We start from the raw sequence: 57,671 nt of genomic DNA, 5'->3' as shown, positions 1-57,671 counted from the left end.
GGCTCAAGGCGCTTTACCTAAGGACACTTTAAAGAAAGCTATTAAAGATGTTCTTGATGTAGAATAGACAAAGTTAACTAAGCCCTTTATAATCAATGCCGACATTAAAACTATGAAGCGATTATATTTGGCCTTACTTATTATAGCAGTCTCTCCTCTCTTTGCGGAACCTGCCTGGCTTACTCTTGAACGGGGTATAGAGGCTTTGGATGATCGTCACCCAGGAGAGGCTCTTTTATATTTCCAGGATTTGGAAGCCGCCGATGAATATAGGCCCGAAACCGCCTATTATATTGGGCGCATCTATGAGCTGGAAGCTGAGATGGGTTTAGCTGAAAAGCAATACGTTAAAGCTCTTAATCTTAAGAACCAATTTTACAATTCCGAATTCGGCTATCAAGTACAATACGATTTGGCCAATCTCTACTACAAGCAAAACCGACTACAAGAATACAATAACATCCTCCTCGATATTCTTCAGGAAGATCCTCATTATAATAATAGTGATAATATGCGGTTACAGACTGCTTATCTGCAAGCATTGGAAGAGGGGGGTATAGATAAACTGTTACTCCTTTATCGTATGGAGCCCACCTTTGCCTTGGATGCTCATATTCGCCTTGGTGAATTATATTATCGTCAACAGCGTTACAGCAGGGCCTTATTACATGATTCTTATGCCGTTATCAGTCAGATTACCCCATTATTGAATGATCTAAGGAAAAATGATCCCGATTTTAGATTCACTTCTGTAGTTCAAACATTGAAAGAAGCTGATCGTGATCAGGAGTTCAGAGATCTTTTAAGGGATTCAGATTTCTATAAAGCCCTCTATTATATGGGGGCCAGTCTATGGGCTCTCCAGAAGAACAACAAAGCTGTAGAAGTATGGTCTATCCTGACTTCTACCACCGATTCAGGGCAGTGGGGACGAATGGCTGATCGACAGATTAACCGAATGAATTAATCCAGACTACTTGCCAGATATTTTAAAATAGCTTAATTTTTGATAAGTATGAAAAAGCTAATAATCAAGGGTGCTCGTGAGCACAACCTCAAAAATGTTGATCTGGAATTACCAAGGGATCAACTAATAGTATTTTCCGGAAAAAGTGGTTCCGGTAAGTCATCCCTTGCCTTTGATACCATATTTGCAGAAGGTCAACGTCGTTATGTAGAAAGTCTTTCCAGTTATGCCCGTATGTTCTTAGGGCGGATGGATAAACCTGATCTGGACTATATCGAAGGCCTAAGTCCTGCCATCTCCATTGAACAGAAGACTACACACAGTAATCCCCGTTCAACCGTTGGTACGGTCACCGAAATATACGATTATCTTCGTTTATTATTTGCCCGAATCGGTATTCCTCATTGTCCTCAATGCGGAAGGGAGATTCAAGAATTATCCGTTGATCAGATTGTAGATAATATAACCTCTTATCCAGAAGGTACTAAGCTTGTATTATTAGCTCCTATTGTACAGGGGCGTAAGGGAGAACATCAGAAGATTTTCTCAGATGCCCTAAAGGCTGGATTCCAGAGAGTCCGTGTCGATGGTGAGATCCTTAATATAGAAGATGGTATCACACTCGACAAAAAGAAGAAGCATTCTGTTGATATCGTTATTGACCGTCTTAAAATCAGTGCAAGCGTTCGTAAACGTCTAGCCGAATCGATTGAGACCGCTCTTGAGGTCTCAGATGGTAAGATAATAGCCCTTCGTTTACAGGAAGAGGGTGACGAGGAAGAATTTTTCTCTGAGAAAAACTCCTGTCCCCATTGTCAGATTAGTCTTCCTGAACTTCAACCAAGACTTTTTTCTTTTAATAATCCTATTGGTGCTTGTGAGGAATGTGCCGGTCTGGGATCTACTATGGAATTTATACCGGAACTCATCATTCCTGATCCGGAATTATCCTATAATGAAGGGGGATTTGCTCCCTACAACCCCTCAGCTAATTGGTACACAAGCTGGTTTAAGGGCTTAGCCAAACATTTTGGATTTACCTTGGATACACCTATCAAAGATATCCCCAAAAAGGTGATTGATGCCATCTTGTATGGAACCAAAGAACCTATTGATGTGAAATACACTAATAGAGAAGGGACAGGGAAGTTTGAGTATTCCAGTCAATTCAAAGGAATTATCAATGACCTAAAGCGCCGATACAGAGAAACAAACTCTGATGGCATTAAGGATTGGCTTGAAGGTTTTATGCGAGATGAGATCTGTCAATCTTGTCATGGAAAACGATTGAAACCCGAAGCCCTTGCTGTGACTGTTATGGATAAGAATATCCATGAGACCACTTGCCTAAGTGTTGCTGATTCTCATGACTTCTTTAATTCTCTTGTGCTGTCACCTAATCAAAAGCATATCGCCCAGCAGATTTTAAAGGAAGTGCAAGATCGATTAGGGTTTATGCGTTCTGTAGGTTTAGAATATCTATCTTTGGAACGTAAAGCAGGGACCCTTAGTGGGGGAGAAGCCCAGCGTATTCGTCTCGCCACCCAGATAGGTTCTAGTCTGATGGGAGTCCTTTATATTCTGGATGAACCTACCATCGGACTTCATCAACGTGATAACCAGCGTCTTATTGATACCCTGGTTCATTTGAAGAATCTGGGGAATACCCTGATAGTTGTTGAGCATGATGAGCAAACCCTTAGAGCCGCTGACTATATTGTAGACTTAGGTCCTGGTTCTGGTATTTATGGGGGAGAAGTTGTGGCCAAAGGGACACTGGAAGAAGTTCTGGAGAACCCTAATAGCTTAACAGGCCAGTATTTAACAGGTAAGATATCTATTAAAACCCGTGAGATTCGCCGTCCCGGTAATGGACAATTTGTAGAAGTTTTGGGGGCCAAGGAGAATAACCTCAAGAATATCAATGTCAAGATTCCTTTAGGAACTCTGTCGGTTATCACAGGGGTGTCCGGATCGGGCAAATCAACCTTACTTAATGGTATCATCTATCCATATATATTCAATAAGGTCGGAAGAGGTAAGACCCATAAAGTGGGTAAGGTGAAGGAGATTAAAGGGCTTGATAACATTGATAAGGTTATCAGCATTGATCAAAGTCCTATTGGACGAACGCCCCGTTCTAATCCTGCTACCTATGTAGGTGTTTTTACTGCTATCCGGGAATTATTCTCAGGCTTGCCTGATTCAAAGGCCAGAGGATATAAGGCAGGAAGATTTTCTTTCAATGTTAAGGGTGGACGTTGTGAAAACTGTCAAGGTGATGGTACAATCAAGATTGAAATGCACTTTCTTCCCGATGTGTATGTCACTTGTGATGTCTGTAAAGGTAAGCGTTATAACAGAGAGACTCTTGATGTAAGATACAAGGGGAAGAACATTCATGATGTACTGGATATGTCCATTAGTGAAGCTGTTGAGTTTTTTCAAGCCATTCCTGCTATCCACCGTAAGTTATCCACACTGGAATCGGTAGGATTGGGGTATGTTCGCCTGGGTCAATCAGCCCTAACCTTATCCGGTGGGGAAGCTCAAAGGGTTAAACTAGCTCTGGAACTCGCTAAGAGGAGCACAGGGAAGACCTTATACATCATAGATGAACCCACAACAGGATTGCATTTTGCAGATGTTAAGCAATTGATGGAGGTCTTGCAGCAGTTGATTGATCAAGGTAATTCGGCCATTCTTATTGAACACAATCTCGATGTTATTCAACAAGCTGATTATATTATTGACTTGGGACCGGAAGGAGGAGATAAAGGAGGCAATCTTGTTGTCGCCGGAACTCCTGAAGAAGTAGCCCAATGTACAGAATCCTACACAGGATACTATTTAAAAGAGGCCTTTGAGGATAATCCTTGAGAAGGATTATCCTATTAGCCTTGATTTTCGCTGGTTTTGGATGTTTATGGTCACAGGATTTGTTTACTGATACCTTGGCCAAAGACATCGATACAGCCCGTTATCGGGAAGTTGTTAACTGGTTAAGTCAATTGGGGCTGTCAACAGAAGGAAGCCTTGATACTATGAAATCAAGGCTTTCTGAGTATTATAATATTGAAGAAAGTGATGATATAAATTCTTTAGAGGATATGGTCAGTATTGAAAGGGCAGATTTTGTCGAATATTTTTCTATACCAGAAAAAAATGAAAACTATCTTCGCCTTGTAGGTCAGGTTAAGCTTGTTCTTAATCAGGAAGCAGAGGACCAGACTCATACCATAGAAGCTCAGGAGATTCTCTATAATCAACAGAAGAATTTACTCTATGGGAAAGGGAATGTTAGTTATACCCTAACAAAAAAGGATGGTACTGAAAACTTCACAGGAAGCCGTTTATTCTTTAATGTTGATACTTGGTCAGGTCGATTTATCGATGGTGGTTCAAATACTTCTACTAAGAATAGTTATAATGAGGAACTAGATTACTTCTATACCGCTGATACCATTCGACGGACAAAGGACGATGTGATCATTCTTAATAACATCACTAGATCTTCTTCTATACCTGAAGAACCTTATTATAAGATTAAAGCCAGTAAAGTATGGATATTAACACCCGATGAGTGGGCTATCCTTAATGGTGTATTATATATTGGTGAGATTCCTGTATTTTATATTCCCTTTTACTTTAAGCCCGGTGATGAGATGCTCTTTAATCCTGTTATAGGCACTGATTCTACAGAGGGCTTTTTCTTTTACACTACTTATTATATCTATGGTCAGAAGGAAACCTCTTCTTCCAGTTTTAGCTTCTTAAAGGTTCAAGAAGATAGTGATAGTAAAGAATTTTATGAGTATGTTCGTCATGGGTTGTACTTACAACGTACTAGTGATGTTCTCCCTAAGGATGATCTTCGACGCACCCAGTATTGGAAATTTTATGGTGATATGACTAATAAGACTCTAGCTTCCTTTGGGTCTGTAGGTATCTTTGATGCCATTCCTCATATACATTCTCTTAGTTATTATGAGGGTATTGCCTTTTCTCATGATCTGGATAGCACAGGTATTCCCTTTGATTATACAAGGCAGATCTATGATCAACCCTTTCAGACGGGATGGTTCTGGAATACAGATGTTCCTTTTCGCTATTTATTTTCCATTGATTTAAAGATTTTAGAAAACATTACTCTCAAGGTTGAAGCGGCAAGTGATCCTGATTTTCCAGAGGATTTCCTAGATAGAAATGAAAATTTTGAGTTTCTCAATCTCTTTGGTTTTGATCAATTAGAAAAAGATTATTCAACTAAGGATGATGAGAGAAGCTATAAATTCTCTAGTTATGTCGATTCCACCTCTAAATTTGAGACTTTAGAATGGAGTATAAAAAGTTCTTTCGAGCCTAATGTGACTAAGTTTAATCCTTGGTTGTCTTCCCTGTCTGTATCAGATTTTAACACAAAACTCCTTTGGTCTTATGATGATAAAAAGAACTATAAGGATTCTTATTACTATCCAAACTCTCTGAAATGGACTTCTTTATCAGCTAGTTTAGGAGGAGCTTTATTCCCTTATAAAGCTGCTAGCTCAAAAGGTTCTGAAGTCGTGGAAGATGGAGATATTATTCCTCCTTGGGGGAACAAAGGAGAAACAACAGAAGAGGCAAACACTTCGGAGATACAGGATGAAGAGGACTGGGACCCAATAATCCCTCCCTCCTATCTGGGTCCCATTAATATTAATAGCTCTCCTGAATATGATTACCGTCCCCAATTGAGTTATAAGATGAAGGGCTTAAATTATGATCTCACCAGTGTTTATACAGATCCCTCAGGTGTCCCTGGGGAGATAGAATTTGATGAGGAGACACGTCGATCCGTACTGTCCGCCTCCAGTATTGCCTTGATTATCGACCAAAGCTTGGGACCTTTCGGTTCTGTGTCTAATAGTCTGGATTTCATGTATTCTGAATCAAAATATCTTTATTTGAATGAAGATACTTTGACGAGTTCTAAAATTAAAAGTTATAAGGAAGATGATTATTCTGATTCTACTAGATACTTAACCGATGCCCTAAGTGTATCCACCACACCTTATCCCTTATATACGGACTGGACTGTGAATTACCAATGGAAGGGGATAATCTTTGATAGAGAATTCGATGATGATTATTATGATACGAATCAGGAAGTCCGTTATGATTGGCAAACCCTCCAATTCACAGATGACTATATTCTAAAACACTTAGTAGGCTCTCAATACGCATACTATTTACCCTATAGTGACATAAAAAGTAGTCTCTCCTATGAGAAAAATCTTCCTCCTCAAGCAGAAGAAGATAGTTTTGATACAACTACAAAATGGGGGCAAAGGTCGTTGTCTGTGACAGTGTCCCAAGATGGTGATAAAAAAGAGGAGGAAGATTGGATCCTTGATCCTTTGTCTGTACAGTTAGCTTATGAACCATTCTCCTATTTAACTTTTGCTCAGGATGTGAGATATAATTGGGAAGAAGAAGATTGGGATACACTGATCTATAGTATTGATTTCTTCAGATTGGAAGCCTTATACAAGATGAAAAGAGACTATCATTATGATGTAGACATTAATGCTTCTAATGGTCCTCTGATTACTCGTGATAAGAAGAAATTTCAACCTGTGGAAGCTTCTCTAGGTTTAAATACAGCAGAATTCAAGAAGGATTTTCTAGGAGGTCGAATTTCTTTAGGAGGGAAGATTGACTTCACCGCTGATCTTTATCTGAATAATTTTATTGATTCCGCCTCTTCATTGAATACATCATTGTCTTTTGATATAGTAGATTTTCTCAGAGTCCGATTTAAAACATCTTCTTCTAATAACAGCCTTTACCGTTATGTTCCTTATTATTATAAACAAATTAATGGTTCTATGGAGGAATATACCTCTCCTATAGAGGATATATTGACCGGTTTTGCCTTTGGAAATACAGAAAAACGTAAATCCAGTCAATATAAAATTGATTCCTTGAATTTATCCATTGATCATTATATGCCCGATTGGGTATTATCCTTTGCTTTGGATAGTACCCCTATCGAAAAAGAAGATGGCACAGGTTGGAAGTTTTCTAATGAGTTTGTCATCCAGCTTCGCTGGAAGCCACACCAGGAATTTCATTCTGTGATTGAACAATCTGAGGATGATGGCTTTGAGTTTAAAACGCAGAAATAGGTTGACCACTTGAGGGTGTTATGACTAAACTTTTGCTAAAGGAAGGTATGTGAGCGATTATTTTCGCGTAGTTATTGAAGATTCTAGATCCTTGCGGGAGATCTGCGGGATTAACGATAACCATGTAAAAACATTAGAAGATATCTTTGGTATAAAGATATACAATCAGGGTAATGAATTAATTCTGGATTCAGAAGATACTGAGGTTCAAAATTTCTTCAGTCAGGTTATTAACTGTATTCAAATACAGATCTCAAAGGGACAGAAGGTTAGTCGGGATATGATTGTGACTATCGTGGATGCCCTTAGAGCAGATGATCTTCAAGGACTGGATGATTTGTTCAACAGTAATATTATTATTCCTCATGGTTTTTATAAGGTATTTCCCCGTAGTTTTCATCAGACCATGTATATCAAAGGAATTCAAACCCATGATCTATCCTTCGGTATCGGCCCGGCTGGTACGGGTAAGACTTTCCTTGCCATAGCTCAGGCCTTAAGTGAAGTATTGGGCAAAAAACAGAGAAAGCTTGTTCTGACCAGACCTGTTGTAGAAGCGGGAGAAAGCCTTGGTTTCCTACCAGGAGATCTATCTCAAAAACTCAACCCTTACCTCAAACCTCTTTATGATGCTATGGAAGCTTTGGTTCCTGCGGAAATCCTGAACCGAATGGAAGAGAACCGCCTCATCGAAATAGCGCCCTTAGCCTATATGCGGGGACGATCTCTTCAGAATTGTTTTATCGTCTTAGACGAAGCTCAAAATACAACCCGTGAGCAAATGAAGATGTTCCTTACTCGATTAGGGGAAGGATCGAAAACGATCATAACTGGTGATGTTACCCAGATAGACTTGCCTAATAGTAAGAACTCTGGACTAATTCACGCTATGAAGGTTATTAAAGGAATCGAGGACATACATTTTAGCCATTTCACCCATAGTGATGTTGTGCGAAGTTCCTTGGTTAAAAAAATTATAAGAGCCTATGAGACCGAGAAAAAAACTTCTTAATCCTGCATTTTTTTATGTACCCTTTTCTGGTCAGAACCTGATATTTACTGTTCTCTTTGTGGTACTGTCCTGGATACTATTGGTAATGTCTGGTAATAAAAGTCCTTTTGCTGCCCGTATCAACAAGGATCAATGGGAAGTAGGGGATAAAGCTCCTTTTAATCTCATCCTCAAACAGGATATGCAGGTTGTTGATGCTGAAAGCACTCAAACACGTCGAGAAGCTCTGATCGCATTAACCCCTCCTGTCTATGATAAGAATCAGATTGTTATTGATAGCATACTTGATGATTTCGACAGATTTCAGGATTGGTTATCCCTCAATGTGACTTCTGACATATCTCCGGATAGAATCTATTTAGAGCTCCAGGCTGAATTTCCTAATTACTTTGATATACAAACGGTGGAAGATAACCAATACATTTTGGTAAATCCGATTGAGTTAGGTAAGCTCTCAGAACAACTTCATCAAGTATTAAGAAAGGGGATCTTTCTTATTGATACCCCCCTTCATCTGGCTCTGGATAATATATATGTAAAGACAGATTCTGGTTTGTATTCTGTTGATACTGGTTCTATACAAACATTGGAAGACGAATATAATCCCCTTTTGCGTCCCTTTCTTAAAGTGACGAATCATTTTGATCAGGAAGCAACTCAGGAGCAAATCAACAAAAGACTCGATTCTTTTAGTCCTTCTTTTAAAAGTTATAAGAAAGGGGAAGTGATAGTCCGTAAGGGATTCATTATTACTATGGATTCCCATACTCTTATTCAACAGATCATTAACCAGTCCAAAAGCCTGAGTGTGTATCATATTCTTTATTGTTTTGTCATATTGGTGATATCTCTCTTATTAACCCTTAGCTTGTATCATATGGTGGGGTATGTAGGTCTGGATGACAAGGTATACTGGTATTATTTGATCGTTTCCTTTATTTATATAATTTTTATTGTCATTATCAAAAACCAATTTGGCTGGGTTTCTAACCATGTTCTTATGCTACTGTATCCAGCACCACTTTTCTGTATGCTGACTACTCTAATTCAAGGGGAGCGTAATGGATACATTATGGCTTTTTCCCTGTCTTTAGTGACCTTGGCTATTGGTGATATCCCTTTGAGTACCTTCTTGTTTATCCTACTGGCATCCCTCAGTGCTGCCTTATTGGTTCAAGGTATATCAAAAAGGATACATATCATAAGGGCTAGCGCCATATTGAGTATCGTTGAAGTGCTTCTCTTGCTGTTCACTATGCTGATGGATTCGGAAAAACCATCACTTTATGGGGATAGTGTGGGCGTTGCTCTTATTATAGGTTTATTCTGGGGCTTGGTGAGTACTAGTTTGCTTCCCATTTTAGAACACTTTTTCAATTGGCCCACCCCTTTCCGGTTACGGGAACTATCAGATCTAGGTGCACCCATATTCAAGAGAATGCTTAATTTGGCACCAGGAACTTTCAGTCATTCTGTTAATGTGGCCAATCTGGCAGAATCTGCCTGTCGGGAAGTAGGCGCTAATAGTTTACTAGCCAGGGTCGGCGCCTATTATCATGATATTGGTAAGATAGATCAGGCTGATTTGTTTATTGAGAATCAGAAGGGTGTTAACAAACACGATGAATTAAAACCCTCAATGTCGGCGACTATTCTTAAATCTCACGTAAAGATTGGCATTGAGAAAGGAAAAGAATTAGGTTTACCACAAAAGGTTATAGATATTATTGCCCAGCATCATGGCAAGGGGTTAATGCATTTCTTTTATGAAAAGGCTAAGAAAGACAGGAGCGAAGTGAGTAAGGATGAATTCTCTTATAGCGGTCCTAATCCGGAAACCCCGGAAGCGGCCATAGTCATGCTGGCTGATACGGTGGATGCTGCCACACGAACATTGAAGAAACCAACTGTGTCCAAATTAGATAAGATGGTATGGTCATTGATGGTTGGACGTTTGGAAGAGGGCTTACTTAATGAGAGTAGTCTGAACTTTCAAGATCTGGAACAGATACGTGACGCCTTTGTTAAGGTTCTGGCAGGCTACTTCCATACGCGAATTGAGTACCCGGGAGACGAATAATTGAATATAATTGATATTGGATATGAGAATATTGAGGAACCTTATTGGTTAGATAAGGTCGATCATTTTATCAATATAGTTTTAACCCATATAGGAATAAGCAACTGGGAGTTGTCTGTTCTTTTTTGTGATGATACAAAAATACAGGAATTGAACAGAGTTTACCGGCAAAAAGATGAACCAACTGATGTTTTGTCCTTTGAACAGAGTGTGGAGGACTTTCCCTTCCCCACAGAACAAATTTATGCGGGTGATTTGGTTATTTCTATGGACACTTTGGCTAAAAATGCTGAGTATTTTAAGGTTGATAGAGAAGAAGAGTTTAAAAGATTAATCATTCACGGTATACTCCATCTAAACGGATGGGATCACAGTGATAATTCTCCTGAACAGGAGATGTTAATATATCAAGAAAAAATACTTAGAGAGATAGAAGGAGAGAGTATATTTTGAAATCAGGTAATTTCCTGAGTCAGTTATTTAAAGCCAAAAAAGATGATGAGGAAGCCTCGTCGTTAGAGCTTTATGAACAGGACATGATCCGTGGAATAACAGAACTTTCTGAACGAACCGTTAAGGAAGTCCTTGTTCCCAGAATTGATTCCATTTTCTTAGACATTGAAATGGATATAGATGAACTTCTGCATAAGGTTGTAGAGTGTGGACATTCACGAATGCCCGTATTCCGTTCTACTATTGATAATGTAATTGGAATCTTATATGTCAAAGATCTCCTTCATCATATAATTAAAAAGAAAACTAATACTGATGAGTTATGCATAGATAAGATCATGCGTAAAGTATATTTCGTTCCTGAAAGTAAGCGTTTAGATAGTTTGCTTAGGGAATTCCAAAAAAAACGAGTTCATATTGCTGTTGCTGTTGATGAGTACGGCGGGGTTTCAGGTATTGTCTCTATGGAAGATATCATTGAAGAAATCGTAGGAGATATCCAGGACGAATTTGACAATGAAGAAGAAGACATTGTTGCTATTGAAAAAGACGTCTACCTCTGTGATGCCCGTGTCAGCCTAGAAGATCTCAATGAGGCCTTACATCTGGATCTACCCTTATCGGAAGTGGATACCTTAGGTGGATTCGTATTTGAACAAATGGGAAAAATCCCTTCACGCTTTGAAAAGGTTAATTATAAGAATGTTAATTTTATCATACAGAATGTTGTAGGTCATAAAATTAAAACAATAAAAATAGAGTTGACAGGTGATAATGAAGAGAATCTGGAGTAGTCTTTTATTCCTCTTTTTCTGTATATCCTCTTGGGGACAATCCGCATCGGTTTTGTCCTACAGAGAGGCTAGTAAAGCTGTAGATCAGGGAGATTACCTCCTGGCAGTCGAAAAGTATAATGACGCCTTGTCAGACAATCCTTATTATTTGGATGCCTATTTAGGTCTGGGAAGGGCTTACTTCTATCTGGATGAATGGGATGAAAGCCTTTTCTATATTCAAAAAGCTCGAGATCTAGAACCCAAACGTATCCCTCCTATGATATGGGAAGCCCGTGTTTTGGCTGCCCAGGGTAAGTCAGAGGAAGCTAAGAAACAATTAGACCAAATTCTTCAAGATCAGCCTCATAACCTGGACGCTGTCAAGGTTCAAGGTGAGATTGCCCTCCTTGATAACCAACTTCGGAGGGCTTTGAGCTATTATTCAACGATTTTGAATCAAAATCCCTCAGACAGAGTGTCTTTGCTGGCCCGTTTACTGATCTATGAGCGTTTAGGTGAGCAGGATAAAGCGCTTGTGGATTTACGCAAGGTTGTTAGGCTCTTTGATAACCTGCCAGAAGTAAATCATGTAGCTGCCGTTTATTATTATAATATTGGTGATTGGGATAGGTCTCTTACTTATATTAAGCGTGCCTTATCCTTTATTCCTGATTCCTTTGATTTTTTAAATCTTCAATCTCTTCTTTACATGCATAAAGATGAATTTTTATTAGCTCAAGAGGTAATCCTTCAGCTGATGCAGGAAGAACCGGACAATATAGAGTTACGATATAATCTTGGCTTTTGTTATTATAAATTAGGGGATATTGATAAAGCTTTGATTCAATGGCAGGGTGCTTTGAAGCAAAATCCAGATAGTGAGATCATACGCTATAGTCTGGAAGAAATAGTGAGTGATAATTTTGGCTTTGATAATGATTATCGGAAGGATTTAGCCAGCTATCATTTTGAAACTGGCCAGAATAACTATATTAATAATCAATTCATGAGTGCTTTGAGAGAGTACAGAAAAGGATTACTTCTTGTTCCCACTGATACTCAAGGCAATACTTATTATGCAGAGGCTTTCAAAAGTTTAGGTTTGGACGCTTCCTACCTTCGTCAACTAGAATTTATGAACAAGGAAGATCTGTTAGATCAGGATCAGAAGGATGAACTGGAAATCTATACAAGTCTATTAAGTGATAGTCCCTTTGAGTCCTGGGATGTTGATCAATTTAGTGTCCCCCGCGATCCTTATCGTTTAGATCTTTATTATAGTGATTCAGATAGTAAATTGAGCTTGTATAATAGTGAGGAGGGACTGCTTTATCTGGCAAGAGCTGAATTATTATATTATAACAGGCTTTTGGTTAGTAAGGGAGGTCTTGTATCTGGTTTCAATGAGGCTTTCCGTCAGTCCTTATCTAATGGCAGTGATTATTTTGTTATACTTAGCTTCAATGATGATGGTGGATCTTTTGAAGTTTACTGCGATTTATACCTAACAAGAACGGGCACCAAGATTACAGAACTTTCTGTTCTGCGCCGTGGTAATGAAAAGATAGGCTTGTCCTTAAGGAAATTATCAGACTTAATATATTCAGCTCTTCCTCTTTATGGACGTATCATAAAACGTGACAATAATATGGCTCTTATTAATCTGGGGGCTAATGATGGTCTTACTATGGATGATAACCTGCAAGTACTTAAGAAGGGGAGCTTGGAATTATCTCCCAGGGATCTAGGATATTCAATTACTAATGAAAACATCCTGGGCCAGTTGACTATTACCAACATTGGGGAGAATATAGCAACTGGAACATTGGAATCGGCTACTACTTTTGATCTCATCAACCCTGATGATAATGTGATAAAGATATCTGAAGAAAGTCTGGATAGTATTCCGACTGTGAGGAGCACCAATTCATTATATGAACAGGTCCTCAAGCTTAAATGAACTGGTTCTTTTATAATTGACATTGCCCCATGAAATGAGTATTATTTTTATGGGTAAAAAAATCTCGAATTCGGAGGAATTAAATGAAGTTAGCAATTAACGGATTTGGTCGAATCGGAAGAAATGTATTCAAAGTTGCTGTTGAAAAAGGCATCGACATTGTTGCAATTAACGATTTGACTGACGCAAAAACTTTAGCTCACCTTCTAAAATATGACTCAACTTTTGGTGTTTATTCCAAAACTGTTGAAGCTAAAGATGATGCTATTGTTGTAGATGGTAAGGAAATTAAAATCTATGCCATCAAAAACCCTGCAGAACTACCTTGGAAATCTCTTGGAGTTGATGTTGCCATCGAGTCCACTGGTGTATTCCGAACTGCTGAAGGTCCTCGAGGTGGTTACCTAGACCATATCAAGGCTGGTGCTAAGAAGGTTATCCTTACAGTTCCTGCTAAAGATAGTATTGATACTATCGTTCTTGGTGTTAACGAAAGCGAACTTGGAAAAGTTGGTGATGCTGTATCCAATGCATCTTGTACAACTAACTGTTTAGCTCCAATCGCTAAGGTTCTTAATGACAAGTTTGGTATCGAACAAGGTCTTATGACTACTGTTCATGCTTATACTAATGACCAGGTTATCCTGGACTTGCCACACTCTGACCTTAGAAGAGCAAGAGCCGCTGGTCTTTCTATCATCCCAACTACAACTGGTGCTGCCAAAGCTGTTGCTTTAGTTATTCCTGAATTAAAAGGAAAACTTAACGGTATGGCAATGAGAGTTCCTACTCCTACTGGTTCTATTGTTGACTTGACAGTTAAATTAGCTAAAGATCCTTCTGTTGAAGAAATCAATGCTGCTATGAAAGAAGCTGCTGAAGGTCCAATGAAGGGAGTTCTTGAATATACAGAAGATCCTATCGTATCTATGGATATTAAAGGTAACTCACACTCTTCTATTTTCGATGCATTATCAACAATGAAAATGGAAAATGGATTTGTAAAAGTTCTTTCTTGGTATGATAACGAGTGGGGTTACTCTAACAGAGTTGTTGACCTAGCTCAAAAACTTGCTTAATCACATACACTAGGAGATAGTCCATGGCCGTACGCACTGTAAAAGATCTAGATCTTAAGGGTAAAAGCGTACTGGTTCGCTGTGATTTTAATGTCCCCCTCAAAGAGGGGGTCATTACTGATGACACCAGAATCAAAGCTGCCCTTCCTACTTTAGAATATATTCTTTCACAACCTGATACTAAATTAATTGTTATGAGTCACTTAGGTCGACCTAAGGGAGAAAAAAAGCCTGAATTGAGCTTGGCTCCTGTGGCAAAACGACTTGGTGAATTGTTGAAGAAAGAAGTTAAGATTGCTTCAGACGTTATCGGTCCTGAAGTAAAAAAAGAAGCCGAAGCCCTTAAAGCAGGTGAAATTCTGCTATTGGAAAACGTTCGGTATTACAATGAAGAAACAAAAAATGATCCTGAATTTGCAAAGGAACTTGCTTCTTTAGCTTCTGTTTACATTAATGATGCTTTTGGTACTGCCCATAGAGCTCACGCTTCAACAGAAGGTGTGACAAAATATGTGGCTCAGACTGCAGCTGGATTTTTAATGGAAAAAGAGGATAACTTCTTAGGTGGAGTTCTTAAGAATGAAGACAAGCCTTTTGTAGCCATTGTAGGTGGCGCTAAGGTATCATCTAAAATCAGCGTTTTAGAAAGTCTGTTGCCTAAATGTACTACCATGGTAATTGGTGGTGGTATGGCTTATACCTTCTTAAAAGTAAAAGGTTTTGAAGTTGGTAAGTCCTTAGTTGAAGAAGATTATCTAGACACTGCAAAAGCTCTTCTGGCAAGTGCTGAAAAAGCAGGTGTTGAAATTATATTACCCCTTGACCATGTCGTAGCTGCTGAGTTCAGCGAAACTGCTAAAGCGGAAGTTATTGATGATGTTAATGTTCCTGCTGATAAGCTTGCTATGGATATTGGTCCAAAAACTTTAGCTGCTATCAAAGGTAAAGTTCTTAACGCTAAAGGTGTTGTTTGGAATGGTCCTATGGGAGTATTCGAATTCGACAACTTCGCTAAGGGTACTTTAGCTGTGGCAGAATATGTTGCTGAATGTAAAGGTGTTACTGTAGTAGGGGGAGGAGACTCTGTCGCTGCTGTTAACAAATTTGGTTTGGCATCAAAGATCGATCACGTATCAACTGGTGGAGGTGCTTCTTTGGAATACTTAGAAGGTAAATCTCTTCCTGGTATTGTGGCACTAGAAAAATAATTAAGGAGTCTACCATGAGAACTGCTTTCATGGCTGGTAACTGGAAAATGAATAAAACTCCTTCCGAAGCTGTAGCTTTCGCGAAGGAGCTTGTTGAGGCTTTAAAGGGAGCTAATGCAAAAGCATTAGTAGCTCCTACTTTTGTAGCCCTTCCAGGAGTTGCTGAAGTTGTTAAAGGAAGCAATGTATTGCTTGGTGCTCAGAATATGGCGTCTGTTGAATCAGGTGCTCATACTGGTGAAGTATCTGCGGATATGCTTTTGGATATCGGCGTTCAGTATGTTATTCTTGGTCACTCTGAACGAAGAGCTATATATGGTGAAACTGATAGCTTGATCAATACTAAGGTTAAGTTTGCTATTGAGAAAGGTTTGTTACCCATCCTTTGTGTCGGTGAAACTCTTGAAGAAAGAGAAGCTGGCAAATTGGAAGAAGTAATCCTAACTCAGGTTAAGGAAGGCTTAAAAGGGGTTAGCGAAGCTGATTTGGCTAAGGTAACTATCGCTTATGAACCTGTATGGGCCATTGGAACTGGTAAAACTGCTACTCCGGATGATGCTGATGCTGTTCATAAATATATAAGAAAAGTTATAGCTGACCTCTATTCAGGATCTGCCGCAGATGCTATTATCATCCAATATGGTGGTTCAGTGAAACCAGATAATGTCAAAGAGCTAATGGCGATGGAAAATATAGATGGTGCCCTTGTTGGTGGTGCTTCTCTTAAGACAGATTCCTTCAAGTCCATTGTGTTTTTTGATAAATAATCGAAAAGGTGATTTTGGATGGGAATTCTTAGTACACTTTTACTTGTAGTTTTCGTTATTACAGCTCTATTTTTAATACTTATTGTAATGATTCAAGATGATCAAGGCGATGGTATTGGTGGTATCTTCGGTGGTGGTTCAACAACTCCCTTTGGTACTAACAGTGGTAACGTTTTAACTAGACTTACCTCCATTTTAGGTGCTGTTTTCTTGATCGTTAGTTTTGGATTAGCTTGGATAAACAGAACCACTGATGTTGGTGATGTAGCAGGTGCTGCACGTAAAGAAGCGACAGCTCAAGCTAGTGAATGGTGGAATACACAAGATTCAAGTGACGATACTTCAGTAACGGAGTAAGACAAATATTTTTTGTGTTGAGGGCGCTCGAAAGAGAGCGCCTTTTTTTTTGACACAATACAGTGTAGTTGTAAGGAGATAAATTTGAAGGTAGCTGTAGTCTATTTTGCAGATAAGAAACGTAAAAAATTAGCTGACCTGGCAAAAGGCTTAGCCAAGGGACTTGAAAAACAAGGACACCTTGTGGATATTATTGATGTTGCAAAAGATGTTAATAGTAAGTTAACAATCTATTCCTATATTGCTATTGGTACGGAATCTACCCAGTTATTTAAGGGGAAAATTTCAGATCCTTTAAAAAACTTCCTTCGTGGCTGTGGAATGTTGGGCGGCAAAAAATCTTTTGCCTTTGTAGATTCAACTATCATTGGGTCAGGAAAGACATTAGCTAATTTGATGAAGCTCATGGAATCGGAAGGGATGTTTTTAAAATATTCTGAAGTAATAAAAGATGGTAACGAAGCAGAAGCTTTAGGAACAAAATTAAAGGTACAGTAAGGTTATACTTATGAAGAAAATTCTTGTTATAACAATGCTCTGTTTGGCCTCAGTTGTCTTCGCACAGGACAATCCGCTAGTCGCTAAAGTTAAATTAACGGAGTCCGTTGATATCACAAAAGCAGAGTATGAAAATCAAGCTAACTACTTGGCAAAAGTACGAAATGCTCCCTTGGATAATAAGGCCAAGAAGGATCTCTTGGATCTTATGATAGCAGAAGTACTGATAAATCAAGCTGCCACACGTGATGGAATAGTAGTGACCGATGGGGATATTCTTAAGGAAATACGTAAACAGGTTGATCAAAATTTAAGTGATGACAAGTTAAAACAGGCTGTAACTCAAAAGTTTAAGGTCTCATGGGATGAATATGTGAAGATTGCCCGTAAAACTCTTGTTCAAAAGATTTATTTAGAACAGAAGAAAGGTTCTGAATACTTAACAGTCCCCGAACCCAGTTCTGAGGAAATAAATAATTTTTATCAGACTAATGCGACCCAATTCGTTAATCCGGAGATGGTTAGAGCTAACCATATTTTTTGGGATACTAGGGGTAAGTCTCAAGAAGAAAAAGCGGCAATGTTAAAAGAAGCTACCCAGGTTCAAAAAGATATTGCCAATGGCAAATATAACTTTTACAAGATGGTTCAACAGTATACCCAGGATAATAACTCTAGATCTCGTGGTGGGGACATGGGTTACATCGCTCGAAATGACAAACGTGTACTACAAACCTTAGGTAGTGTCTTCTTTCAGAAGTTATTTACCATGAAAGTTGGTGAATTGTCTCAGGTAATGGAATCAAATGTTGGTTACCATATTGTTCAGCTTAATGAACATTTAAGCCAAAGATTTTTGAAGTTAACAGATCCTATTTCTCCTGTAGATAAAACTACAGTCCAACAATATATACGCGCTCAAATGATGAATCAGCAAGGACAATATCAATTACAGAAAGCTGTAAATGAGTTGGTAAATGAAATTAAAAAAGATCCAAATACAAAGATTACTATTTATGAGGAGAATTTATAGATGGGAGCTCGTCGCAAAGCGAGAGAGATAGCCTTTCAAGCTTTATACAGCTGGGAAATGAATGATTTAGATAAGGCTTCGATATTAAGTTTTGATTGGATGAATGAAGACGAGCATAGTAAGCTTTCTGAAGATATAAAAGCTTTTGCCAAATTATTAATTGCTGGTGTTATTGATAATATTGAAGAAGTCGATAAGGGAATATCCAAGCACTTAAAAAACTGGGATATTAATAGAATTAACAGGGTAGATTTAGCTATACTTAGACTATCAGCATATAGTTTGATCTATCAAAAAGAGATCCCCCATAAAGTTGTCATTGATGAGGCAATTAATATTTCTAAGAAATACAGTGCTGGTGAAGCGTTCAAGTTTGTAAATGGAGTGTTAGACAATCTTCATAAGGAGATTGTTGGCTAATAAAGTATGAAGAAAAGCTTAAAAACTATTTTGTTTCTTGTTATCGGTATCATGCTAATTGCTGGTTCTGCCCTCACGGTAGCCTACTTTATCAGCAAGAACAAAGTGAAGAGTCCTAGTTTTCTTGTTCAAATTCAAGGAATTGACAGTTTAATGGGACAAGGTTTTTTTGCTAAAGCAAAGGATCAGCTACCTGAGCTGTTTAAAGCAGCCAAGAATGATAAAGAATGGGAGCGGATTTTGAAGCGCACCTATTATATAGGTTCTTATTTAGATGATCCTGAGCTTTTATACAATACTAGCAAAGTAGCAATTCGCCATCACAAAAATTCTTTTCGAATTATCCCATTTATGGTAGTCGCTTCCTTAAAGACTAATAGAAATGTGGAAGCTTCTGAGTGGGCTACAAAACTCAATAATGACTCTTGGGCCAACTTAAAGAGTCTGGCTTATCTTAATAATGATCCCCTTAAGTTTGCAGAATCCATGAAAGGAGACGATTTGTCTCCTTTATTTGATCAAGAACTAAACTCTGATTATGACAAGCTTTATTTATCTGCCCAGAAAACAAATGATGATAGATTATGGTTGGACGCAGCCTTCTTTAAGGCTCTTGCCGGGGATAAAGACGGCATTATTGATATGCTTAATAGTATGAATGATAAGAGGGCCTTTTCTGAACCTGTAGCCAAACTTTATTTGGATGTAGGAGACTATACCAGCGCTGCTGTATATTTGTCTGAAGCCATATCAAGATATCCCAGTAAGCTTGGCTTACTAGTAATGCGTGGGGATTTGGCCTTTACCACTCGAGACCTGGATACAGCTGTAGCTATTTATAATGAGGTCCTACAGAAGGATCCTAAGTTCTCTTGGTTACCTTATTATAACCTCGCTGTCATCTATCAAAAACAAAATCTATTGGACAACTGTATTAACATCTTAGAAACAAGTTTAGAATATTACCCTGATAAAGCTGATCTTTATTTGTTTTTGATTGAGATGTTAGCTTACACAGAACGAAATCAAGAAGCAAAAGACTTGATAAATAAATATTCTGACGATACAGAAGTCGCTCTTATAAATTTGAAATGGTATCCTTCTTTAGAATCTCCAAAACGTAGAACAGCTAAATTGTGGGATTTGTATAATAAAGATCAGAAAAAAGAAAGTATAGCTGAATATCTTGCATGGAATTCTCTTCAGCTTGGTGATATAAAAGATGCCCAATTGGCACTAGATATTTCCCAGAAGAGATTAGGAATAAAATGGTGGACCCAGTTTTATTATGGTGTTTCTTATGTTTTAGAAGGGGATTTTGAACAGGCTATAGAGCACTTAAGTGCATCTGTTAAACTTCAGGAAAACTTTTACAATGTAATGACCTTAGCAAAGGTGCTTCAGTTAAATGAACAATGGAATCAAGCTTTTTCTTACCTAAATAAAGCTTTAGATATAGCTGAAGCTGATAATAAGGATAAATCAATCCTATCCCGAATTCACCTTTCATTAGGTGAGTATTATATTAATCAAGTAGACACAAATAAGGCAAAATTAGAACTTGCACTGGCCATAGAATTGGACAAGACCAATATAAAAGCCTCCATGCTTTATGACCAGCTTAAATAGATGAGGTATATATGATTAGCATTAAGAATGATGAACAGATAAAAGGAATTAGAAAGTCCTGTCAATTATTGGCTTCTTTATATGAAGTGATCCCCTCAAGGGTTAAACCAGGTGTAACGACAAAGGAACTTGATTCTTTCGCCTATGACTTTATATCAAAGCATAAGGGAATCCCTGCCTTTTTAGGCTATCAAGGTTTTCCAGGAACGCTCTGTACCAGTGTAAATGATGAAGTCATTCATGGTATTCCAGGGAATAGGAGATTGAAAGAAGGGGATATTATCAGTATTGACTGCGGTATTAATCTTGATGGCTATATTAGTGATTCAGCTATAACCCTGGCTGTTGGTCAGATTTCGGATCAACATAAAAAGTTGCTGGAAATAACAGAGAAATCTCTTTATCTTGGTATTGAGCAAGCCTTGAACAAAAATAGGGTAAAAGACATATCTCGAGCTGTTGAGGCCATAGCCCGTGAGAATAATTTAGGTATTGTTCATCAATATTGTGGACATGGTGTTGGATTAGAAGTTCATGAAGATCCTCAAATCCCTAATTATGTAGGCCGTGGTCCTAATCCTAGACTGAGACCTGGAATGGTATTGGCTATTGAGCCTATGCTTAATATTGGTACGGGAGATGTGGAAGTATTAGATGATGACTGGACTGTTGTAACCCTTGATGAAAAAGCATCAGCCCACTTTGAACATACCGTTCTTATTACAGAAAATGGACCTGAAATACTTACAAAACTAGGATAGTTATTGATGAAGAATAAAACAATTTTCTTTCTTGTCCTCATTATGGTGAGCTTTTTGACGAGCTGTACTTCAACTGTATCTATATTAAGCTTACAGAGCTCTTTTAGACGTATAGCCTCAGATGTTCGCCCTTCTGTTGTACAGGTTTTGTCTTCTACTTCTGGGGGTGACAATAGTACTCCATGGGAATATTTTTATAATAATCCAGATGATTTAAATGATAAAATTGATCCTAAACGCACATCTTTAGGATCGGGAGTCATTTTTAAAAACAACGGATCTGATTACTATATTGTTACAAATCGCCATGTTGTAGCTGATTCTGAAGATGTTCATGTTAAGTTGTATGAAGGCCCTCTTCTTGAGGCGGAAGTCTTAGGCGTTGATTCTCGAATAGATATTGCTGTTCTTCATATTAAGACTCAACTAAAATTAAGAGTTATCTCGATCGGTAACTCGGATAAATTAAAGGTCGGGGACTTTGCTATTGCTATCGGGAGCCCTTTAGGGTTGGAATCTACTGTGACTTCAGGAATCATTAGTGCTACAGGGCGTCGGGGTGGTCCTGGCGGTAATATTAGTGATTTTATCCAAACAGATGCCTCAATCAATCAAGGTAACTCAGGGGGGGCTCTTGTCAATCTGAAAGGCCAACTCATTGGTATCAATACCTGGATTGCTACAACTACCGGTTCTAGTGTTGGACTAGGTTTTGCTATACCCATAAATAATGTCTTTAATGGAGCTAATGATATTATTGAAACAGGCCATGTACGTTACGGATGGTTAGGAGTCAGTTTCCTGGATATCAATAAAAAGACAAGAGATAGCTTGAATATTAGTCAATCAAAGGGTGCCTTTGTATCCCAGGTATTTATCGGTTCTCCAGCCTTTACCAGCGGTATAAAACCTGGGGATTATGTTTTAGCTTTGAATGATAAGAATTTTAATTCAGTCGATGAATTGATTTTTGACATTGGTAAATTACGCCCTCAGGACCAGATAAAGCTGAGTCTGGTACGACAGGGGCAAATGAAAAATCTAAACATCACCCTTGGTGAACGAAAGGATGAAAATGAATTAGCGTCCTTAAATCCTTCATTATGGCCTGGCATTGTGGTTGACATCTATGAGGAAGAGGATTTGAATGGAGTACAGGTTTTACAGGTGTATCCTAGAACGCTATTCCAGCTAAGTGGATTACGAACTGATGATATAATCACTCAAATCAATGGAAGAGAAGTAAAAACTCTATTAGAGTTTTACACACTTCTTAACGATATTGATAGTGATGCCATAACTATGAAGATAGTACGTGAAAATACAGATATGGAAATAAACATTCCATTGAACTAGATAAAGGATATTAAATGCATAAAGACTTTCTGTCATATGATCAAATGAGGAATAACACATTAAAGTTAGGACATCAAATAATAAAGAGTGGTTTTGTCCCTGATGTTATCTATGTAAGTCTACGAGGCGGAGCTTATATGGGGAATATTCTAAGTGAGTACTTTAAAATAGCCCGTAAAGGGGAACGTCCTATATTCTATGCTGCAGTTGTAGCTCGTTCATACACTGATATCAGACAACAAGAAGGTATTCATGTAGATGGTTGGACTTATAGTCCTGATCATCTAAGACATGGGGATAAGATCTTATTAGTTGATGATATTTTTGACTCCGGTAATACCATTAATCATTTAGTTAATATCATCCTTGAGAAGGGCATCCCTCGTGAAGATATTAAAGTCGCTGTTCATGATTATAAGATATTTACTGAAGGGAAGTTACAGCAACCAATACATCCTGATTTCTATTGTCGTAAACATATAATTGAGAAACCAGAAGAAGATAAATGGATTCACTACATGAGTCATGAGCTAGTAGGTTTAACAAGGGATGAATTAGAAAAAAATTACTTTAGTAAAGATGAAAAATTAAGAGAGGTATTCGACTTCCTCGGTGAATAATCATGAAAATACGAAGTTTGGTTACAGTTTTATTACTCTCAAGCACTTTACTTTTTGCTCAGGAAAATGATGACATTAATTTTAGTGTCAAAGAGGGAATCTACAGAGATAACCAAACTTTAATCATTGAAACGGCAAATCAGGACTATGGTAATGTAAAATATAGTTTTGATAAGGATGGTCCTTTTTACCGATATGTTGGCCCCATTAACTTAAGTGCTGCTATCGGTGAAAAGCGTTCTTACAACGTTTATGCAAAATTAGAATCAACAATAATTAGCCATAAATATGTGATTGATCGTAGTCTTCCCCAAGCTCCTATCCCTTTATTAACTTCAGGTACTTATTGGGGGGACCAAGAACTTCGCTTTGCTCCTAATCCGTTAGGCCTCTATTACACTATAAATAGTAATAACGATGATCTCCATTACTTAAAGAACGGAGAAAGCCTTCAATTAAAAGCTCCCTCCCATGGGGAGAAACTATATGAATTACTGGTTTATAGTTCTTCTTCGGGCAATAAAAGTGATTTGATCAAGTTAAGATATAATATAAAAGCTGTTTCTTTAAGTTCTGATCTTAATATTCTCAGCCCCGTGCAGGGGGATTATGTTAATGCACAATTGCTATACATAGACCATTCTAATTTTGAATGGATTAAATATACCACTGATAATACAGACCCAGAGAAAAATGGCTTATTCTATAATGAACCTATAATGCTGGATGAAATTGGCCTAGTTCGTTTGAAAGTTGTTGGGATGACCATTTCAAATCAACAGCTTATTCGAAAAGAAGTTTTATATAAAGTTAATACAGCAATTGAAGAGCCTGTGTCATTCGATAGCGGTGTTTATAATCATAAGATTGATCTGGATATGTCTAAGATTAAGGGGCAAATATTTTATTCCTTTTCTGATAGTTCAGATAATAACTATTATTCTTTTACAAGTCCCATTAATATACCTAAGCATAATAAGGCCTTATACTATACGCCTTTTTCCTTTAAAGTTAAAAAGTCAGATAATCGCTTTGGCCCTGTTCATCGATACTTTTTTATTGTTGACGATAGGGATTATGTTAAACCTTATCTCGATAAGACATGGCTAAGTAATAATGAAGTATTTCTTAATATAATTGGTCATCCTGGTAGTCGTATTTTTTTCAATTTGGATAATAAGGGTTATCAAATCTATAAGACCCCTCTGGATATTACCGTAGATGGGGTGTCTCATGACATTCAGTTCTATGCTCAGTATTCTGAGGGTAGAAGAACAGAAGTTGTGAAGGAACAAATACCTCCATTGAAGGTTATTGACGATCAAGAGTTAGCTTCTTTTGAAAGGGGTGACCAGGGCAGATATACTCTCAATAAGCTAAGCAAACTGGATTCTCTTTTTGTTCGTTTTATTTCTAATGATGAAGATAGTGGATACATACCTTTTACTAAGAATATTGATTTTAAGATTCCCCTTGGATATGCTAAAAATATTACCTTTCAATTTAGAGCAGAAGAGGCAGATCAAGTCCTTCAAAGTTCTATTGAAGCTCAACTAAATAATAAACCTTATTCTACACCTAGTATTTCTGTTATAGGAAGAACCATTAATTTAACTGGACAGGGGAAACTTTTTCTGATCATTAATGACGGTAAGAGCGAAAAAACGTTACCCTATGTGTCACCTTTTTCCTTGAACACTCCAAGTTTGAAGTTTAATGAATACCATATAAAGGCTTATAGTATTGATGACAATGACAATAAAAGCCAAGTAAGTAACGAACATATTATCACCATCGATAACCGCAACCCTAGTATTACGGATATTAAGGGAGTACAGGATGGTGGGGTCTATAATAAAGAAGTTTTATCTTTATTCTTGAGCAGTACCGGACAAAACACAGTTATAAGATACAATTTTACTGATGATGGTACGGAACCTGATACTCCCAGTGTCGATTCTTTACAGTATAACGGGCAAATCAGCATTAGAACTGATCTTAATCAAAGAAAGAACTACTGGTATAAGTTCAAAGCTTTTAGGGAAGACTACGAACCCAGCTCTATTAAAGATATAAAATTTGAGGTTGATAGATCGATTCCCGAACTTCCTCAGATTAACGTTCCCGATCAAAGTTATGTTACTAATAAAGATTTTGAACTCGAGATGAGTAGTGTAGAAACGGGTGATCTTATTTTCTATAGTCTTGCCTCTACGGAAGAATCATTGAGTAATCCTCTAGAAAAGGGAAATATCTATACAAACAGTATATCTCTTATTGGTGTTGATAATGAGGATACCCATTATTTCTTACGTGTTGCTGTGAGGGACAAAGCAGGTAATATACAAACAGAGCAGAGGGTTTATCACATCACAATTGATAAGACGATTCCCTTACCTCCTGATATCACATTATCTCACACAGAGGAAGCCGTATCAGTCGCAATAAGTGGAGCCTCAGAGGGAAAGCTTTATTATCGTTATACCAAATCAGAGAATGAACCTTTCCGTTTGTACAATAGCCCTCTCATTATTTCTTATCCCACAGATAATATTGAGCAATTACAAGTTGAGTCTTTCTTTGTTGAAAATAGTGGGAATAAGAGTCCTACCTCAAGATCTTCTACCATTGTATTAGATGGAAGATTACCTCAACCTGTTAATCCTCCTAGTATCATATATTATGGTGACAAAGTGGGAATATCTTTCAATAGTAATGATGATCAATTGATATACTATCGTGTTCAAGGAGATTCTGATTATCAGCCAGTACAAGAAACCCTTGTATTCTCCTTGGAAAATATTCGCGATCGATATATTGAAGCGTATTCCCAGTTGCCAAATGGAAGAAAGGGCTCTCCTCAAACCTTTATGATTAGTTCCAAACAAATCAATGAACTCCCTTTGGAAGGTGTTCAGGACGGAGATATTAGTAATACTGGGATAACATTAAGAGCCACAAATCCTGAAATTGGTTTTCGCTATGAGTTGTTTTTATCTGATATGAAGGATGTTAGCGTATCGGAATATTCTCCTCTTATGAAAGATAAGCTGGATATAGATGTTAATCCAGGAGAATCAAAAAGTTTTAAACTTCTACTTCAACCTATACTTTTGAAAACAAATAAAACAATTGGTGATATTAAGCAAGTTAGTTTTACTATCGATAGACTACCTCCCTCAACACCTATTGTAGAAGGTGTTGAAGATAAAGGCATTTATAGCCAGGAAGTGAGAATTGAGCTCAAAGGTAATGGAGATATTCATTATGTTCTCACCAATACCACGACAGGTGAGGAGACAGAACAGGTCTATAAAGAACCCTTTTATGTGAATGTTGACAAGGGGGTAATTGCTGAATACCAGTTAAAATATTATGCCATAGATCAAGCAAAGAACAAGAGCGATATGAGAAATATCGACTTTTCAATTGATAGAGCAATTGTTTATGTTTCTGTAACAGGACAGGATGATAATAATGGTACAAGAGATTATCCAGTGCGATCTATTGATAAGGCTCTCGCCATTATTAGAGATACGGGTAAATCGGCAATATTTCTTAGTAAGGGTGAATTTGTATTAAACAAGCCCTTTCAAATAACTAAAGATAATTTCTATATCCGCGGCGGTTTAGATGTCTCTAACTGGTTTGATACCTCTGAATCCTCCACACTCATAACAGGTCCATATTTTAAGACTTCACGAGCACTATTTGAGGTGAAGGGAGGAAATTTAACTGTACAGAATCTTGATTTTAAACTGAAAAAAAAGAGTGTTGAATATCTGTATAATATGTCTTCTGGATCAATAATCTTTAAGGATTATCAATATGTGATGGATTCTCCTGAATATGATCACTTTCTTGTGGCTACTGGTGGTCGGATAGACATTAAAAATAGTCATTTTGTTATTACAAATTCACAAGAGATGGATGATGTCTTTCAATTAGGGGATGTTGAGGTCATTGTGTCTGACTCTCGCTTCGAACTGGAAAAGGTTGGACAATTTACTTTGTTTTCTTTGTTGAATAAGGGATCCCTTTCCATTGCAAGTAGTCAAATTACAACAAATCATACTAATACAGGTAATATTATAAAAGGTTTTAATACCTCCATAAGCATTGAGGAATCACGCCTTAATCAAAGCAATGCTAAAGGGGTGCACAATGGGATTCTCCTAAGTGATTCTCAACTTTCTATAAATTCCTCTTTATTTATGAATAAAGATATGAGTAATAGTACGGCTATTAAAGTTTCAGGTACAACTGTTGATCTATCTAATAATCAATATGTGTCAAACGAGGTGATGAATCAAAGATGGATAGATTTGAATAAATCAAATCTTACTATTAATAGATCTTCCTTTAATGGAGGAAAGAATGTAGATTTTTTCAATCTTATCTCTTCTTATTCTTCTCAGGTATATATGGTAAATTCTTTTGTCAACCTGGATCAGAGTTCTATGATTAATCTGTTTAATTTTAAAAGAGATTCTGTAAAGTTGATAAATAATACAATCTATGTTCAAAATTATAGAAAGGTTATTGGTCTACAGTCTCATGATGTTACCCAATTACATATCATTAATAATATCTATATGGGCAATAATGGATCGTCTACTGCTTTTGATATAGTAGATACAAAAGATTTACAGATTAAAAATAACAACATAAGTGATTGGAATATAATAGAATTAAATAATAAATTATTAAATATAGATGATTTAAACCGTTGGGATGATGAGGCTTTTGGTGGGCATGTAGATAGCAATATAAACCAGAACTTTAATAGTACTTTCACCAATGGTATACTGTCCAAAAATAGTATCTATCATTTGCGTTCTGATTCAGATAGCGTTAATGGTGGCATAACTTATGAAGGTCCCTTATTAGATTTAGACTGGCATCAAGATGTAAGACCTGATGGTTCAACACATATTCCTGATATAGGGGCAGAAGAGTTTTAAATAAAAAAAGGTTGGAAAAAAATCCAACCTTTTTTATTGAACCATTTTTTAATCCTGATTCCAATTACCAGATTTTATGTGCCATAATCCAAGATTATAAGCTCCTAGATAGAGCGTCCCATTAAACTCAGCAAAAAAACGGCTTTCTGTATCATCTAAGTCAGCTGTTAAATAGGAGTTGTAGTCTCCTAAGATCTCATCATCTGGGTAATAGCTTTTAAAAGAGTTAATGACGCCACTTATTAACATATAACCTTTGTCGCTGGGTAATAGAAGATAATTATTATATACATAGGGTCGGTTATAGTCATATCCTGTATTAATAACTTGCTTTGTCCATGTGTCATTACCATTGTTGTAAAACGAAACAATTCCCTTGTCTCCGCCTGCCACTAGAAAAGAACCGTCAAAGGTACTCTGAGACACATCGTTAATTGTATAACCAAATTCTTTAAAAGAAGTAGATGTATCAAAACTTGTTGCTACAGTGCTAGATACATAACCATTTTTAGTAACTATATAATAATTGGTTGTATCATAAAAGAATCCAAGAATATTGGCTGGAGTATTTCCTGAAAAAGTGACAGGAGTAAAACTAGATCCATTATAGTATATGACAGTATTGTTTTGATCGTTTGTATTGTTAGGATTATAGCTTACAAAATAAATTCCATTAGACATTTCATACATGTGACTTAGATACTCTCCACTACCTAAAAGTGATTTATAGTCAACAATAGCTGTCCAAGTTCCTGTTATATTTGATTTCTTTAATAACTGTGTTTGAGCATCTTTATTCTTCGCTATTACATAAATATCGTTGTTATAACTTGCTAGAGGACCACCCATAGGATATTTATCACTTGGTGTGTCCTTGATCCAGTTACCGTTTGTCGTTTTTCGATAAAGACGTGTTCCAGAGCTTACGAAAAAAGCGCGATTTGCCGTTCCATCTGTATATTCCAACATGTCCTCAATGGAAGCTGGATTACCAAAGATACTGTCAGCAAGAGTTTCTTCTTCTTCGATCTGATAAAATAAACCTACACTCCCATCATTACAGCTATATAAAATAAAAGTTGTAAAAATAATTGTTATATAAAAATATTTCTTCATTTTGTGATTCCTTAAAAGTGGTAAAGGGCGCCGATTGTTACACCTAGGAAATTTCCTATACGACTTTGATCATTACTTATATCGTCACGATTATAGATTTGCGGAACCCACCAGTAATCTAGATCTAAACCAAAGGCCCATTCAGAATTGATGTAATAGTAAGCTCCGAGTCCAGGTTTTACAATAAGGTCCTTTTGAGTAATATCCTTATACTGACTTACGTTCATTCCAATACCCAAAGAAAGGGGGATTAAAAAGGGGTATCTTCTTAGTTCATAGATATTTTCCCAGACAATGGGCACCATATATAAATTATCATCATTGGGACCCCCGCTAATCATTCCACCAATGGAGATACCTGTTCTAAAATAGTTATTTAGAAAAAAATCCATTTCCAGAGAACCATGCATTCCTAAATCTAGATTCGCAGAATAAGATTTACCATCGAAGTCCTGAAAGAACAGGGGAACTCCTGCTCCTAAATTAATTGAAAAAGTTCTGTTGCCTAGTACGTAAGTTTCTTCCATCCTGTCATCATCTACTGCAAATAACATTGAGGGAAACAATACAAGTATTAATAACAGAATTCTAAAGTGAGTCTTTCTCATTTACAATAAATCCTTAATTTGTAATTGCATAAGCTTAACACTATCTCTTTTTTCAATAAAATCCAACCTCATTATACTGAAAAAGAGACGTTGCCTGTATGCCTCTTCTATGATAAAAATACATCAACAGCTAGGAGGTAACAAAATGTCTACAATAATTATAGACGGTAAAGCATTAGCACAAAATATTCGTCATGATGTTGCTAATAGAGTCTCGGCTTTGAAAGAAAAGGGTATTACAGCCTGTTTAGCTGTCATTATTCTGGGGGATGATCCCGCAAGTCAATCTTATGTTAGGGGAAAAGAAAAAGCCTGTGGAGATGTTGGTATTTTAAGCAGAGACTATAAGCTTTCGAGTACTACATCTGAAGAGGAATTGGTTCTCCTTATTGAGGAATTAAACAGGGATGAGTCCGTCCATGGTATTTTAGTGCAATTACCGTTACCAAAACACATTAATGAAAGTACTATTATTGAGACTATTGATCCGAATAAAGATGTGGATGGTTTTCATCCTAATAGTTTAGGTAAATTAATGTTAGGACAGGATACCTTTATTCCCTGTACTCCCCATGGTGTTATTAAAATGTTAGAAAGTGTTGATATCTCGACTGAAGGGAAGAATATCGTCATTATTGGGCGGAGTCATATTGTGGGCTCTCCTTTATCACAATTACTCATTCAGAAGACTCCCACAGGCAATGCAACAGTCACCATTTGTCATAGCAGAACTAAGAACTTATCAGATTTCACGAAGAGAGCGGATATTATTATTGCTGCTGTAGGTGTTCCTCAAATGCTTACTTCTGACATGGTATCTGATGGAGTCGTCATAATTGATGTTGGTGTTAACAGGGTCGAAGATAGTACTAAGGCAAAAGGATATCGATTAGTAGGGGATGTTGATTTTGAAGGAATGCTTAATAAGGCTTCCGTTTTAACTCCTGTTCCTGGTGGAGTTGGTCCTATGACTATTACCATGTTGTTATTTAACACTATTAAGTCAGCAGAAATTACATTTGATAGGAGATGAGTGTGAATATTGTAGATAAAATTGATGATACTGTTAAAGTAAAAAATGTTCTTATTTCAGTATCTGATAAGAGCCATCTTGATGTACTAATAGAGGGTCTTATAATGGTGAATAAGGATATTAAAATATATAGTACAGGTGGCACGTATTCTAAAATTAAAGAAATATTAGGAGATAGACATTCCAATAACCTAGTATCTGTTTCAGAATACACAGGACAACCTGAAATGCAAGGCGGTTTAGTCAAAACACTTGATTTCAAGATATATTTAGGGTTGTTGAGTGAGACCTATAATGAAGATCATGTAAATGATATTCGAAAGCAGAATGCTGTTATCTTTGATATGGTTGTCGTTAATTTGTATCCTTTTCAGCAAACTATTGCCAAAGAAAAGGTAACTATAGAAGAAGCTCGTTCAAATATTGATATTGGTGGCCCTACAATGCTTAGAGCTTCAGCCAAGAATTATTTACGAGTAGCTTCTGTTTGTAATCCCTCCAAGTATAATAATATCCTTAAAGAATTAACTGAGAATAAGGGAGGTCTTTCTTTTAACACGCGGTTTGAACTAGCTAAAGAGACTTTCAATCACACCGCTGAGTACGATAAAACTATTAGTGAATTCTTAGTTTCTTATCAAGGAGAAGAGGCTATAAAGAGTTATACTATAATTAAGTAGAAAGATGAAAAGGAGGCTGATAATGCCTTGGCGTATGTTTATGTTTTTTATATCTCTAGGAGTCATTATTATCTTTATAGCTTTGAATTTGGAGAATCGTGTTAATATTTCCTTTGGATTTTATGTTTTTCAAAATGTTCCTGTGTTTATTGCCTTGTTTTTTTCATTTTTGTTCGGTGGCATAATTATGATACCCTTTACTTTCAAGCATAAAGTTAAGAGCACGAAAAAGGTAAAGGAAGATGAGCCGAAGTAGGTATCTTTTATTTTTTCCATTGATACTCTCTTTTCCTCTCTTTGGGGATACTAATTATCAAGAAAAGATCTCTTCTCTAACTACTCATCAAGATGAGCAGTCAAAGGTTGCTGAAGCCCAAATATATGATTTGATACCTGACTATTCTAAGTCTGAGTTAGTTTGGTTGGAATTATATAATACCTATAAAAAAGAAAGATATTGGTATCAGGTATTGTTACATAGAGTCTATTTAGGTACAGATATTTCTGAGCAAGACTTAAATTTGCTAGATGGTCAACTAAAGGGCCGTAGTGACTTGATTAATATAGTAAGAGGTTCTTATGTTAATAATAGCTTGATGAATAGTAACACTCCCTTTTTTCTTTTAGGACAGGAGTTTGATTCATCAGTTCATTCCAATCAAGTAATAATTCAAGTTGGGGTCTATAGTCATAAAAATTATGCTGACTTAATGATTAATACTCTTAAGAAGTTAGGTTTCGTACCAGAGCTTAGACAAAGTAATTCTTTTTACAAGGTAATGATCAAAGTAATCGATAATAAACTTAATGAAAGTGTAAATGTCCTTAGCAATAATAATATTGAATATTTGATATTACCTTAGTTCCCCAAATATTTCTATTTGCTCCAAGCGTAGTGGGGTATCATCATATAACTTCATCCCTGATGTAGTAAGATTGCCTTCCTGTAAAATGATTGTCCGTATCTCTTTATATTTGTCAGAGGATTCTTCATATTTTAATTTATAGGCAAATTGAACCCCTTCTGTTCCATTTTGCTTTATTTCCTTCAATTGTAGAACAAGATCATCATTGAGTTTAAATATATTTGCTATTCCAGTTACTGTATCATGATTATTCTGAGTCATACTGAAGTGTGGAAAGTCAAAAAAGATTTGTAAACCCAGAGAGTTACTATAGGAGCCACTAGGATGAGGAAGCTGATCAATTGGGGCTGGTTTTGTATCAGGTCTCTGATACATTCCGGACCATACTTCATCAGGAGTTCGTTTCCATCCGTCTATTTCTTCAACTTTCATCGTTATACTATTTAAATCATTAAGACTAACAGTAATATATTTTTGTACATTAGAGAGTAATTCATTGTCTCCATATAATTCAATTAGATTATATATCCCTTTGTATTTACGATTTATGGAGTATATTTCTTGTAAAGAATCGCCAATAAAAGAAATACCATTTGATGTATTATCAATGAATATCTGTCGGTTTGTATTAGGGTTGACCCATATCCCTGATAGATAGGTCATATATTCAGTAGCGTTTGCTCTATATAATTCTTTTAAGTGTTGAGCTTCAATTTGTTGACCTGATAATTGTTCTTCCTTGGATAAAGCATATTTATCTTGATTATATCTCCAGTAATAAGTCCTTTTCATTAAGTCAAAATTATCTGCTTCTTTATTAGCTTTTTCTAATATTTCTATGGGAAAACTAATTCCTGGTTTCTGTCCTTCTGTATATCCCTTACTTCTTTCTTTCCGATCAATATTAATGCTACCTTCTGTTGTAATCGTAAAAATTTTAGAATAGTCGGTTGATGGAGAGGCATTACTATTTTTTTTCCATACATCCATAGTTCTCGTTGAGTTTGTACTTGTTCCTCTTGCTATGATTTCTAAGGAGAAATCTCCAAGTAAATCTTCAAATTCAACAGTAATGTCATCCTTACTTGTAGCTGCCAAATAACTAGAATAGGATATTTGTGATTTTTGCCTTACATTATCGTAATCTATAACCCATAATTTTATTGGTGTATCATGTCTTGAAGGTTTTATCGTTATTTTTACTTGCTCCTCATAGGGGTCCAGATCTAAATTTACACTATAACTAAGAAGGATGGATTCATCTGACGGTAGTAAATTATCATTATCATTGTCTATAAGGACAGGACTGTCTTCTATATTATCAATATCTGTTGTTATTGTATTATTATTCAAATCATTTTGATCATCTGTCTGACTATTTTGAGAACAGGCCATCAGAATTGTAATAAGAAAAATTAAAATAGTAGAACGCAATAATAAGCCTCTCAATCTAAGAGCAATGATACACTATCTAACACTTTTTGCTTAATTTCATCAAGAGGATGGTTACATTTGAAGCCGGCAGCATTCTTATGACCGCCACCTCCGAATGATTGGGCTATATCGGCGACATTAACGTTACCTTTTGAGCGTAATGAGCATCTCAATAAACCTTCTTCATTTTCTTTAAAAAACACACTTATAATGATGTCACGACTTTTCAGAGGAATATTTATTAAATGGTCCGCTTCATTAAACTGAGCGCTGCAGGATAGCAGATCTTCCTTTGTCATCACTAGTAAAGAAACTCTATTATTGTATAGTAACTGTAATGTTGATAAGACTTTTGATTGCAATTTTAGAAAAGCGATCGTATTACTCTCCCATAAAACCGTATAAACTTCATAAGGAATAACTCCCCTTTTGAGTAGTTGTTCAGCAGCATAAAAAGTTTTTGCACTGGTTTTGGGATAAATAAAAGAGCCTGTATCGTACATTATGCCTAGGAATAGACCTTTTGCAGCTTCTAATGGCAATGAAATATTCATTTTTTCTGCTAGATAAAAAATCATTTCAGATGTACTTGAGGCTGCACTGTCGATTAATTGAAAATCACAATGGGGAAGGGGATGTTCATGGTGATCAATGATAAAGGTTCCTTTAAAATATTTATGATAATCTTTACCCAATAGACCTATGTTTTCCAGATCATTTGTATCAACTATCAAAAGATGACTTTTCATTAAGTAATCTTTTGATAAGGGACTATCGTTCCAGCTTTTTATACATTTATCATTATCAAAGAAAGTCAATTTTGCAGGTGCTTCGTCATTGTTTCTTATATGAACGTCTTTTCCTAATCGCTTTAGAATACAATACAGACCATAGGCTGCCCCAAGGGCATCTCCGTCAGGAGACTCATGACCAGCAATGATATAGTTGTCATTTTCTAATAAAAAATCTATTAACTTTTTTTGTTGTTTATTCAGTATCTCCATCTATAACTTTTTTCCTTTTCTTTTCATCATCCGAAGGTACTCTGTTTTTAATCACAAGAATAATAAAGACGATTATTATAACAAGGAGGAGACCTAATATAATAAACAAGGCTAAATTATTTCGAGATTCTGAACTTTGAGTAGACTTTTCACTTTCTGAAATTGTTGATTTTGTATCACTTGCAATGTTAGTGACAACCAAGGGGTAGACGGATGGTACTATTTGCTGTTGTCCTAAAAAAGAAAGTCTAAGAGAGTAATTGTTGTTGGCATTGAATTTCCCTGCTACTTTGCTGACATCAATGTCAATATCTAGGTCAATCATTTTATTGGGATCCAGTAATGCTGTTTCATAAGATTCTAAAATAGTAAATGTATTGTTGTTTTCATCTTCAGCAATGATCTTATCGATATTTATGCTTTTAGGACTATCCATTCCTTCTCCTTCAATGGATAGAATTAAATGAGCCTTATCTTTATATATTTTTAATTCAGGACTATCTTTTAATTGAAATATCCCAACAAAATCTGAAGGATCTGTTTTTGTGGCGTCTGCAAAGGAAGAATACCCTGCAGATAATTGTTCTGCTAATTCCTTTGCATCTTCATCAGAACCTAATCCTAATACTATAACTTTCCAACCTTGGTCGCGTATAATTCTAATATTATCCAGGAAAGGATGGTTGTAAGTCCCATCAGGGCTATAATATTGACTTTCAGGGGGAGCTTCCTGTTTTCCGTCCGTTAATAGGAGGAAATATTTTCTATTAGTGGAGCTTTTATCTACTATCGTATTAAGTTTATCCAAAGCATTCCCAATATCTGTATACTGCCCGTTTGCTTTAATGGCCGTTATTTTGTTCTTTATAACATTATAATTATTAGATGTAACTTCTTGTCCATCAAAAAGAGGATAAGCCTCTCCATAGAAAGGGACAAGATAGAGTTTATCTCCAGGTATTAGCAGTTTGTCGATTAGAAAACTTTCAATATACTCTTTGACCTGGTCGATTTCTTCTTCCATTGATAGGGATTTGTCCATAACTATGTATAAATCTAAATTAGAATCCCTGTCATCAGCATAGGAAAGGCAAACAAAAAAGGTGACAAATAGATAGATAAAAGCTTTTCTCATAGATCTTATTATAGAAGAATTAAAGATAAAAAGAAAAGCAAATAAAAATCCCTCATGAAAAAAAATTAAAATAAAAAAAAACTTACTTTACTTTTTTTCCATGCTTAGCAATAATCTTAATGAGAAAGAAAATTTCCTAAGGAGTATGATATGGGAAGCATTGACTTACCTAAAAGTCCAAACGTTTTCCACCCGGAAAAGCCCAGTGCTGTCGGTTCAAGAAACTCATTGGCACAAGAATATAGAGATCAACAGCTGGAAGTCGACGTACTTTTGGAGGAAGAAGTTGATAAGGTTATGAATCACATCAACACAAAGCTTCCCTCAGAGGTTCTGGAAAGACTGGATGTGATGGGTGGATTAAAAGAAAAGCTATATAATTATTTTAATCAAAACTATCAGAACATGTTTAACCGTTTTATTGTAACATCAGAAGATGAAATGGTTAAAAAGGTTCGTAACTTTATTGATAAAGAGGAAGCTAAAGCTCTTGCTCGATACACACCAAAAGAAATTTCAGAGTTATTGGATCAAGTTGGTGGTGCAGACAAGTTCAATACTGGTGAAATAGAGAAATCTATTATCAATATGTATGGCCACTTACAAGGTCACATCCAGCGAGGTATGAATGATCTCGAAAATGTCACAAACTCTTTACTTCGTCAGAAAACAGATGTTGGGGCTTTTATCCGGGGTGAGAATGCTTATTCAATCACTAAGTGTGCTTTCCAGGATAATGCCTATAAGCCAAAAACAGTTACTGATGTTAAGCTATCAGTAAATATATTAGATTCTGAGTTAATCAGTCCCATATTTCATTATCAAGTTACAGTAGAATTCTTAATTAAAGAATTAATTTCCAAGCACATCATTGATCAGATAGATAGAGAAATTGATGTGTTAAAAGATTCTTTAATGGATGAAGGGAAAGAGGAAATGAATGATTCCGAAATCCTTTTTGAAAAATTGAATCGTGTTGAAAATTATACAGATGATGAAAAGGATTCTCCAAAATCTAAAAGATATTCAATTTTAGCTCAATCTTTAATGAAACGAGTTGAAGGATTAAGAGCGGAAATAGACCCTTCTGAATTTGATCAATTGAATGTTCGAGAAAACTTGAAGAAGATCATTGATATCGAAAATATCCGTAACAGAGGATACAACACTGCTGTAAACTCTATCACCAGTATACTTGATACATCAAAAATGGGTTATCAATTCATTGAGAACCTTAAAAATGCTCGTGAATTAGTTATTAGAGAGTACGAAGACAAGGATATATCTAAGTTACCTGATGAAAGATATCAAGTTAAACTCAAATATTATGATAATGCTCAGTTAATCGAAGAAAGAAGAGCATACGACGTTCAGATCAAGTCTTTTGAAGTCGAGGTTCAACATCTTTGGGATGTTCTGAACATGATCTATGAAGATTCTAAGTTCATGAAGGGCGTTGTTGATTTTAAAGACTTAAGCCATAAATATCGCAAGAAGATTCAGAAGAAAATAAAAGATATTTCAGGTGATCCTGTATACGAGGATATCGAAAAAACTTGGGATGAGATTTCTTTTGTAAGACCTGGTGATACAGAAGTCGAAAAAATGAATCGGACTTATTTATTTGAAAAGGACAAAATCAAAAAACGATTAATCCTAATGAAAGATAAATTACAGTCTATGTATTCTTTTAGGTATCCTGTCCAAAGACGTGTTATGGAAGAAAGGCTTACCTTTTTAGAAAATGAATTCCATAGGTTCGATTATATGATAAATCCATACCATATACAGCCTGGATTATTGCTAGATGTAGATATCACTTCTATCAAGCGTAAAAAGGCTACTCTAGATGGGATGGCTAATGTACTTAATGAGTTCTTGCATGGTGTCTCTAAAGGGTTCCAGGATGCAGCATTTGCCTCCTTTAGTAGACGTAGGTCAACTGTCCGTGCTGACATTGCCCAATCTTTTGGTCCTAAAGAAGATTCTGGAGATGAAGATGGTGATAAAAAATCTGCTGGTAGTGATTATTTAGATATGCTAAATACGCCAAGTGAGAGTTCTCCTGCTCTAGCAGAACCTTCTGAGTCTGAAGTAACAGCACCTAAGAAGACAAGTCGTAAAAACTCATCAAGAAAAGGTGTAGTTGATCGAAAAAGACGTGGAAGACCAAAGAGATCTGATGATAATGGTCTACAGGAAATCTAAGTTTTAAATAAAATCTTAAAGAAATGCCTCCCTAAGGGAGGCATCTTTGTAAGGAGTTGAAATGATTCCATCTGCCTATGCTTATGAACAACTTTCTTCTAGAAGTAGTTTTAATACTAATCTAAGACACTTTAAATTAGTGTCATCCTTAGTTAATTCTATTGAAGAAGGCTATAATCTCGCTGATTACATCAATATTTCAAAAGAAGTAGAAATTAAAAATAATCAAATTCTTCCAATACTTAAAGCTCTTATCGTAGAGAGATATCAGTACAAAGTTCTTTCTGTTAATCTAAAGGAAAATTATGATGATATTTCTTTTCTCGCTGAAAATTTTCAGAATTGGAAGAGATTTGATTTACTACTAGTATACCATCATCCCGAGTTGGGACCTACACTGATTAACCCAAAAGATTCAAAGCAGTTACCGTTAATTGGGGGATTAAAAAAATTTGAATTAGTTACTATTTATTTTGGTTTTGGTCCTAAAAATGTAAAGCTGCTTGAAGACAATAAAAATATTAAAGCTTTGGAAAGCGCTGTATCAAAGTTTCTTGAATTGTTAGATAAAAAGAAAGTAAATGCGACTAAGGCTATGCAGGAACCGCCAGTTAAAATGAAAAAGGTATCAGCACCAAAGACTGTCACTACTTCTAGCACAAATAAAAAGAGAGCCAGTACGAAATCGACTACTAGCAAAAAGAAAGCCACTCCTGTAGTTGAAACCGTTTCTGTAACACCTACCGTTGAAGTCTCAAATACTAAGTCCTCTTCCTCCGTTTCCGCTCCTTCTCCTACTGCTCCTCCACCACAGGGTAGTAAAATGGTTGGTCCTTATGCTGTACCTGTAACTAATGAATTATTTCATAATGGTAATGTGGAAGCATGGAAACGTATTATTGAAAGCTACAAGGTCAGTCATGCTGGTACTGATGTCGTTATATTGTATGATGGTGAACGTATTCATGACATTAATACTCTATTCAAATGGGGTAAGGTGAAGCATGGTAGTGCCATACTCTTTGCTGTTACAGGTGACAACATTACAGACGTATCAAAGTTGAAGAAATATTTATCACAAGGTGCTAGCTCTCGATTTGAAGTATTTCTTAATTCACCGGTTGGTAAAGTCTTAAACTTATTTTAGAGGAGTCGTTGTGAAAAGTTCCATTCACTTCTTTGGAGAAGGTAAAACAAAAATTCAAGACAATTGTCTTGAAAATATTGGATATAGAGGAAGACAGGCTGTTGCTCTTGATAAGATGAAGTTGCCTATTCTTCCTGGTTTTATTATTGATTCTGAGGTCTCAAGTACATTCGATAGTAAGAAGTTAGAGCCTGTATTGAAAAGTAATCTTGGAAAATTAGAAAAAAAACTGAATAAAGAGTTGGGTTCCAAAGAAAATCCTTTGCTCTTAAAGGTTGTTGTTAGTCCTAATTTACAATTCAGTAATTATCCTCCCATTCATAATATTGGATTGGTCGAACCTTCACTTGAAGGTTTTATAAAGCATGTTGGTGATAATTTTGCATTACATGAAGTTCATTTCTTATTGCGAGGTGTTCTTGATATTGAAGCTAAGATTGCTGAACTAGAAAGCAATGAGGATAGATTAAAATCCATTAGTGATGTTCTTAAAATAATTGAGAAGCAGATTATTACTGAAGAGAATTCCGATGGTAAAATGCCACCAGCGGCTACACAGAAAAAAACCATATCTAATGCTCTGGAATTGTTTCCAGATGAGTTTTCTAAGGATGCTTTCTTTCAGTTAAATTATATTCTTGAAAGAATTAAGTGTCTTATTCAGCTTGAAGAAAAGGCTGAGGGGGCTATTGGTGATTCTGAAACGGCATTACTGATTCAACCTATGGTTTATGGTAACTATGGAAAAAATTCCGGTAGTGGTCTGTTTTTTACTAGAAATATCGTAACTGGAGAGAAAGTATTACAAGGTACTTTTTTTAAGGAAACATTTAACGAATTAGGTTCTGAAGGCATGGATGTGAATAAAGTAAGTAAAAAGCATATCCAAACCTTGAAAGAGATCCGAGATAAAATAGAAAAAGAGTTTAAAGAAATACGATCTATTAGGTTCACTATAGAAGATGATAATTTATGGTTGATAGATCAAAGACCTGTTCATGGTAAATCTACAAGAGCAGATATCAGAGTCCTTTTGGATTTATTAGCTGATAAAGTGATTGATGACAAATATGCCATTAATTCAATTAAACCTTCACAATTAAATGAGTTACTTCACCCCATGGTGGACACGACAAGCGTTAAAGGGTTCAAGAGTATCACTGGTGGTATATCCGGGGCTCCTGGTTCCGCTATAGGTAAAGTGTATTTTACTACAGAGGGTATTACTGAAGCGTATAAAGAGGCTGTAAAGACAGGTGGTGATAAAAACCTGATTCTTTGTATGGCTGCAACATATGCTGATGATGTAAAGGCTGTGGAGATGTCCAATGGTGTATTGTCCTGTGAAGGCGGGTACTCCGCTCATGCTTCTGTTGTAGCAAGGCAATATGGGAAGGTATCCCTTGTAAAACCTGATATGAAAATTACCGGCAAGAAAGCCACTATTGGTAATGTAACTATAAAAGAGGGTGATTATATCACTCTTGATGTTCCCTATTATGGAGATCCAACTGTTTATCTGGGCACAGCAGATTTGATAGAACCTGATCCTAAAGAATCTGGTTTACTTGATTTGGTAGCACTTGTCAAAAAATATGTCACAGATGATTTCTTTGTCAGAGTAAATGCAGATAATGCAAAATCTGCTGACCTAGCTTTAAAGTTCGGTGCTGAAGGAATTGGATTGTGTAGAACAGAGCATATGTTCTTTCAGGAAGAACGTATTAACCTGTTCAGACACATGATTTTGGCAGAGGATAAAAAAGAACGGGTAAAAGTTTTGAATAAACTAAAAACTATTCAGAAAAAGGATTTCTATGAAATCTTTAAAGTGATGAGCGGAAAAGAAGTGACTATAAGACTTCTCGATGCACCATTACATGAGTTTATGCCCCATACAAAAGAGCAGCTAGATAGTTTTAAGGAATATCTCACATCCGCAGGAATCAATCTGACAAAGTCTCAATTAGATGAGAGGACTCAACGACTAGAAGAAGTCAACCCCATGTTAGGTCATCGTGGATCGCGTATAGCAGTATCCTATCCGGAAATATATGAGATGCAAATCTCTGCCATTTTTGAAGCAGCTCATAAGGCTAAGAAAGAAGGTGTAGAAGTTCTACCAGAAATCATGGTTCCCCTTATAATGAATTCCAATGAGATCAAATTACTTGTGTTTGGTAAGAAAATTGAAGGTTTGACCTATAAAGGCTTGTTGGAAGTCTCAGATGAAGTACAGACCAAGGCTGGTGATGATCCTATTCCTTTCAAGGTTGGAACAATGATTGAGTTACCAGCGGCCGCTGTAGGAGCTGGTGAAATATCAAAGTACGCTCAATTCTTTAGTTTTGGAACTAATGATTTAACCCAAACTACTTTAGGTCTCAGTCGAGATGATTTTAACGCTTTTATGCCTGATTACACTCAATTTGATTTAATCGAAGGTAATCCTTTCCAGAAATTGGATAGTAATGTAAAAGAGCTGATAAAAATAGCTGTAAGAAGAGGTTCTTTGACTAGACCTGATTTAAAGACAGGTTTATGTGGAGAACATGGAGCTAATCCGGATAATATAAAATTCTGTATGGATGCAGGATTAAATTATGTGTCTTGTTCTGTTTATTCTGTACCTATAGCTAATTTAGCTATAGCTCAAATGAATCTATCAGAATAAAAAAAAAAGCCCCGTAAGGGGCTTTTTTAATAATTGCTCTTTTTTAAAAAGTAAAGTTTAACTTTGGTAAAATGTCCTGGATAGTCCGAGAAGCTTGTTTAGCCTCTATCTGAGGAATCCCTGCTTCTTTATTGAGAGTCTTCTGGAAAAATAAATTCATAGAATCGAATACATCAGGTAAACCATAAAATACAAAACTAAAATTGATATTAGTTGGACGCATGATTGTAAATGAACCGTAAGTGACGATAGGTTCCTTACTAACCATAATTTTCATCTGGTTTTTACAAGTGAAGATTTCTAATTCATTGAATCGATGTGGGATCTTTTCATGATCAGATCTATTATACGGTTCTATGTGTTTTCTAGGAAAACTCGGTGGTTCAACAAGGATAAATATTTTTTTACCATCAGATTGAAACGTCATCCCTTCGTCATTTACAAAAATAGACTTCACAGCATTGTAGGAAACGATTTCATAGATAGAATAGCTGGAATGTTCTGCAAAAAACGATGTGACAATATATCCTCCATCTTTGGGTAGTTCATCATTTTGGTATGCATCGAATAAAGCTTGGGCTCTTAATGGCATATTTTCTCCTCCTGTTGAATAGTATCTAATAGACCCTTGATATTATCAAGTTATTTTCTATATTTATCTGAATGCGTCTTAAATTTGCTTGCTTGTATAGTATCACCTTTTTCCGTATAGATTTGACTTATATAGCTTAAGGCTCTCCAATCTGTAGGCTTTTTGTCTATAATATTACGAAATTCTATAAGAGCATTGTCATAATCTTTTGCTTTGAATAACAATATACCTATTAAATAATTTAATTCAGTATGGTGTGTAAATTGTTTTTTTGCTTCTTTTGCTATACGTACGGCTAAAGTATTCTGATTATCTTTGCTTAGACAGAGAAGTAAATTCATGAGATAGTCAAAGTCCTTAGGATTTTGCTTTAGTAAGCTTCTATATAACAAAATAGCTTTTGCATATTCACCGATTTCTCTATAACAAAAAGCTTCTAAACGTTGTATATCTGTATTGTTTTTTAGGGAAGGTATGTAATTTAATGCATTCCTGTATTCTTTATTTTCAATAAATAGATCAATAAGTTCTTTTAATAGTTTTTTGTCATTCTTCTGTAACTCATACCATATTTTAGTATAAGTAATTTTCTCTTCAATAGTCCCCATTTCGTTGGAAAGAACATACAAGTATTCAGATAGATCAAGAGCTCTAAAAGTATCATAATATTTTCTACACCATTTATAGGAATTCTCATAGAATTGCCATTTATAAAGCTCTAGAGCATAAGCTTTTATTAGAAACTCATCTGGACCTCGTGTTTTTATCAACGAGGTTAAATCAGTTAGTAAATTATAATCTTTATTATTTTCATAGGCCAGACTTAACGTTAGGTAGTAATTGAGATCTTTATCGTTTTTGTACTTTCGAATAAGTCTTTGTAATTCTTTGGATGAGTTCTTATATTGACCGAGTTCCCAGTAACATACCACAAGAGCGATATAGACTTCTTTGTCGTTTATCCCAGATTGGATTGCATCTTCTAGACATTCTTTTGCATACACCCAATTCTGTTGTTTTATATATATCTCTCCTAATAGGAAATTGATGGCACCATCATTGGGGGTATCATCTAATATTCTTATAGCTATTTCTCTAGCATTGATTAGGTCATTCTCTTTATAAAATGTGTAAGCTAAATACTTTTGATACAAAGGGTCATTTAGGTTTTTCCAATCTAAATCGGGTAAATCCTCTCCTAGACTTTCATACAGACTTTTAGCTTTATCCTGTTGTCCTGTTTTAAGAAGGGCTTCAATATACTGTGTGACTAATATAGGATCTGTTTCTGAATATTCCAAAATTTTTTGATAATAGGTTATAAGATCCTGCCATTGTTCATCCTTTCTGGCCAAATGTATTAAGTAGGTTAATGGCATTAGTGGAGGGGCTTCATTCTCCAATAAAAATCTAAACATTTGCCTGCTGACGTCATAATTCCTTTGTCTATATTCTTTGATAGCACTTACTTGTAGACAATTAATATAGGCAGCATAGATCTGAGTGTCATTTGGTTCCAGATTAACGGCCTCCTCTAAATGCTGCAAAGCTCTGTCTGGATTCTTTAATTTTAGGTAACATAATCCTGCCATACTATAACTGAGAGCATGACCAGGATCAATTTGTAAGCTCTTGCGAAAGCATAATAAGGCTTGCTTATATCTGTTTAGGGCAAGTAGAGATCTACCAACGAAGTAATAGCCTGCTTTCTCACTAGAATCTACATTTATGAATTGATTACCGTAGAATAGAGAGCTTTCATAGTCTTCTATGGCATAATAACTTCTACATAGATATAATAAAACAGGAGGATAAATCCTGTCTCCATTGAGCATTGTTCTTAGAATTTTAATAGATTTTGTATAGTTGCGATCTTTACCAGCTTGAATGGCTTCATAAAAGTCTTTTGGTATTGTAGTCATAACAATAGGATAGCATATTTCTAGATTAAAAAAAAAACTCTTTTTTTGTTAGAGCCTTTGACAAAGGATTAGCTTTTTGACAATATTGCCTATGGAAAATCATATCTTTTTAAATCACAAATTATATATGTAATTGCTCCATATTCTGGTAAAATTGTAATTGGAAAAGCTTACAACCAGTGAATCAATAATTCTAAATAAGGATTGTAAATGGATAAAATAGTTATACTCGACTTTGGTGGACAGACAACACAGCTTATAGGTAGAAGAATACGTGATAAAGGTGTATTTACAGATATCTATCATGGTGAGATCACACTTGAAGAATTGGATTTGACTGATGTTAAAGGCATTATCTTGTCTGGCTCTCCTTATAGCGTTTATGAAGAAGGTGCTCCAGAACCTGATTATAGAATCTTTGATTTAGGTTTGCCTATTTTAGGTATTTGCTATGGTTTCCAAAGAATTAATACATTCTTTGGAGGGAAGGTTGAATCCTTATCTACTAAAGAGTATGGTAGGGCTCCTGTTCAATTACTTAAAAAAAATCCTTTGTTTCAGGATATTAAAGACGGATTCCTTTCATGGATGAGTCATGGCGATTCTATAAGTGAGGTCGCACCTGGTTTTGAACTGCTTGGTGTATCGGAACATCATCCAGCTGCTGTTTATAATTCTGAAAAGAACATTTACGCTATACAATTCCATCCTGAAACATCTCACTGTGAACAAGGCTTTGATATTCTTGGTAATTTTGCTTTAAAAATATGTAAAGCTAATCCTGAATGGAATATGGATAAATATATTGAGTTAGAATGTAATAAAATTAGGCAAAAAGTAGGGGATAAGTCTGTACTACTACTTATATCAGGTGGTGTTGATTCTACCGTTGCAGGTGGTTTACTTTTAAAGGCTTTGCCTTCAAAGCAAGTTCATCTTATGTATATTGATACAGGCTTAATGCGTAAAAATGAATCAGAAGAAGTTGCTAATAATTTAAAGATGTTAGGTGCTGAAAACCTTTATCTTATTAATGCTGAAGATAGATTTCTATCACCTCTTAGCGGTATTGAAGATCCTGAGGCGAAGAGAAAAATAATTGGCGATATGTTCATTAAGGTTCAAGAGGAAGAAGTTCTTAGAAATCAAATTCCATCGGATGCTTTTTTAGCACAAGGGACTCTTTATACAGACTTGATAGAATCTGGCAAAGGAGTTGGAAAAAAGGCACAAGTTATCAAAAGTCATCATAATGTTGGTTCACCACTTGTGGAAGCCAAGAGAAACGCTGGTCTAATTATAGAACCACTTGAAATGTTATATAAAGATGAAGTAAGACAGCTAGGAGCTATTCTTGGTTTGAATAAAGAAGTAGTTCATAGACATCCATTCCCTGGACCTGGTTTAGGTATTAGGGTTTTAGGTGAAGTGAGTAAGGAAAAATGTGATATCCTCCGTGAAGCTGATTGGATTTACATTAATGAGCTTAGAAAAAGAAAGCTATATGATAAAATATGGCAGGCTTTTGCCGTGCTATTACCAGTGCGTTCAGTAGGCGTTACAGGAGATGCTCGAGATTATAGTTTTGTTCTCGCACTACGAGCTGTTACAAGTTCTGATGGTATGTCTGCTGACGTTTACGATTTCCCAACGAAAGACCTGCTTGAGATTAGTAACATGATTACTAACTCTGTCAAAGAGGTCGGTCGAGTCGTATATGATATATCTTCTAAACCTCCTTCAACTATTGAATGGGAATAAAGCTTTATTCCCTTCTGGTATAGAAAATATCAGATCCTCATCTTCAAAAGTGAAATAGTGGAGATGTTTGATAAAAATATTCCATGATTTACTTTGAGGAATATCGAAAGGAATCCTTTTGTTATATTCAATAAAAGAGTAGGCCAGATTTTCCGAAATCTTGCCTATTTTCTTTAGGCTATTAATTGGCTTTTCGATTATCATTTGTTCTTTTTCGAATCCTTCCATATTCATAGGAAAACCCACAAACGTTATTTGTTTAGAAGGCGAAAAAAAAACGAAACGTTCTGAAAACCTAAGAATTACTCCTGTAACTCCAACATTTTCTCCTTTTGTTGAACCTCGGTATTCAGCCAAAATTCGAGCTGAAGGATTTTCTCCGAATATTGCTTTTAGATCTAAACCTTTACCCCTTGCTGCCATATGCAATAGCTCCTTTTTGATAAATCTTAACACAATTTCTACCTGTTTTTTTGGCTTCATAAAGAGCTGCATCTGCTTGATCTATTAGGTCCGTAGTCTTCTTCATCCCCTTAGTGAAGTGGCTAACTCCAAAACTGGCTGTGATTCTTACATCTTCAATTTCTTCAGACATTTTTTCTAATAAATAACGAAGCTTTTCTGCACTTTGTAAAGCAGAGTTAATATCAGCTTCTGGTAATATTATGGCAATCTCTTCACCACCATAACGACACACATGATCTGTGTTACGTGAATTTTCTTTTAAAATAGATGCTGTTGTTCTTAGTACAGAATCCCCTTTTTGATGTCCATAATTATCATTGAATTTTTTGAAAAAATCGATATCTGCCATGATTAAGGCTAAATGTCGATTATATCGTTGACTTCTATGAAACTCGTCACTAATTACTTTATCGAAATACCTACGATTATATAGATTTGTTAGTCCATCTTTATACGCTATATCCATTAGATCTTTTTTACGTCTATCAAAACCCTTCTTGATATCTTGTAATTTTTCAACAGTTTTTTTGTCTTTAACGGTTTTTATTAGTTCCTGAATTTTCTGTTCTAATATTACTGTGTCTTCTGGTGGGAGAGTTTTTTCTCTCTTATCATCTTTCTCTTTTATTTTATATATATACTCTCTCGTGCCGAACCTAATGCTATCTTGAGAATTTAGCTGTATTTCCGTTATTCTATGCCCATTAACAAAAGTTCCATTTGTACTTTTTAAATCCGTAAGTATAAAGGCTCCTTCTGTGTATATTATGTGTGCGTGTTTTCTGGATACTGACTTTTCTGTGATTTGGATCGTATTTGTTGGAAGTCTCCCCACAGTAATTTCTTCGTCTATGCATAATTGAATAGGTAACGAGTTGTCTTGTGAATCAAGATAAAAAGTTAGATTCGACATAATGCCCTCCCAACTTAGGATACATTATATTTGGCTATCCTCCAAGGTATTCCATATATCAATTGCCTCAGGAATAGGTTCTAACGCACGGGGTAATAATCCATTGGCCCAAGCTAAAAACATACCATAATTGACAAGGGGAATTTTAAATTCATCTATTTGCTTTATTTTAGATATCATTTGATTCCGAGTTATCATACAGGCTCCACAGTGAACAATCAAATTCACAGATTTTAGTTCATCATCCGATGGAAGTTGACGAGTAAAAGTAAAATGACTGTCTATATCAATTAATTGTTTTATTAATCTTGGTATTTTTACAGTACCAATATCGTCAGCCTGTCGGTGATGGCTACATGCTTCCATCATCAGAATATGAGGTTTTGGAGGTAAATTTTCTAAAGCCTTGACTCCTTTGATAAAAAGACTAAGGTCTCCTTTCTTTCTTGCAAAAAGTATAGAGAAACTAGTTAAAGCTTGCTCCTTAGGTATATCTGCAGCCACTTTGTGAAAAGATTGAGAGTCTGTAATTACTAATCGGGGAGGTTTAATAAGATTCGAGAATGCAAATTTTAGTTCCCTTTCCTTTACAACAAGACTCATACAATCTCGATCTAGTAAATCTCGAATTGTTTCAACCTGAGGTAGTATCAATCTTCCTTTTGGTGCTGCTAGATCAATTGGGGTGACTAATACTGCTAAATCGCCTTCTTTTACTAAATTCTCTACAGGTGTTAACTCTGGTTCTTTTTTGGCAAGTAGTTTTTCCATTTGTTCTATCAAGGCCGTAATACCAGATTTATTAACATTTGCTATTTTTAAAAAATATTTATCTTCTAACCATTTTAACTTTTCCTGGTTGGGTGAACAATCATAAAATGTTGCCACAATAATTGTCTCTTTGTTTTCTAATAGTTTGTTGTAAATTTGTTTTTCATAATCCGATAGTGGTGTGTTTATAGCTGTAACGAAGATTATAATGTCTGCTTCGACTATCTTTTTTAAGCTTATATCTCCTCTTTTTTGACCTAAATGACCTTCTTCATAAAGACCTGCTGTATCAGTTATTGATACAGCTCCTGCCTTTCCTAGTTCAAATCTTTTATAAACGGGGTCTGTAGTTGTTCCAGGTATTGAACTCATTATTGATACTTCTTTACCCAGAATATTATTAATAAGAGAACTCTTACCGACGTTTGGCATACCAACAATAGTAATATTGGGTATTTCACTTAAAGGGGTTTTAATAGATTTCATTTATCATACCTCAATGGCCCTGTAATATGGTTGTAGCTAAAATATTTTTCCCAGAAATCATCAGCTTTCGGTATATGTTTTTGAAGAAACTGAACCAGATCATTTTTAGTTTTAACTTCTGCTCTTTTATATAACTTTTGAATATTCTTGATATCAATGTAATGGCATACAGGTCTTAATAAATTTAGAATTTCTGGTTTAGAAAACAGATAAGAATCTTCCTCAAATGTATTTATCTCCATTTGCGGAAGAAGGTTATCATTGAGAGAATGTAAGGTCTTTTTAGTTTTATCATGTATGTCAATAAATGTGGATATCATAAATGGTAGAAAGGGGTTCAATTGCCATTGCCCCAATTTACTATATTCTCCGATTAATTTACTTCCATTTGAAATGGACAAAGATAACCCTCTTACAAATTCAAGTATTACAGGATTTTGTTTTATCCCCATGATTGAGGAACCGAATGTTATATTAGGATGTTGCAATATGTTTATATCTGATTGCATATATAGACTTATATCAGATGATATTTTATAGAGATTATCTGCAATAAGAGAATAGCCATTAACAACTTCTGTTAACCAGTCCCAATTACTAATAGAATCAGGTAGATTCTGACTCCTACTAAGCGCTAATCCTGTTAATTGTCGTAGATACTGTTCGGCTTTGAAAATATATTTCTGTGGTGCAAAAAAAGAAGTTCCTAAAGCTGTTCCTCCTAGTGGGATCATTCTGGATCTTTCTTGTAATTTGCTGATTCTCCATCTATCACGTTCAATAGCACCTGCCCAAGAAGCAAATACTTGTCCTAATTGTATAGGCAATGCCCTTTGTAATTCTGTATACCCCCAAATAAGGTGGTTAGATGTTTTTTGCTCCCACAAAACTAAGTTTTCTTGTAGTTTTATAACTTTCTGTTCAATCTCTTCCAAGCCTTCCAATATCATGATTACAAAAGCTGATGGTATAACATCGTTTGTTGATTGATATATATTTAGAGCTTCAAAAATATCTATATCAATACTATATTTTTCCTTTAATATAGATCCAATTGTTTCCATGTAATTAATATGTAGACTAGTTCCAGCCCCCCCCTGTTCAAGGGGGAGGGTGAAATATTCATCATAGACACCTTTAATCACGTCTCCCATAATAGATTCTATATGTAGACATGTTTCTGGTGGCAGAGATGAATTTAGTTCCATACTAGCTTTAAAGGTCGCTAATTTTACATATCCTAAGGATCTTATAAATTGTCTTGGAGTTTGTTCCTTTCCATACAGTTGATTTGCTGCTTTAGTTTGGCTCTTGAACATTTTGTCTCCTATGGAATTCTTGGCTATCTCCTCTATCTAGAGATATCTTTTTACCGATTGACAAGGTTCTAATTGTCATACATCCAATACACTGAAAACCACTTTCATCGATACAAATTTTATTGGGATACAAAAGGTAATCCTTTTTATTATCCGTAGGCGTCAAGTTAGGCATAAGAACATTGGCTCCTGCTTTAAGCATTTGTTCTCTTCCATTTTGTTCTAGTGTTCCTGCTGCTGTTGTGGCTGGAATATTGCTATATGGTAATAAAACTCGCAATAAAGCAGTTCCTCTTATAGCATATTCCAAAGGTTCCTGTTTCGCTGTTCCTAAAGGAGTGTCTGGGTGAGGAATAAAGGGCCCAATTCCTAACATATCAAAACCAAATTCTTTAGACATAAGGGCATTGTTGATTCTTACCTCATCTGTTTCACTAGGCAGACCTGTCATATATCCTGAACCTGTTTCATAGCCAATTGCTTTGAGATTCTCCAAAGCATTAAGTCGAGAGCTGAGTTTTTGTCCATTCTTCATTCTCTCATATAGCTTTTGATTTGACGTTTCAAATCTCATCAAATAACGGTTTGCGCCAGCTTCAAAAAGATCTTGATAATCTTGCTTTGTTTTTTGACCACAACTTAATGTAATTGCTAGACTATTACCATATTTTTTCCGTATTTGAGTCAGGAGTAAAAGCATTTGTTTGGTATTAAATTCAGGATCTTCACCTCCTTGAAGCACAAAAGTCTTAATTCCCTTCTTCACACCCTCATCTATGACGTTTAGAATTGATTCAATAGATAGTCTGTACCTATTAACTTTAGAATTTGATCTTCTGATTCCGCAGTACTGACAATCACATGTACAGTAATTGGTATATTCGATCAGACCTCTTATATATACTTTGTCTTGGAAAACTTCCTGGCATATATCGTAAGCTTCTTTATATAAAAGTGATGGGTCATTTTTATAGTATTCTATTGCAGAGGAGGTTGATAACATATGAATTAGAGATATATATCTCTTTCTCCTTTTTCCATCTTAGTTAACGCTTCTTTCATATGGGTTACAGATTCTGAGTTTGGTAAATCAACCATCATCCGATCAATGACATCGAATCCTTTTTTCTGTAAATCTTTATTAGCAAAATCATGCAGGTATTCTGCGAAGCTAGTCATTCCATTGGGTAAACAAAAACATTTTATTAATCCAGGTTTTGCCATATCCATAAAATCATTACCCACACGTCCTAGACGATAACAACCAGTACAAAAACTTGGTATAAAATCTTGATCTACTAGGTTTTCGATAACTTGTTCGAGAGATCTATGATCTCCTAAAGAAAATTGATTGTCATTAGAACTATCTTCCTTACCATATCCTCCAGGATTGGTTTTACTTCCAGCCGATATTTGACTTACACCATAGGCAAATAATTCCTTTCTTAATTGTTCACTCTCCCGTGTACTTAATATAATTCCTGTATATGGTAAAGCTACTCTTAATATGGCAACTATTTTTCTAAAGTCATCATCTGACACAGGAAAGGGAACAGCTTCGGAAAAGGGAGTACCTGGTGCAGGTTCAATTCTTGGCACAGATACTGTATGAGGTCCGCAACCAAACGTTTTTTCTAAATGTTCTGCATGAGCTAACAAAGATAAAACTTCTGCTTTATAGTCTGCAAGTCCGAATAATGCACCAATTCCAACATCATCAATACCAGCTTCCATAGCTCTATCCATAACATCTAGTCGGTATTGATAATCTTTTTTCGGTCCAGAGATATGATAATGGGAATATAATTCAGGATCATAGGTTTCTTGAAAACAGATATAAGTCCCGATTTGTTCTTTCTTTAATTCTTTGAACTCTTCAACACTAAGGGGGGCTATCTCAACATTTATTCGACGTATATGCTGCCCTTTGTATTCAACAGCATAAGCTGTTCTAATCGATTTTACTATATTGGGAAGAGTATTCTTGCCTTCCTCCCCACATATGATGAGTAATCTTTTATGGCCAGATTCTAATATTGATTGTACTTGTGATGATATTTGGTCTTGTGTTAGAACAACTCTCTTGAGTTCTTTGTTATCTTTTCTAAAACCACAGTACAAACAGTTATTACAGCAAACATTTCCAGTATATAAAGGGGCGAATAATACCATCCTTTTACCATATATTTCTTTTTTAACATAGGATGCCACATCCATAAGCTTTTGTATTTGTTGGTGATCCTCAATTCTTAGAAGAACGGCGGCTTCCTCTAGAGTTAAGCCTTTTAGTTCCTTGGCTTTCTCTAATACTTGATTAAACTCTGCTTCTGTTGGGCTTTCTTTACTTGTCCATTCTTTATACTTATCAAAATCTACTCTCATCACTATTCTCCCGAAATTTAGTTAAAACAGATTTTACTGTTAACCCGGGCAATCTACCTAATTTTCCAGACAAAGCGCCTATTTGATCGTTTGTTCCTTTTACCATTATAGATATGAGATTGATGTGATATTGAGGTAAGGGTAGTCCTTGTCGACTTAGGACTATATCCGAGTATTGGCCTAAAATTTTATTTAAACTCGGTATACATTCCTTAGTTTCTACAAGTATTGCTAGTATTCCTATTCTCTTTTCCATTAGACACACCTTTGGATCAGAATCAAATTACACCTTGGGTTCAGTAGTCCTTGCCCGTAGTTAACAGCATGTTAGAGGTAGATTTGGGAAATGTCAATAAAAATATATCGATAAATGGTTACCAGCTAAATTTGTGTATACCCTGTTTACTATACGTTTCACCAGCTTTGACCAGACATTGTGGAAAATTATTGTGATGCATACTATCTGGTAGCCCTTGAACTTCTAAACAAAAAGCTCCATTAACAGTAAGATCTTTCTTTCCTCGTAACTGTGCTCTATCAAAATTTGAGCAGGTATATAGTTGTACCCCTGGTTGATCTGTCCAAATCGATAGTTTCCTTCCTGTTTTAGGTGAGTAAGCTTCTATCTGAACTTTATCCTTAGGCCTTTCATTAAGAATAAAACAATGATCAAATCCCTTAGATTGTTTGCTGAAGGCTTGCTTGAATGTTATGGGGCTTTTAAAATCAAAAGAACTATTGGTTGTTGAAGATATTTGGCCTGTTGGAATACAGTCTGTGTCAATTTCTACATAACTATCTGCATCAATTCTCAGTTCTTGATTTAGTATGTCGGTACCAAAACCTTCCAGATTCCAGTACGCATGGTTTGTAAGATTTATATAGGTATCTGTATCCGATTTAGCATCAAAATCCAGAATTAAATCATTTTCTTCATTTAATGTATAGGAAAAGCTTACATTGACATTACCTGGATAGCCTTCTTCTCCATCAGGGCTTAATCTCGTGAAAGTTACCTTTATTGAAGTCTTTGTTTCTTCAATCGTATATTCGAATAGTCTACGATGATAACCTTGAGGCCCTCCATGTAAAGTATTTTCGTTGTCATTAGCTGTTAATTTATATAGTTTGCTATTTAGTTCAAATTCAGCTTTACCTATACGGTTAGCATATCTACCTACACTAGATCCAAAATAAAAATTTGTTTTATAATAATCTTCAAAATTGTCATAACCAGCAATGATTGAATCAATATTTCCCTGGCTGTCTGGTGATTGGACATCTACTAAAGTAGCCCCCCAATTCATCACTTTAATGGTGAGTCCGTTAGAATTAGAGATCGTAATTAAATCTACCTTATGATTTGAGTCCCATTTTATAATATTATATTCCATACATTTCTCCTTATTTGTTTCTATTGACAGGTACAGCCCGTACTCCTATATTAATAATACAATGCAAACAGTGTTTAAAGAAGACCCAATAAAAGAATTATGTAAAGCCTTATCCTTGACTGATGATCCTACAGATATAGAAAATTTTTTAAATAGCTTACTAACCTCATCTGAGTTGAAAGCTGTTTCAGATCGTTGGGCTTTAGTTCGACTTATAGATTCAGGTATGAGTCAACGAAAGGTGGCTGATAATCTGGGACTAAGTCTATGTAAGATTACAAGAGGTTCTAAGGAATTAAAGAAAGACGAATCTCCCTTTCGAAAGATGATTGATAGATATTTGGGTTAACCTTGTTTAAAAAAATCCAAAGTTTTTTTTAGTACAATTTCCTTTTCCGGACCATTTGTGACTAGGTGACCACTTTCTTCGAGGATTACATACTGAATATTTGTTTTAGGGGTTTTATTATTTAGTATGTCTAATGCTTTAGAAGACACTGATTTATCTTTTTTGCTCCAAAAGACAAGTGCTTTTGATTGTAGCCTGCTTAGATTATGTCTTGTCAGCTTAATCAATTTGTTTAATTCTGCCACAGTTTGAACACTGGTGTTCTGTTTATATTCTGATTTATAGAGTAGAGTATCTTCATCATCCTGTTCATGACGATCTACCTTGGAGGGGACTCGTTTTATTATATGTTTTAGTAATGGAGCCCAATACACTCCTTTTGATATTGTTGCAATGGCAGGTGCAAATAATACTATTTTGGGAATTTTAAATTGTATTGCACTAAGTAGACATATAAGTCCACCCATGGATTCTCCTGCCATGTATATATCTTCGTATTTATATGATAATTCCAGGTAACGGTCCATTACATATCGAAGCCAAATATTAGCTCCCGTATTCTCCATATCCTTTAAATTAGTACCATGACCAGGTAATCTTGGAATATCGACAGTATATCCCCCTTCCGTATTTAATTTTTGACCTATAGAATTTAAATCTTCTGGACAACCTGTCCATCCATGAATAAGCATAATGCATGTAGAGTTTCCATGATAAAAACGTGGTAATCCTTGTTTAATTATTTTTGTCTTTTGGTTGATTTCAGGTAGGTTCATCATTATTTCCTTCATAATAAAGATTGAAACTTGGAGATTTTCCTTGTTTATTTTCTTCCCAACTCATTATCCATAATCTTGATATCCTATGGGCAATAAAAGAAGTATAGTATCGACGTAAATGTCCTATGATAATAGGACTACTCACTGACCAGGCTAATGATAGTCCTCCAGATTTTCTTGTTATGAATTTGAGTAGTTTTTGAACTTTACTATAACCTTTATAATGAGTATATAAAGATTTAGCATGTGGCATGATATTGGTGAAGATGTCTTTTTTAGTGATTGTTTGTAACTTAATCATCATATTTATAGGTACCTCCGATAACTGTTCTAATCCTGGGGTTGTTATCAAGTAATATATACCTTGAAGAGAAAGTCTATATCCGAAGCGCAGGTAATCACCTAGGCGTAAGTGCATATAGGATTTTTCCTTTTTATAGCCATAAATATTAGGAATGGAATGTAATAATTTATGGAAAAATGGTTTTAGGTTATTTTCTGTGTTATCTGAATTAAAGAATTGGCTAATTTTGTCTAACCATTCCTTATCCTTACTCATAGATTGGTATTGTTTGTCCTGATGGAGATTAAACTGGTTGAGTAGGTCCTGATAGTATATTATTGCTGTTTCATATTCAGTGCTTTTAGGAGTAGTGTCAAAAATAGTTATTTCAAAATCTAGCTTATTATAATATTTGCGTAGTCCTTCTTTATCATATTTTTTCATTTGTTCTTCAATATGTGGATTAGGCTCCCCATACAAAACAAGTCCATAACGGGCAATTCTCATGAAGGTGATGACATAAAAAAAACGAAAAGTACCCTCAGAGAGAAAACCAATAAGAAATGTTCTTATATTATACCATATTAAACTAGGTATTCCTAACAAGGGTGTTAACAATAAACGTATTATAAATCCCGGAAGGGGAGACTTACTGAGACTTTTGATGAATGGGATTTTTCCTATAAGAGAAGAGTAAAATTGACCATATCCAATAAATCTATCAAACCAGATAATTTTCCTATATTGGAGAAACTTAAACATCGGATGAAGTTTAATTGATTCATAAATTTCTTCAAAAGCTAAAAAAGAAATAAGTAATAAACGTTTCAGACTAAATTTGAACTGAATTTGATTGTCTAGCTTTGTATTTCCGTCACAATATTTGTCCATCAATCGAATAAGTTGAAAAGAATCTTCTTGAATGGCTTGTGACAAAACAAAGGAGCCTTTTAGTCTTGGTTTTAATAGTTGGACCATTTCCTTTAAAACCATTCTATCTTTGGCTGTTTTCCACTCACGACCTGTATCTTTTTGCAATTGCTTGGTGTAAAACCTTTCCCCTATAGATAAAATAATGATCATCAAAATTTTCCTAATTATAATGGGGACAAACAATAATAACCCAAACCATAACCAATAGGTATAGTTCGTTAAGATATTAATCATCTAATAAAAAGCTCTCTTCCCTGTAACCGTTGTAAATATCTTTGTACAACATTCTATCTTCCTCAAAAACGAAACGACAACTTAAGGTGTTACCTTTTAGTAACTCTGGAAGCCAATGCCTATCATCTTCCCACATTTTATCCCAAGGGATATCTTCAATTTTACACCAGAAAGGATCGGCTTCCTCTGTTTCTATCAGTTCCCCATCAAAACTATCAGCAAAATAAACATAACAAAACAGGGAATATCCATCTTTAAAATCAAAAGATAGATGACAGTATTTAAGTAAATTGTGTGGTGTTAATCCAACTTCTTCCTCGCATTCTCTAATTGCCGCATTCACAGGTGTTTCATTAGCTTCAATTCTCCCGCCAGGTGCATTTACTTTTCCTTTTCCTAATCCTCTTTTCTTTATCATTAATAATAATTGGTCATTTTGTCGTATAAAACAAAGTACGGCTTGTTCTTTGGGGATCCATTTTGTCCAATCAATCATTTTGCCTGTAACTCCTTTAATCTAAATGTTATATTTTCTGGTAAATTTGACTGATCTGCGAACTGATTAAAGGGAAACTCTCTATAAATAGTAAAGGTAACACTTTCACCTGGTTTTAATTCTGGTGTAGTACTACTCACTAAAGAATAATCTTGATTGTATCCTGGTATATTAATATCCCATTCTAAGCTTCCTTCTAAAAGAGTTAAGTTTCTTCTTCCCTCATTCTTGATAGAAAGTATTAGATTTAATTTGTAAGCATCCAAATTTACCTCTGGTGCTTGCCAGTAGCTCACTCCTTTTAAACTAACTCCATCTAATCTAGGTTTATCTGATAAGATGGACATTTCTTTTTTTACATATGAGTTAATTACAGAAGGGTCAGGTTGGGATATAGAGATCAAAAGTCGCGATACCTGTGTCAAGTCAAGGTACTCAGGTATTAAAGGATTATAGCTTATTTTACTTTCTGCTAATAGAGGTCCATCAAGAGTGAAATTCTGTGTAAATATGGTAATCCCTGATTGGCTAAAGCCTTTTATTGTACCTTGTATCATATCAATAAGGTCATTGTGAT

49 protein-coding genes (2 of these 49 running past the window's edge) are annotated in these 57,671 nt (G+C 35.7%); 30 read left to right on the top strand and 19 right to left on the bottom strand.

The window, feature by feature from the left end; genetic code table 11:
- From trxA to K345_RS0104450, 21 genes are all read left to right on the top strand, one after another.
- Positions 1 to 67, top strand: partial view of a thioredoxin gene (gene trxA, locus K345_RS0104550; protein ID WP_028973172.1) — the 3' portion only. It extends 293 nt beyond the left edge of the window; 67 of the gene's 360 nt are visible here — the last part of the coding sequence; the start codon falls outside the window, past its left edge; its stop codon occupies positions 65 to 67.
- Between the two features lie 45 nt (positions 68 to 112).
- Positions 113 to 967 (top strand): hypothetical protein, encoded by an 855-nt coding sequence (locus K345_RS0104545; protein ID WP_156888301.1) that lies wholly within the window; start codon positions 113 to 115, stop codon positions 965 to 967.
- A gap of 48 nt (positions 968 to 1,015) precedes the next feature.
- Positions 1,016 to 3,847 (top strand): excinuclease ABC subunit UvrA, encoded by a 2,832-nt coding sequence (gene uvrA, locus K345_RS0104540; protein ID WP_028973170.1) that lies wholly within the window; start codon positions 1,016 to 1,018, stop codon positions 3,845 to 3,847.
- Positions 3,844 to 7,137 (top strand): LPS-assembly protein LptD, encoded by a 3,294-nt coding sequence (locus tag K345_RS0104535; RefSeq protein ID WP_028973169.1) that lies wholly within the window; start codon positions 3,844 to 3,846, stop codon positions 7,135 to 7,137. The genes uvrA and K345_RS0104535 overlap by 4 nt, the downstream gene beginning before the upstream one ends.
- Positions 7,138 to 7,186: 49 nt before the next feature.
- Positions 7,187 to 8,149, top strand: coding sequence for a PhoH family protein (locus tag K345_RS0104530; RefSeq protein WP_028973168.1), 963 nt, complete (start codon positions 7,187 to 7,189; stop codon positions 8,147 to 8,149).
- Positions 8,124 to 10,229 (top strand): HD family phosphohydrolase, encoded by a 2,106-nt coding sequence (locus K345_RS22150; protein WP_053228063.1) that lies wholly within the window; start codon positions 8,124 to 8,126, stop codon positions 10,227 to 10,229. Before K345_RS0104530 ends, K345_RS22150 begins: the two co-directional genes overlap by 26 nt.
- A complete protein-coding gene (gene ybeY, locus K345_RS0104520) occupies positions 10,230 to 10,682 on the top strand; it encodes an rRNA maturation RNase YbeY (RefSeq protein WP_028973167.1) in 453 nt (150 codons plus the stop codon).
- Positions 10,679 to 11,476 carry a transporter associated domain-containing protein gene (locus tag K345_RS0104515; protein ID WP_028973166.1) on the top strand — a complete coding sequence of 266 codons (798 nt, stop codon included), beginning with the start codon at positions 10,679 to 10,681 and terminating at the stop codon, positions 11,474 to 11,476. Before ybeY ends, K345_RS0104515 begins: the two co-directional genes overlap by 4 nt.
- Positions 11,457 to 13,418, top strand: coding sequence for a tetratricopeptide repeat protein (locus tag K345_RS0104510; protein WP_028973165.1), 1,962 nt, complete (start codon positions 11,457 to 11,459; stop codon positions 13,416 to 13,418). The genes K345_RS0104515 and K345_RS0104510 overlap by 20 nt, the downstream gene beginning before the upstream one ends.
- 83 nt (positions 13,419 to 13,501) lie before the next feature.
- Entirely contained in the window at positions 13,502 to 14,497 is a 996-nt protein-coding gene (gene gap, locus K345_RS0104505) for a type I glyceraldehyde-3-phosphate dehydrogenase (protein WP_028973164.1), read from the top strand.
- A 23-nt stretch (positions 14,498 to 14,520) separates the two neighbouring features.
- Complete coding sequence (locus K345_RS0104500; protein ID WP_028973163.1) at positions 14,521 to 15,705, top strand: phosphoglycerate kinase; 1,185 nt, start codon at positions 14,521 to 14,523, stop codon at positions 15,703 to 15,705.
- Between the two features lie 14 nt (positions 15,706 to 15,719).
- The gene (tpiA, locus tag K345_RS0104495) at positions 15,720 to 16,472 is read left to right on the top strand and encodes a triose-phosphate isomerase (RefSeq protein ID WP_028973162.1); all 753 of its coding nucleotides are present in this window, start codon (positions 15,720 to 15,722) and stop codon (positions 16,470 to 16,472) included.
- A gap of 18 nt (positions 16,473 to 16,490) precedes the next feature.
- Complete coding sequence (gene secG / locus K345_RS0104490) at positions 16,491 to 16,829, top strand: preprotein translocase subunit SecG (RefSeq protein WP_028973161.1); 339 nt, start codon at positions 16,491 to 16,493, stop codon at positions 16,827 to 16,829.
- Positions 16,830 to 16,913: 84 nt separating this feature from the next.
- On the top strand, positions 16,914 to 17,327 hold the full coding sequence (locus tag K345_RS0104485; RefSeq protein ID WP_028973160.1) for a hypothetical protein: 414 nt from the start codon (positions 16,914 to 16,916) through the stop codon (positions 17,325 to 17,327).
- A 10-nt stretch (positions 17,328 to 17,337) separates the two neighbouring features.
- A complete protein-coding gene (locus tag K345_RS0104480) occupies positions 17,338 to 18,360 on the top strand; it encodes a peptidylprolyl isomerase (protein ID WP_028973159.1) in 1,023 nt (340 codons plus the stop codon).
- Positions 18,361 to 18,780 (top strand): transcription antitermination factor NusB, encoded by a 420-nt coding sequence (gene nusB / locus K345_RS0104475; RefSeq protein ID WP_028973158.1) that lies wholly within the window; start codon positions 18,361 to 18,363, stop codon positions 18,778 to 18,780.
- A gap of 6 nt (positions 18,781 to 18,786) precedes the next feature.
- Positions 18,787 to 20,409: a tetratricopeptide repeat protein gene (locus K345_RS0104470; RefSeq protein WP_028973157.1), complete on the top strand. Its 1,623-nt coding sequence runs from the start codon at positions 18,787 to 18,789 to the stop codon at positions 20,407 to 20,409.
- A gap of 11 nt (positions 20,410 to 20,420) precedes the next feature.
- The gene (gene map, locus K345_RS0104465; RefSeq protein ID WP_028973156.1) at positions 20,421 to 21,170 is read left to right on the top strand and encodes a type I methionyl aminopeptidase; all 750 of its coding nucleotides are present in this window, start codon (positions 20,421 to 20,423) and stop codon (positions 21,168 to 21,170) included.
- Between the two features lie 6 nt (positions 21,171 to 21,176).
- Entirely contained in the window at positions 21,177 to 22,526 is a 1,350-nt protein-coding gene (locus K345_RS19730) for a trypsin-like peptidase domain-containing protein (RefSeq protein WP_053228062.1), read from the top strand.
- A 14-nt stretch (positions 22,527 to 22,540) separates the two neighbouring features.
- Positions 22,541 to 23,146 carry a phosphoribosyltransferase gene (locus tag K345_RS0104455; protein ID WP_028973155.1) on the top strand — a complete coding sequence of 202 codons (606 nt, stop codon included), beginning with the start codon at positions 22,541 to 22,543 and terminating at the stop codon, positions 23,144 to 23,146.
- A 2-nt stretch (positions 23,147 to 23,148) separates the two neighbouring features.
- Complete coding sequence (locus K345_RS0104450) at positions 23,149 to 28,110, top strand: FN3 associated domain-containing protein (protein WP_028973154.1); 4,962 nt, start codon at positions 23,149 to 23,151, stop codon at positions 28,108 to 28,110.
- A gap of 48 nt (positions 28,111 to 28,158) precedes the next feature.
- On the opposite strand, the gene K345_RS0104445 is transcribed toward K345_RS0104450, so the two are convergent.
- Both K345_RS0104445 and K345_RS0104440 read right to left on the bottom strand, forming a co-directional pair.
- Positions 28,159 to 29,226 carry a hypothetical protein gene (locus K345_RS0104445; RefSeq protein ID WP_028973153.1) on the bottom strand — a complete coding sequence of 356 codons (1,068 nt, stop codon included), beginning with the start codon at positions 29,224 to 29,226 and terminating at the stop codon, positions 28,159 to 28,161.
- A gap of 11 nt (positions 29,227 to 29,237) precedes the next feature.
- Positions 29,238 to 29,834 (bottom strand): TP0733 family outer membrane beta-barrel protein, encoded by a 597-nt coding sequence (locus tag K345_RS0104440; RefSeq protein WP_028973152.1) that lies wholly within the window; start codon positions 29,832 to 29,834, stop codon positions 29,238 to 29,240.
- A 145-nt stretch (positions 29,835 to 29,979) separates the two neighbouring features.
- On the opposite strand from K345_RS0104440, the gene folD reads away from it, so the two are divergent.
- The 4 genes from folD to K345_RS0104420 are packed head-to-tail and all read left to right on the top strand — an operon-like array spanning position 29,980 to position 32,410.
- The gene (gene folD, locus K345_RS0104435) at positions 29,980 to 30,867 is read left to right on the top strand and encodes a bifunctional methylenetetrahydrofolate dehydrogenase/methenyltetrahydrofolate cyclohydrolase FolD (protein WP_028973151.1); all 888 of its coding nucleotides are present in this window, start codon (positions 29,980 to 29,982) and stop codon (positions 30,865 to 30,867) included.
- Between the two features lie 2 nt (positions 30,868 to 30,869).
- Positions 30,870 to 31,547 carry a hypothetical protein gene (locus K345_RS19725; protein ID WP_483852532.1) on the top strand — a complete coding sequence of 226 codons (678 nt, stop codon included), beginning with the start codon at positions 30,870 to 30,872 and terminating at the stop codon, positions 31,545 to 31,547.
- A 22-nt stretch (positions 31,548 to 31,569) separates the two neighbouring features.
- Positions 31,570 to 31,803, top strand: a complete 234-nt coding sequence (locus K345_RS19720; RefSeq protein ID WP_053228061.1) for a DUF1049 domain-containing protein — start codon at positions 31,570 to 31,572, stop codon at positions 31,801 to 31,803.
- Complete coding sequence (locus K345_RS0104420) at positions 31,790 to 32,410, top strand: SPOR domain-containing protein (protein WP_156888300.1); 621 nt, start codon at positions 31,790 to 31,792, stop codon at positions 32,408 to 32,410. Before K345_RS19720 ends, K345_RS0104420 begins: the two co-directional genes overlap by 14 nt.
- Here the strand turns inward: K345_RS0104420 and K345_RS0104415 are convergent.
- The 3 genes from K345_RS0104415 to K345_RS0104405 are packed head-to-tail and all read right to left on the bottom strand — an operon-like array spanning position 32,402 to position 35,986.
- Complete coding sequence (locus K345_RS0104415) at positions 32,402 to 33,847, bottom strand: pallilysin-related adhesin (RefSeq protein WP_028973149.1); 1,446 nt, start codon at positions 33,845 to 33,847, stop codon at positions 32,402 to 32,404. The genes K345_RS0104420 and K345_RS0104415 overlap by 9 nt on opposite strands.
- Positions 33,848 to 33,858: 11 nt before the next feature.
- The gene (locus tag K345_RS0104410) at positions 33,859 to 34,851 is read right to left on the bottom strand and encodes a DHH family phosphoesterase (protein ID WP_028973148.1); all 993 of its coding nucleotides are present in this window, start codon (positions 34,849 to 34,851) and stop codon (positions 33,859 to 33,861) included.
- Positions 34,835 to 35,986 carry a vWA domain-containing protein gene (locus tag K345_RS0104405; RefSeq protein ID WP_028973147.1) on the bottom strand — a complete coding sequence of 384 codons (1,152 nt, stop codon included), beginning with the start codon at positions 35,984 to 35,986 and terminating at the stop codon, positions 34,835 to 34,837. Before K345_RS0104405 ends, K345_RS0104410 begins: the two co-directional genes overlap by 17 nt.
- 150 nt (positions 35,987 to 36,136) lie before the next feature.
- Here K345_RS0104405 and cfpA point away from each other — a divergent pair, with 150 nt between their 5' ends.
- From cfpA to K345_RS19715, 3 genes are all read left to right on the top strand, one after another.
- Positions 36,137 to 38,194 carry a cytoplasmic filament protein CfpA gene (gene cfpA, locus K345_RS0104400; protein WP_028973146.1) on the top strand — a complete coding sequence of 686 codons (2,058 nt, stop codon included), beginning with the start codon at positions 36,137 to 36,139 and terminating at the stop codon, positions 38,192 to 38,194.
- Positions 38,195 to 38,255: 61 nt separating this feature from the next.
- Positions 38,256 to 39,341 (top strand): hypothetical protein, encoded by a 1,086-nt coding sequence (locus K345_RS0104395; protein ID WP_028973145.1) that lies wholly within the window; start codon positions 38,256 to 38,258, stop codon positions 39,339 to 39,341.
- Positions 39,342 to 39,351: 10 nt separating this feature from the next.
- Positions 39,352 to 42,015 (top strand): putative PEP-binding protein, encoded by a 2,664-nt coding sequence (locus K345_RS19715; protein ID WP_053228060.1) that lies wholly within the window; start codon positions 39,352 to 39,354, stop codon positions 42,013 to 42,015.
- Positions 42,016 to 42,058: 43 nt separating this feature from the next.
- Here K345_RS19715 and K345_RS0104385 read toward each other — a convergent pair whose 3' ends face one another.
- Both K345_RS0104385 and K345_RS0104380 read right to left on the bottom strand, forming a co-directional pair.
- On the bottom strand, positions 42,059 to 42,607 hold the full coding sequence (locus K345_RS0104385) for a hypothetical protein (protein WP_028973144.1): 549 nt from the start codon (positions 42,605 to 42,607) through the stop codon (positions 42,059 to 42,061).
- A gap of 50 nt (positions 42,608 to 42,657) precedes the next feature.
- Entirely contained in the window at positions 42,658 to 44,529 is a 1,872-nt protein-coding gene (locus tag K345_RS0104380; RefSeq protein ID WP_028973143.1) for a tetratricopeptide repeat protein, read from the bottom strand.
- 210 nt (positions 44,530 to 44,739) lie between these two features.
- On the opposite strand from K345_RS0104380, the gene guaA reads away from it, so the two are divergent.
- Positions 44,740 to 46,290: a glutamine-hydrolyzing GMP synthase gene (gene guaA, locus K345_RS0104375; RefSeq protein WP_028973142.1), complete on the top strand. Its 1,551-nt coding sequence runs from the start codon at positions 44,740 to 44,742 to the stop codon at positions 46,288 to 46,290.
- Here guaA and K345_RS0104370 read toward each other — a convergent pair.
- The 8 genes from K345_RS0104370 to K345_RS0104335 form a co-directional block, all read right to left on the bottom strand.
- The gene (locus K345_RS0104370; RefSeq protein ID WP_028973141.1) at positions 46,270 to 46,713 is read right to left on the bottom strand and encodes a hypothetical protein; all 444 of its coding nucleotides are present in this window, start codon (positions 46,711 to 46,713) and stop codon (positions 46,270 to 46,272) included. The two genes, guaA and K345_RS0104370, sit on opposite strands and share 21 nt — an antisense overlap.
- Positions 46,697 to 47,668, bottom strand: a complete 972-nt coding sequence (locus tag K345_RS22145) for a GGDEF domain-containing protein (RefSeq protein WP_053228059.1) — start codon at positions 47,666 to 47,668, stop codon at positions 46,697 to 46,699. The genes K345_RS0104370 and K345_RS22145 overlap by 17 nt, the downstream gene beginning before the upstream one ends.
- A 24-nt stretch (positions 47,669 to 47,692) precedes the next feature.
- Complete coding sequence (gene hydF, locus K345_RS0104360) at positions 47,693 to 48,925, bottom strand: [FeFe] hydrogenase H-cluster maturation GTPase HydF (protein ID WP_028973140.1); 1,233 nt, start codon at positions 48,923 to 48,925, stop codon at positions 47,693 to 47,695.
- Complete coding sequence (locus K345_RS19705; protein ID WP_053228058.1) at positions 48,922 to 50,244, bottom strand: lyase family protein; 1,323 nt, start codon at positions 50,242 to 50,244, stop codon at positions 48,922 to 48,924. Before K345_RS19705 ends, hydF begins: the two co-directional genes overlap by 4 nt.
- Positions 50,225 to 51,247, bottom strand: coding sequence for a [FeFe] hydrogenase H-cluster radical SAM maturase HydE (hydE, locus tag K345_RS19700; protein WP_053228057.1), 1,023 nt, complete (start codon positions 51,245 to 51,247; stop codon positions 50,225 to 50,227). Before hydE ends, K345_RS19705 begins: the two co-directional genes overlap by 20 nt.
- A gap of 5 nt (positions 51,248 to 51,252) precedes the next feature.
- Positions 51,253 to 52,626, bottom strand: a complete 1,374-nt coding sequence (gene hydG, locus K345_RS0104345; protein WP_037571259.1) for a [FeFe] hydrogenase H-cluster radical SAM maturase HydG — start codon at positions 52,624 to 52,626, stop codon at positions 51,253 to 51,255.
- Complete coding sequence (locus K345_RS0104340; RefSeq protein ID WP_028973138.1) at positions 52,610 to 52,882, bottom strand: TM1266 family iron-only hydrogenase system putative regulator; 273 nt, start codon at positions 52,880 to 52,882, stop codon at positions 52,610 to 52,612. Before K345_RS0104340 ends, hydG begins: the two co-directional genes overlap by 17 nt.
- Before the next feature lie 118 nt (positions 52,883 to 53,000).
- The gene (locus tag K345_RS0104335) at positions 53,001 to 54,020 is read right to left on the bottom strand and encodes an aldose epimerase family protein (RefSeq protein ID WP_028973137.1); all 1,020 of its coding nucleotides are present in this window, start codon (positions 54,018 to 54,020) and stop codon (positions 53,001 to 53,003) included.
- Positions 54,021 to 54,081: 61 nt separating this feature from the next.
- Between K345_RS0104335 and K345_RS0104330 the strand changes: the two genes are divergently transcribed.
- A complete protein-coding gene (locus tag K345_RS0104330; protein WP_028973136.1) occupies positions 54,082 to 54,369 on the top strand; it encodes a Trp family transcriptional regulator in 288 nt (95 codons plus the stop codon).
- Here the strand turns inward: K345_RS0104330 and K345_RS19695 are convergent.
- The 4 genes from K345_RS19695 to K345_RS0104310 all read right to left on the bottom strand — a co-directional run.
- Positions 54,366 to 55,145, bottom strand: a complete 780-nt coding sequence (locus K345_RS19695; protein WP_053228056.1) for an alpha/beta hydrolase — start codon at positions 55,143 to 55,145, stop codon at positions 54,366 to 54,368. The two genes, K345_RS0104330 and K345_RS19695, sit on opposite strands and share 4 nt — an antisense overlap.
- Complete coding sequence (locus K345_RS0104320; RefSeq protein ID WP_028973135.1) at positions 55,132 to 56,514, bottom strand: hypothetical protein; 1,383 nt, start codon at positions 56,512 to 56,514, stop codon at positions 55,132 to 55,134. Before K345_RS0104320 ends, K345_RS19695 begins: the two co-directional genes overlap by 14 nt.
- A 76-nt stretch (positions 56,515 to 56,590) precedes the next feature.
- On the bottom strand, positions 56,591 to 57,094 hold the full coding sequence (locus K345_RS19690; protein ID WP_083963627.1) for an 8-oxo-dGTP diphosphatase: 504 nt from the start codon (positions 57,092 to 57,094) through the stop codon (positions 56,591 to 56,593).
- A protein-coding gene (locus K345_RS0104310) for a tetratricopeptide repeat protein (protein WP_028973134.1) crosses the window boundary here: on the bottom strand, positions 57,091 to 57,671 show its 3' end. Its footprint extends 658 nt past the window's final position; 581 of the gene's 1,239 nt are visible here — the last part of the coding sequence; the start codon falls outside the window, past its right edge — the gene reads right to left on this strand; its stop codon occupies positions 57,091 to 57,093. Before K345_RS0104310 ends, K345_RS19690 begins: the two co-directional genes overlap by 4 nt.

This window comes from Spirochaeta cellobiosiphila DSM 17781 (assembly GCF_000426705.1).
GTDB lineage: Bacteria > Spirochaetota > Spirochaetia > DSM-17781 > DSM-17781 > Spirochaeta_E > Spirochaeta_E cellobiosiphila.
The sequence above is the reverse complement of the archived record's forward strand: the minus strand, read 5'-3'. Positions and strand labels throughout refer to the sequence as shown.

Excerpts from the sequence above, each read along its gene's own strand:
- K345_RS0104330 (WP_028973136.1), top strand. The coding sequence starts at position 54,082 with ATGCAAACAGTGTTTAAAGAAGACCCAATAAAAGAATTATGTAAAGCC.
- K345_RS22150 (WP_053228063.1), top strand. The coding sequence starts at position 8,124 with ATGAGACCGAGAAAAAAACTTCTTAATCCTGCATTTTTTTATGTACCC.
- K345_RS0104480 (WP_028973159.1), top strand. The coding sequence starts at position 17,338 with ATGAAGAAAATTCTTGTTATAACAATGCTCTGTTTGGCCTCAGTTGTC.
- hydE (WP_053228057.1), bottom strand. The coding sequence starts at position 51,247 with ATGTTATCAACCTCCTCTGCAATAGAATACTATAAAAATGACCCATCA.
- K345_RS0104440 (WP_028973152.1), bottom strand. The coding sequence starts at position 29,834 with ATGAGAAAGACTCACTTTAGAATTCTGTTATTAATACTTGTATTGTTT.
- secG (WP_028973161.1), top strand. The coding sequence starts at position 16,491 with ATGGGAATTCTTAGTACACTTTTACTTGTAGTTTTCGTTATTACAGCT.
- uvrA (WP_028973170.1), top strand. The coding sequence starts at position 1,016 with ATGAAAAAGCTAATAATCAAGGGTGCTCGTGAGCACAACCTCAAAAAT.
- K345_RS0104405 (WP_028973147.1), bottom strand. The coding sequence starts at position 35,986 with ATGAGAAAAGCTTTTATCTATCTATTTGTCACCTTTTTTGTTTGCCTT.
- K345_RS0104385 (WP_028973144.1), bottom strand. The coding sequence starts at position 42,607 with ATGCCATTAAGAGCCCAAGCTTTATTCGATGCATACCAAAATGATGAA.
- folD (WP_028973151.1), top strand. The coding sequence starts at position 29,980 with ATGTCTACAATAATTATAGACGGTAAAGCATTAGCACAAAATATTCGT.
- gap (WP_028973164.1), top strand. The coding sequence starts at position 13,502 with ATGAAGTTAGCAATTAACGGATTTGGTCGAATCGGAAGAAATGTATTC.
- K345_RS19705 (WP_053228058.1), bottom strand. The coding sequence starts at position 50,244 with ATGTTCAAGAGCCAAACTAAAGCAGCAAATCAACTGTATGGAAAGGAA.
- hydG (WP_037571259.1), bottom strand. The coding sequence starts at position 52,626 with ATGAGAGTAGATTTTGATAAGTATAAAGAATGGACAAGTAAAGAAAGC.
- tpiA (WP_028973162.1), top strand. The coding sequence starts at position 15,720 with ATGAGAACTGCTTTCATGGCTGGTAACTGGAAAATGAATAAAACTCCT.
- K345_RS0104395 (WP_028973145.1), top strand. The coding sequence starts at position 38,256 with ATGATTCCATCTGCCTATGCTTATGAACAACTTTCTTCTAGAAGTAGT.
- nusB (WP_028973158.1), top strand. The coding sequence starts at position 18,361 with ATGGGAGCTCGTCGCAAAGCGAGAGAGATAGCCTTTCAAGCTTTATAC.
- K345_RS0104370 (WP_028973141.1), bottom strand. The coding sequence starts at position 46,713 with ATGGCAGCAAGGGGTAAAGGTTTAGATCTAAAAGCAATATTCGGAGAA.
- K345_RS19720 (WP_053228061.1), top strand. The coding sequence starts at position 31,570 with ATGCCTTGGCGTATGTTTATGTTTTTTATATCTCTAGGAGTCATTATT.
- K345_RS0104340 (WP_028973138.1), bottom strand. The coding sequence starts at position 52,882 with ATGGAAAAGAGAATAGGAATACTAGCAATACTTGTAGAAACTAAGGAA.
- K345_RS22145 (WP_053228059.1), bottom strand. The coding sequence starts at position 47,668 with ATGTCGAATCTAACTTTTTATCTTGATTCACAAGACAACTCGTTACCT.
- hydF (WP_028973140.1), bottom strand. The coding sequence starts at position 48,925 with ATGAAATCTATTAAAACCCCTTTAAGTGAAATACCCAATATTACTATT.
- K345_RS0104510 (WP_028973165.1), top strand. The coding sequence starts at position 11,457 with ATGAAGAGAATCTGGAGTAGTCTTTTATTCCTCTTTTTCTGTATATCC.
- K345_RS0104320 (WP_028973135.1), bottom strand. The coding sequence starts at position 56,514 with ATGATCATTATTTTATCTATAGGGGAAAGGTTTTACACCAAGCAATTG.
- K345_RS0104450 (WP_028973154.1), top strand. The coding sequence starts at position 23,149 with ATGAAAATACGAAGTTTGGTTACAGTTTTATTACTCTCAAGCACTTTA.
- K345_RS0104380 (WP_028973143.1), bottom strand. The coding sequence starts at position 44,529 with ATGACTACAATACCAAAAGACTTTTATGAAGCCATTCAAGCTGGTAAA.
- K345_RS0104335 (WP_028973137.1), bottom strand. The coding sequence starts at position 54,020 with ATGGAATATAATATTATAAAATGGGACTCAAATCATAAGGTAGATTTA.
- K345_RS0104420 (WP_156888300.1), top strand. The coding sequence starts at position 31,790 with ATGAGCCGAAGTAGGTATCTTTTATTTTTTCCATTGATACTCTCTTTT.
- K345_RS19695 (WP_053228056.1), bottom strand. The coding sequence starts at position 55,145 with ATGAACCTACCTGAAATCAACCAAAAGACAAAAATAATTAAACAAGGA.
- K345_RS0104545 (WP_156888301.1), top strand. The coding sequence starts at position 113 with ATGAAGCGATTATATTTGGCCTTACTTATTATAGCAGTCTCTCCTCTC.
- cfpA (WP_028973146.1), top strand. The coding sequence starts at position 36,137 with ATGGGAAGCATTGACTTACCTAAAAGTCCAAACGTTTTCCACCCGGAA.
- K345_RS0104445 (WP_028973153.1), bottom strand. The coding sequence starts at position 29,226 with ATGAAGAAATATTTTTATATAACAATTATTTTTACAACTTTTATTTTA.
- map (WP_028973156.1), top strand. The coding sequence starts at position 20,421 with ATGATTAGCATTAAGAATGATGAACAGATAAAAGGAATTAGAAAGTCC.
- K345_RS19730 (WP_053228062.1), top strand. The coding sequence starts at position 21,177 with ATGAAGAATAAAACAATTTTCTTTCTTGTCCTCATTATGGTGAGCTTT.
- K345_RS19690 (WP_083963627.1), bottom strand. The coding sequence starts at position 57,094 with ATGATTGATTGGACAAAATGGATCCCCAAAGAACAAGCCGTACTTTGT.
- guaA (WP_028973142.1), top strand. The coding sequence starts at position 44,740 with ATGGATAAAATAGTTATACTCGACTTTGGTGGACAGACAACACAGCTT.
- K345_RS0104455 (WP_028973155.1), top strand. The coding sequence starts at position 22,541 with ATGCATAAAGACTTTCTGTCATATGATCAAATGAGGAATAACACATTA.
- K345_RS0104470 (WP_028973157.1), top strand. The coding sequence starts at position 18,787 with ATGAAGAAAAGCTTAAAAACTATTTTGTTTCTTGTTATCGGTATCATG.
- K345_RS0104410 (WP_028973148.1), bottom strand. The coding sequence starts at position 34,851 with ATGGAGATACTGAATAAACAACAAAAAAAGTTAATAGATTTTTTATTA.
- K345_RS0104500 (WP_028973163.1), top strand. The coding sequence starts at position 14,521 with ATGGCCGTACGCACTGTAAAAGATCTAGATCTTAAGGGTAAAAGCGTA.